46 protein-coding genes, 1 tRNA gene, 1 pseudogene and 1 riboswitch (1 of these 49 running past the window's edge) are annotated in these 57,671 nt (G+C 47.4%); of the genes and pseudogenes, 13 read left to right on the forward strand and 35 right to left on the reverse strand.

Annotated features, from left to right (window positions below; genetic code table 11):
• Positions 1-211: 211 nt before the first annotated feature.
• The 20 genes and pseudogenes from QZ311_RS06195 to QZ311_RS06290 form a co-directional block, all read right to left on the reverse strand.
• Positions 212-1,840, reverse strand: coding sequence for an ABC-F family ATP-binding cassette domain-containing protein (locus tag QZ311_RS06195; RefSeq protein ID WP_297065512.1), 1,629 nt, complete (start codon positions 1,838-1,840; stop codon positions 212-214).
• A 250-nt stretch (positions 1,841-2,090) separates the two neighbouring features.
• Positions 2,091-2,192: pseudogene (locus QZ311_RS06200) on the reverse strand (acetyltransferase); the annotation flags it as partial.
• Positions 2,189-2,788, reverse strand: coding sequence for a uracil-DNA glycosylase family protein (locus QZ311_RS06205; RefSeq protein ID WP_297065515.1), 600 nt, complete (start codon positions 2,786-2,788; stop codon positions 2,189-2,191). The pseudogene QZ311_RS06200 and the gene QZ311_RS06205, both read right to left, overlap by 4 nt.
• On the reverse strand, positions 2,785-2,967 hold the full coding sequence (locus QZ311_RS06210) for a hypothetical protein (RefSeq protein WP_297065518.1): 183 nt from the start codon (positions 2,965-2,967) through the stop codon (positions 2,785-2,787). The genes QZ311_RS06205 and QZ311_RS06210 overlap by 4 nt, the downstream gene beginning before the upstream one ends.
• Before the next feature lie 119 nt (positions 2,968-3,086).
• A complete protein-coding gene (locus tag QZ311_RS06215; protein ID WP_297065521.1) occupies positions 3,087-3,605 on the reverse strand; it encodes a hypothetical protein in 519 nt (172 codons plus the stop codon).
• A 62-nt stretch (positions 3,606-3,667) separates the two neighbouring features.
• Positions 3,668-4,489 carry a hypothetical protein gene (locus QZ311_RS06220; RefSeq protein ID WP_297065524.1) on the reverse strand — a complete coding sequence of 274 codons (822 nt, stop codon included), beginning with the start codon at positions 4,487-4,489 and terminating at the stop codon, positions 3,668-3,670.
• Between the two features lie 5 nt (positions 4,490-4,494).
• A complete protein-coding gene (locus tag QZ311_RS06225; RefSeq protein ID WP_297065526.1) occupies positions 4,495-5,190 on the reverse strand; it encodes a hypothetical protein in 696 nt (231 codons plus the stop codon).
• Between the two features lie 120 nt (positions 5,191-5,310).
• Positions 5,311-5,469: an NAD(P)H-dependent oxidoreductase gene (locus tag QZ311_RS06230; RefSeq protein WP_297065529.1), complete on the reverse strand. Its 159-nt coding sequence runs from the start codon at positions 5,467-5,469 to the stop codon at positions 5,311-5,313.
• A complete protein-coding gene (locus QZ311_RS06235) occupies positions 5,466-5,978 on the reverse strand; it encodes a GNAT family N-acetyltransferase (protein WP_297065531.1) in 513 nt (170 codons plus the stop codon). Before QZ311_RS06235 ends, QZ311_RS06230 begins: the two co-directional genes overlap by 4 nt.
• On the reverse strand, positions 5,975-6,610 hold the full coding sequence (locus QZ311_RS06240; protein WP_297065532.1) for a GyrI-like domain-containing protein: 636 nt from the start codon (positions 6,608-6,610) through the stop codon (positions 5,975-5,977). The genes QZ311_RS06235 and QZ311_RS06240 overlap by 4 nt, the downstream gene beginning before the upstream one ends.
• 2 nt (positions 6,611-6,612) lie before the next feature.
• Positions 6,613-6,822 carry a 4-oxalocrotonate tautomerase DmpI gene (gene dmpI / locus QZ311_RS06245; protein WP_297065534.1) on the reverse strand — a complete coding sequence of 70 codons (210 nt, stop codon included), beginning with the start codon at positions 6,820-6,822 and terminating at the stop codon, positions 6,613-6,615.
• On the reverse strand, positions 6,782-7,348 hold the full coding sequence (locus QZ311_RS06250) for a GNAT family N-acetyltransferase (RefSeq protein ID WP_297065537.1): 567 nt from the start codon (positions 7,346-7,348) through the stop codon (positions 6,782-6,784). The genes dmpI and QZ311_RS06250 overlap by 41 nt, the downstream gene beginning before the upstream one ends.
• 69 nt (positions 7,349-7,417) lie before the next feature.
• Complete coding sequence (locus QZ311_RS06255) at positions 7,418-7,687, reverse strand: zinc ribbon domain-containing protein (protein WP_297065541.1); 270 nt, start codon at positions 7,685-7,687, stop codon at positions 7,418-7,420.
• Between the two features lie 435 nt (positions 7,688-8,122).
• Positions 8,123-8,608 (reverse strand): hypothetical protein, encoded by a 486-nt coding sequence (locus QZ311_RS06260; protein ID WP_297065544.1) that lies wholly within the window; start codon positions 8,606-8,608, stop codon positions 8,123-8,125.
• Between the two features lie 24 nt (positions 8,609-8,632).
• Complete coding sequence (locus tag QZ311_RS06265) at positions 8,633-8,923, reverse strand: YciI family protein (protein ID WP_297065688.1); 291 nt, start codon at positions 8,921-8,923, stop codon at positions 8,633-8,635.
• Between the two features lie 468 nt (positions 8,924-9,391).
• Positions 9,392-10,729 carry a hypothetical protein gene (locus tag QZ311_RS06270; protein ID WP_297065547.1) on the reverse strand — a complete coding sequence of 446 codons (1,338 nt, stop codon included), beginning with the start codon at positions 10,727-10,729 and terminating at the stop codon, positions 9,392-9,394.
• Positions 10,726-11,730, reverse strand: a complete 1,005-nt coding sequence (locus tag QZ311_RS06275) for a hypothetical protein (protein WP_297065550.1) — start codon at positions 11,728-11,730, stop codon at positions 10,726-10,728. The genes QZ311_RS06270 and QZ311_RS06275 overlap by 4 nt, the downstream gene beginning before the upstream one ends.
• Before the next feature lie 42 nt (positions 11,731-11,772).
• On the reverse strand, positions 11,773-12,501 hold the full coding sequence (locus tag QZ311_RS06280) for a hypothetical protein (RefSeq protein WP_297065553.1): 729 nt from the start codon (positions 12,499-12,501) through the stop codon (positions 11,773-11,775).
• A gap of 314 nt (positions 12,502-12,815) precedes the next feature.
• Positions 12,816-13,049 (reverse strand): hypothetical protein, encoded by a 234-nt coding sequence (locus tag QZ311_RS06285; protein ID WP_297065555.1) that lies wholly within the window; start codon positions 13,047-13,049, stop codon positions 12,816-12,818.
• 50 nt (positions 13,050-13,099) lie between these two features.
• Positions 13,100-13,459, reverse strand: coding sequence for a DNA-processing protein DprA (locus QZ311_RS06290; RefSeq protein WP_297065558.1), 360 nt, complete (start codon positions 13,457-13,459; stop codon positions 13,100-13,102).
• Between the two features lie 858 nt (positions 13,460-14,317).
• Here QZ311_RS06290 and QZ311_RS06295 point away from each other — a divergent pair.
• Complete coding sequence (locus QZ311_RS06295; RefSeq protein WP_297065561.1) at positions 14,318-14,887, forward strand: YdeI/OmpD-associated family protein; 570 nt, start codon at positions 14,318-14,320, stop codon at positions 14,885-14,887.
• Between the two features lie 49 nt (positions 14,888-14,936).
• On the opposite strand, the gene QZ311_RS06300 is transcribed toward QZ311_RS06295, so the two are convergent.
• Positions 14,937-15,311, reverse strand: a complete 375-nt coding sequence (locus tag QZ311_RS06300; RefSeq protein WP_297065564.1) for a helix-turn-helix domain-containing protein — start codon at positions 15,309-15,311, stop codon at positions 14,937-14,939.
• A 223-nt stretch (positions 15,312-15,534) separates the two neighbouring features.
• Here QZ311_RS06300 and QZ311_RS06305 point away from each other — a divergent pair, with 223 nt between their 5' ends.
• The 8 genes from QZ311_RS06305 (at position 15,535) to QZ311_RS06340 (ending at position 30,830) form a co-directional block, all read left to right on the forward strand.
• Positions 15,535-16,179, forward strand: coding sequence for a DJ-1 family glyoxalase III (locus tag QZ311_RS06305; protein ID WP_297065567.1), 645 nt, complete (start codon positions 15,535-15,537; stop codon positions 16,177-16,179).
• A 741-nt stretch (positions 16,180-16,920) separates the two neighbouring features.
• Complete coding sequence (locus tag QZ311_RS06310; RefSeq protein WP_297065570.1) at positions 16,921-17,811, forward strand: TIM barrel protein; 891 nt, start codon at positions 16,921-16,923, stop codon at positions 17,809-17,811.
• Positions 17,812-17,919: 108 nt separating this feature from the next.
• Positions 17,920-19,395, forward strand: a complete 1,476-nt coding sequence (locus QZ311_RS06315) for a DUF4992 family lipoprotein (protein WP_297065573.1) — start codon at positions 17,920-17,922, stop codon at positions 19,393-19,395.
• Between the two features lie 21 nt (positions 19,396-19,416).
• Positions 19,417-22,761: a TonB-dependent receptor gene (locus QZ311_RS06320; protein ID WP_297065577.1), complete on the forward strand. Its 3,345-nt coding sequence runs from the start codon at positions 19,417-19,419 to the stop codon at positions 22,759-22,761.
• A gap of 12 nt (positions 22,762-22,773) precedes the next feature.
• Positions 22,774-24,969, forward strand: coding sequence for a RagB/SusD family nutrient uptake outer membrane protein (locus QZ311_RS06325; protein WP_297065580.1), 2,196 nt, complete (start codon positions 22,774-22,776; stop codon positions 24,967-24,969).
• A gap of 200 nt (positions 24,970-25,169) precedes the next feature.
• On the forward strand, positions 25,170-26,888 hold the full coding sequence (locus tag QZ311_RS06330) for a thrombospondin type 3 repeat-containing protein (RefSeq protein WP_297065691.1): 1,719 nt from the start codon (positions 25,170-25,172) through the stop codon (positions 26,886-26,888).
• A gap of 35 nt (positions 26,889-26,923) precedes the next feature.
• A complete protein-coding gene (locus tag QZ311_RS06335) occupies positions 26,924-27,592 on the forward strand; it encodes a DUF3826 domain-containing protein (protein WP_297065583.1) in 669 nt (222 codons plus the stop codon).
• Between the two features lie 154 nt (positions 27,593-27,746).
• Positions 27,747-30,830, forward strand: coding sequence for a DUF6298 domain-containing protein (locus QZ311_RS06340; RefSeq protein ID WP_297065587.1), 3,084 nt, complete (start codon positions 27,747-27,749; stop codon positions 30,828-30,830).
• Between the two features lie 160 nt (positions 30,831-30,990).
• Here QZ311_RS06340 and QZ311_RS06345 read toward each other — a convergent pair whose 3' ends face one another.
• The 3 genes from QZ311_RS06345 to QZ311_RS06355 all read right to left on the reverse strand — a co-directional run bounded on the left by QZ311_RS06345 (position 30,991) and on the right by QZ311_RS06355 (position 34,731).
• Positions 30,991-32,277 (reverse strand): nucleoside hydrolase-like domain-containing protein, encoded by a 1,287-nt coding sequence (locus QZ311_RS06345; RefSeq protein ID WP_297065590.1) that lies wholly within the window; start codon positions 32,275-32,277, stop codon positions 30,991-30,993.
• A 548-nt stretch (positions 32,278-32,825) separates the two neighbouring features.
• On the reverse strand, positions 32,826-34,271 hold the full coding sequence (locus QZ311_RS06350) for an RNA-binding domain-containing protein (RefSeq protein WP_297065593.1): 1,446 nt from the start codon (positions 34,269-34,271) through the stop codon (positions 32,826-32,828).
• A 386-nt stretch (positions 34,272-34,657) separates the two neighbouring features.
• Positions 34,658-34,731 (reverse strand) — tRNA-Arg (locus QZ311_RS06355).
• 516 nt (positions 34,732-35,247) lie between these two features.
• On the opposite strand from QZ311_RS06355, the gene QZ311_RS06360 reads away from it, so the two are divergent.
• Positions 35,248-36,123: a DMT family transporter gene (locus tag QZ311_RS06360; RefSeq protein WP_123615038.1), complete on the forward strand. Its 876-nt coding sequence runs from the start codon at positions 35,248-35,250 to the stop codon at positions 36,121-36,123.
• A 16-nt stretch (positions 36,124-36,139) separates the two neighbouring features.
• Here the strand turns inward: QZ311_RS06360 and QZ311_RS06365 are convergent, their stop codons facing one another.
• The 7 genes from QZ311_RS06365 to QZ311_RS06395 all read right to left on the reverse strand — a co-directional run bounded on the left by QZ311_RS06365 (position 36,140) and on the right by QZ311_RS06395 (position 46,745).
• On the reverse strand, positions 36,140-37,105 hold the full coding sequence (locus tag QZ311_RS06365; protein WP_297065599.1) for a hypothetical protein: 966 nt from the start codon (positions 37,103-37,105) through the stop codon (positions 36,140-36,142).
• Between the two features lie 53 nt (positions 37,106-37,158).
• Complete coding sequence (locus QZ311_RS06370; protein ID WP_297065601.1) at positions 37,159-39,048, reverse strand: amidophosphoribosyltransferase; 1,890 nt, start codon at positions 39,046-39,048, stop codon at positions 37,159-37,161.
• Positions 39,049-39,263: 215 nt separating this feature from the next.
• Complete coding sequence (locus QZ311_RS06375; RefSeq protein WP_297065604.1) at positions 39,264-41,453, reverse strand: glutamine synthetase III; 2,190 nt, start codon at positions 41,451-41,453, stop codon at positions 39,264-39,266.
• A 62-nt stretch (positions 41,454-41,515) separates the two neighbouring features.
• On the reverse strand, positions 41,516-42,745 hold the full coding sequence (locus QZ311_RS06380; protein WP_297065606.1) for an LL-diaminopimelate aminotransferase: 1,230 nt from the start codon (positions 42,743-42,745) through the stop codon (positions 41,516-41,518).
• A 121-nt stretch (positions 42,746-42,866) separates the two neighbouring features.
• Positions 42,867-43,739: a diaminopimelate epimerase gene (dapF, locus tag QZ311_RS06385; protein ID WP_297065608.1), complete on the reverse strand. Its 873-nt coding sequence runs from the start codon at positions 43,737-43,739 to the stop codon at positions 42,867-42,869.
• A 152-nt stretch (positions 43,740-43,891) separates the two neighbouring features.
• On the reverse strand, positions 43,892-44,482 hold the full coding sequence (pnuC, locus tag QZ311_RS06390; RefSeq protein WP_297065611.1) for a nicotinamide riboside transporter PnuC: 591 nt from the start codon (positions 44,480-44,482) through the stop codon (positions 43,892-43,894).
• A gap of 22 nt (positions 44,483-44,504) precedes the next feature.
• The gene (locus tag QZ311_RS06395; RefSeq protein WP_297065615.1) at positions 44,505-46,745 is read right to left on the reverse strand and encodes a TonB-dependent receptor; all 2,241 of its coding nucleotides are present in this window, start codon (positions 46,743-46,745) and stop codon (positions 44,505-44,507) included.
• A riboswitch (TPP riboswitch) is annotated at positions 46,734-46,860 on the reverse strand. (Overlaps the previous gene by 12 nt.)
• Before the next feature lie 258 nt (positions 46,861-47,118).
• On the opposite strand from QZ311_RS06395, the gene QZ311_RS06400 reads away from it, so the two are divergent.
• Positions 47,119-50,172, forward strand: coding sequence for a PEP/pyruvate-binding domain-containing protein (locus QZ311_RS06400; RefSeq protein WP_297065619.1), 3,054 nt, complete (start codon positions 47,119-47,121; stop codon positions 50,170-50,172).
• Between the two features lie 114 nt (positions 50,173-50,286).
• On the opposite strand, the gene QZ311_RS06405 is transcribed toward QZ311_RS06400, so the two are convergent.
• Positions 50,287-51,063 (reverse strand): porin family protein, encoded by a 777-nt coding sequence (locus QZ311_RS06405; protein ID WP_297065694.1) that lies wholly within the window; start codon positions 51,061-51,063, stop codon positions 50,287-50,289.
• A gap of 84 nt (positions 51,064-51,147) precedes the next feature.
• Positions 51,148-52,284, reverse strand: a complete 1,137-nt coding sequence (locus QZ311_RS06410) for a PCMD domain-containing protein (protein WP_297065622.1) — start codon at positions 52,282-52,284, stop codon at positions 51,148-51,150.
• Between the two features lie 436 nt (positions 52,285-52,720).
• Here QZ311_RS06410 and QZ311_RS06415 point away from each other — a divergent pair, with 436 nt between their 5' ends.
• Positions 52,721-54,130: a calycin-like domain-containing protein gene (locus QZ311_RS06415; RefSeq protein ID WP_297065625.1), complete on the forward strand. Its 1,410-nt coding sequence runs from the start codon at positions 52,721-52,723 to the stop codon at positions 54,128-54,130.
• A gap of 914 nt (positions 54,131-55,044) precedes the next feature.
• Here QZ311_RS06415 and QZ311_RS06420 read toward each other — a convergent pair.
• Together QZ311_RS06420 and QZ311_RS06425 are read right to left on the reverse strand one after the other, a co-directional pair.
• The gene (locus QZ311_RS06420) at positions 55,045-56,496 is read right to left on the reverse strand and encodes a DUF6377 domain-containing protein (RefSeq protein ID WP_297065629.1); all 1,452 of its coding nucleotides are present in this window, start codon (positions 56,494-56,496) and stop codon (positions 55,045-55,047) included.
• Positions 56,497-56,846: 350 nt separating this feature from the next.
• A complete protein-coding gene (locus tag QZ311_RS06425; protein WP_297065632.1) occupies positions 56,847-57,281 on the reverse strand; it encodes a DUF4293 family protein in 435 nt (144 codons plus the stop codon).
• Between the two features lie 155 nt (positions 57,282-57,436).
• On the opposite strand from QZ311_RS06425, the gene surE reads away from it, so the two are divergent.
• A protein-coding gene (gene surE / locus QZ311_RS06430) for a 5'/3'-nucleotidase SurE (protein ID WP_297065635.1) crosses the window boundary here: on the forward strand, positions 57,437-57,671 show its beginning. It continues 533 nt past the right edge of the window; only the first 235 of its 768 coding nucleotides appear in the window; it begins with the start codon at positions 57,437-57,439; the stop codon falls past the right edge of the window.

Here is a 57,671-nt window from a genome sequence, read left to right on the forward strand (position 1 = left end):
ATGGCTGATTGTTTTATTGGTGAATGGTCTATTGCTTATATCGAACTCACGTTAACATACAATTAACATCACCATCCACCATTGTCAGGGCGCGCGAGCGTTGACCGTCAATATACCTTTATAATATGTAATTCATATCTTCGGGCTTGACGGGATAACGTTCGCTCATAAATGTCGGCGCACCACTGGCGGATAAGGCAAACTGCCTTTGTTATTGCCCTTCGGTTTCAGTACGTTTTTTTACATTTTCGAGAAATTCGTTGATACCGCATAGATGCTCGCGCACGCGGCCGTCGCCGAATTCATAAACTTTCGTAACAAGACCATCAAGGAAGTCGCGGTCGTGGCTCACAAGTATAAGTGTGCCATCGAAGTCGCGCAGTGCCTGTTTTAGAATATCCTTTGTCTTAAGGTCGAGATGATTCGTTGGCTCATCGAGTATAAGCAGGTTGACAGGTTCAAGCAGCAACTTTATCAGACACAAGCGCACGCGTTCGCCACCGGATAGTACCTTTACCTTTTTCTGGCTTTCTTCTCCGCCAAACATAAAAGCACCTAAAAGGTCGCGGATTTTCAGACGTACGTCGCCCACGGCTATATCATCAATAGTCTGGAAAACCGTCAGTTCGCCGTCGAGCAGCGATGCGCTATTTTGGGCAAAGTAGCCAATCTGAACGTTGTGGCCCAGTGCGAGCGAGCCGTTGAAATCAATCTCTCGCATAATAGCTTTGACCATAGTGGATTTTCCTTCGCCGTTGCGTCCTGCGAAAGCCACTTTGTCGCCGCGCTCAATCATAAACGTCGCCCCTGTAAACACAGGCTTCCCATCGTAGCTCTTGCCGACCCCGTCGGCTATGACCGGGTAGCTGCCACTGCGCGGACAAGGTGGGAATTTAAGACGTAAAGCAGACGTATCTTCCTCATCAACCTCTACAATATCGAGTTTTTCGAGCCACTTTACCTTGCTCTGCACTTGGTAGGTCTTGGAGTATGTGCCTTTGAAACGTTCGATAAATTCGCGAGCCTCGGCAATCTGTTTCTGTTGGTCGTCGAACTGCTTTTGCTGTTGTTGGCGGCGTTCGCGGCGCAACTCAAGATAGTGACTATAGTTGGCCTTGTAGTCATAGATTCGCCCCATCGTCACTTCAATTGTGCGAGTTGTGATATTATCGATAAACCGCCGGTCGTGGCTGATCACTACTACAGCCATAGGACTGTTTATGATAAAATCCTCGAGCCAGCCCACCGACTCGATGTCGAGGTGGTTGGTAGGCTCATCGAGCAGCAGCACATCGGGATTCTGCAACAGCAGCTTGGCCAGTTCAATACGCATGCGCCAGCCACCTGAAAACTCGGATGTCGAACGAGAGAAATCGCTACGTTTGAATCCAAGGCCGAGCAGAGCCTTCTCCACATCTTCCTCGAAGTGAGTCATGTCAATGGCATAGAATTTCTCACTCACCGTAGCCACCTTTTCAATCAGTGACATATATGAGTCGCTTTCGTAATCGGTGCGTGTAGCCAATTCCTGATTCATGGCATCGATTTCTGCCTCCATTTCTTTAAGGTGCGCGAAAGCCTGCGAAGCCTCTTCAAAAACGGTGCGGTGATCCTCTGTCATCATGTGTTGCGGCAGATAGCAAATCGTGCAGTCTTTGGGCGCCGACACACTGCCACGACTGGGTTGTCGCACTCCTGCCAAAATCTTCAACAGCGTACTTTTCCCGGCCCCGTTCTTGCCCATAAGGGCTATACGGTCTTTAGGATTGATTACAAATGAAATGTCCTTGAATAAGGTTGTGCCACCGAATTCAACTGTAAGAGCATCAACTGATACCATTATATTATAGCGTAGAATTTTTATGCAAAGGTACTAAAAAATCACTTAAAGGCAAATCATGGCAGATGGCGGTATTTGCTTTTTTGATTATTAATTTCCTGTTTTATACCTATGTGCATTGACGACTCTGTATCACGCGGTTTTGAAGCTTTATCGTTTAACAACATCCCAAATCTCTTGCCAAGAGATGACAGCTTCTAAAACGGTGTAGTAAATTATGGAAATGTTAAACTTTCGCTTTCTTTTTGACAATTGTGAAATCTCCGACCTCGATTGCAGAGCGTGTGACGATTGATTTCAGATACACCGTCTGTGCATCACCGGTTCTTGGATAAATCTTGCCGGTTTTCATTTTGGGTTTATCAGTTTATACATCGTTGCTATATCCTCCGATGCCATCTCGAATTTTGACTTTTCAATCAAAATGTTTTGGCCCGTCATTATGTAAGAAGGCATGATGCGTATTCCTTTATAGAAAATCTCGGTATTGCGCAATTTGTAGGTAGATATAGTTGGGACGGCATTTTTCCCGGACTCTTTCTTACTGATTATGTTGAACGCTTTTTTCGCAACATCTCCCATCAGCATGATAACCTTGAGATTGGGAAACAATTGAATTTCACGTTCAAGAGCCGGCAGACTTTCTTCAATACTCTCCTTTGAAACAGCGTATCCCGATTTAGGAGTTTTGACAGCGTTGGTTATATAAATGCCGAGGTTCAATATTTCATGAATGCTGTTTACTTCAATACCGGCCTTTTGAAACAGTGGAATAGTAGTCGACATATATGCCGAATCGAACTTTCCATAGAAATCATCGTCAGAATCAATGGGTACAACTGCATTTATCATGACAGCCTGTATCGTTTCAGGCTCGATATTTACGTCATTAAAACGCAAGTTTGCGCTGTTTTCGGAAAATCGCTGCAACTCTGTTTTTACATTCATAATCTGATTCGTTTAAGGATAAGACTCATATTTTCTCCAAGATTGCGCTCCACACCGATGCCTTCCTCATAGCATTGACCAAGTTGATATTGTGCGGGAACATAGCCCGATTCAGCCGATTCGCGACATTTTGCGATATCAAACGAATTATCTGTATATTTATCCGTGTACTTTATCATGATTCTATAGCTTTTTCAGGCAATTCCACCGTCTCTGTCCAATCAGACCGATAGTGACAGCATATAGATTGACGTAGCAATAGTTGGATTTACAATTATTTTATTCATTATCCAAATGGTCAGAAAGTAAGTAGCAGTCCTTTTTTCTGGCGGATAGCTTCTTCATAGATATGACAAAGGTCGTCATAGGCTTCCATCCACTCGTCTGACTCTGCGTCATACAGCAATCCATCAGGATGTTCGGCGCTCGCTGCTGCATCTCTGTTCTCCTTCAAAGTGTTCAGAATCTCCTCCACCTCATCGCAATCGATAATGCCCAGCCCTTCCATCCCGGGATCAACGACAACGCCATCAATCTCTACCTCCCAGCCTGTCACGGGTAGTGCTCCCTCCTCAAACACACCGAGGGATTTAATCACCTCATTTACCGCATCCCACATTTCTCGAAGTCCCCGGTCATCTTGGACATCATAACACGCTGTGAGCAGTATGTCGAAATAGACCTGAAGCGTAAGTTCGCCAAATTCCTCTTCCCAATCTTCGTCCAACACATCGCCAGTATAAGGTGATTGCAATTCTTCGAGATGGTCGCAGATATATCGGTGTGCCACTTCGGTGTTCTTTATACTGTCTTTCATGACAGGTTCTATCTCTGCATGAAATTTATTTGCATCAAACACAAACGCCTTATGTTCCATACTCATAATTCTTCCTCAGTGATATTAAAATGTTTCAATGCTTTCTTGTATGCTCTCCGTGCATCTCCTCCTCCGGTCTTGCCTTTGAGGTTTCTCAATATTTCCAGAGCATAGTCACGTTTCATGCCTATGGAAATATCTGACATCAGTTCCTTAATGTCGTTTGTTGCTTTGCTGAAAAGAATCTGCTGAAACACATCAACCAGCTCCCTGCTTGCCTCATCGCTCATCTGCGTAAGAATTTCAGTCTCCAGTGCTGCAATCCATAAACTGTCGAGCGCAAAGTAGACAAATTCAATCCAATCCTCCCGAGGCACTTTTTTGACACGCTTGAGTTTTTTATCGATAAACTCTCTGAGCACAACGCTTATCAGGCGTATATCCTCTTCCTTGTAATCATAACCGGAACTATAATAGCTCAACAGGCAATACTTCACTATATCCAACCCGTCTTCTGATCTGAAATAACGCAGAACACCTTCCGTACCTTCCTCTATACGAATAATCATTGCCATAAGCACTGCTTTCTCGCTTGGTAAATTATCAAAAGTAGAGGAATCGAGGCTGCGTTCCTTCTCTTTCAATGTGTCCAATCCTTTGCGTCCGTTCAGATTAATTATACTTTGCGCGGCATCCATACGCATATAGTTCACTTCATGATATAGTAGCGGATACATGTATTCCAAATACTTGTCATCGTGCGTTTTACCCATTGCCTGTACAATTGCCCGAGGCAATGTTTCGCCGGACTTTACCGCTTCTTCTATGTCGGCATCAGTGACGGTGCATGCAGCGTTATTGTGGTTCAATACTTCATATACCATATAACTTATTTAATAATGCGTATTGCTGTGAAATATGACTCTTTATTAAAATCGGAAACTTGGAGCTCAACGGATTCGCTTGACGACAAAGAGGCTTTGTCACCACGATAGTCTTCATCGTTGATGACAAACTGCACGTTTTTAAGTCCTTGCGTTTCAGCAACGAATAATTCCGCATCGCGTACATAACGGATATGGAAATCAGGATAAGCTGTGGCAAATTCTTCTACCGACGACATAGCACCGATGCCCTTGTCGGTGAGGAATAAGTCGGAATATACAAATATTTCGCTTGTTTTGCCAGTTGTCGTATCATACTCAGGGGTGACTTTCACCCAACCCTCATTGCCAATTTCGTAAATATATACAGTAATTTCACGTGTTTCACCAGTCGGCAATATTTTTTCTTCCTGAGACTTCGTGACGTCAAAGCCTTCCATCTTTTCCGAAACAACAGCATCAATCCTGAACGGACCAGCACATCTATCGGCGATGCGATAAGACTCGACAGCAGCAACCTCATTTTGTTCGGCAACAACTGCTCCGTCTTCCCTTTCCGCAAAGATGGTTGCACAATCTTCATGTGCAACGATGGCAGTGACGGTATATGTGGTCTCGCCGTTACTGCTGCCGTTACAGCAAGCCGAGCAAAGTGACAATATGACTATTGCGAATAAAAATGACACCTTCCGCATATTCATTCATTGACTGATGAAAAGTGGGCTAAATTTTGAGCCGAGGATTATTCCGTCTGCCTCGACCATACGGCTGAAGATTTCGGTAAAACCGTCTTTTGTAAACACACAGTTTCCATGACCTTTTCAGGCAAAGCATCCACGGCATGGCTGAATGTCATAACCAGCCAATTGTATCAATTCTGTTTCGATTCCCTCTTTATTGAGTTCATCAAAGACTTTACCGATAATTATAGCCGTGTTGCCGTCCTTGCGTGAGCTTCCGTTAATACCGATTACTTTCATAGCTCCTTGTGTTGTTCCATTTCGATGCAATTCCACGTTTCGCCGAGACACTCGTAACTCTCGGTTTCAGATAGTGATACTCGATGAAAACCGGCGACTTCATAGCAATGGATGGCGGACGGATTATTTTCAAAGACACCAAGCGATACTTTCGTGGCTCCAAGCGTTTCAAAAGCATATTTGACGGCCTTTGAAACAAGAGATTTCCCTAAACCGCGACCGCGTTTTGAATCATCGACAATAACGAATCCCAACCGTTGTTCCGTCGGATCGTCGGCCGGGGTGCGCAAGGTGATATATCCTACAACGTCATCGCCATCCGTCATTGTCAGGGCGCGCGAGAGTTGTCCGTCAATATACCTCTCGTGATATGCGTTCATGTCTTCGGGCGTGACGGGATAACGCTCGTATCTGTCGGCGCACCACTGGCGCATAAGATATTCGCTTTTAAGCCACGATGTTATCACTGCGGCATCCGAAGGCTTATATGGACGTAATGTGAGGCTCATTTGCGTTTGGCGACAGGGATTCTAAGAACTGTCTTCATTTTATCGGGAGTGCATTTCCTCGGATCAGAAAGATATATCTCGTGGTGACGGCGGGCAGCTGTTATATCCTTCATGTATCCGTTTGATTCAATATACCGGTCAATTGCGTCAAGAGACACCGACTCTGTGTCATACGACCCGGTATGCATGATTTGTGAGCATAGACCTTCCTCAAAACTGATATGGTAAAGAGATGAGCAATCAAGCCCTTTCTTACGGAACACCTCTCTTTTGGCCCATTCCACATCAACTTCATCCACAAAATCGGGAATGCGTATCATTGCAATCCATCGGAAAGCTGACTTATCTGTGAAATCATCTGAAATAGCATTGTCGGTCCACCATAGACCTTCAAGCGGCGGTACGACATATTCAAAGAAACCATCGATACGGTAATCTGTCTTATAGCTCATTTTCAAAGCATAAGCAACCGGGTAAAGAATGCCCAAAGCCTGCTGATATTCTCCGTCCGGCTCGTTAGGGTTCCCACAGCCATTGACAGCGATAAACTTCATCTCAGGCACTTCCACGATAGTCGGTGTAGTCTTAGGCATATACAGACCCTTGTATTCTTTCTTGTAGTCAAACGCCATTTTTAAACTTTTTTACCGTTATAATTCTGTTTTATCTCATCGATTGACTTGCCGCCAATGCCAAAGTTCTCGTCAGGCAGTTCTTTGATAGTAACCGTGAAGAACTGCTCCGGGATATGTGTTATCTCGGAGGCTATGGCTGTAAGACGCTCAATCAACTGTTTCTTCTGTTCAGCGGTCAGTTTGCCGCTCTCTATTGATATGTATGGCATTATAATCTTCTTTAGTCATATTGTAGAAATGTTCGGTCCGTTTGTCGCCAAGTGGGGATGTTATGTTGCTGTTTGTATGGTGATATTTGAATCCACTTTTTTCGCAGACCCGTTTCGACTTAACATTTCCGTCATAATATCCACACCAGACTGTTTCAAGGCCTAACTCGTTGAAGCATCGAGCCAGCAAAGCGCTAACAGCTTCAGGAATCAGACCTTGCCCCCAATATGGCTTGCCAATCCAATAGCCAATCTCTGCCTCACCATCTTTCATATTAGCGGAATGAAGACCATTGGCAAACATGATTCCGCAACTTCCTATCGGTTCGCCTGTTTTTTTCAGAACAACCGCATATGTCTCAGGAGCAGCAAAAACAGTCCTGATTATTTCAAGACTATTTTTTACCGAAGTATGTGGCATCCATCCTGCAATGGGACCTATATCCGGATCGCACGCGTATTTATATAGTATCCCGGCTTCCGATTCTTGCCACGGGCGCAAAATCAATCTTTCTGTTTCAATCATACCGGCAGAGTCTTAACATTATGATCGGAAAACATTGTCGGAGCGAATTCCACAATCTGATAATCGGCGCTATTTCTTCCAGCGTTTGAGATGCGGGAAGAATTGGCGCATCTGCTCTTTCATCTGCTCGACTGTAAGATTCTGACCGGAGTTTTTGTTTATCTCGTCGGTAAACTGAGCGCAGTGTTCAATCATCTGCTCCATAGTCATATCTTGCACGAACTTGCCGTCCTTGTAGCAGTAGATGCAGTAATCTTCATTGGGCGTCCCATCCGCATTTGTGCCGAGGACTTCGTTGGTGAGCGGCATTCCGCAGCTCTGACAGAATTTCATTTCCATTGTTATTTTTCTTGTTAACTGTTTGGATAAAATTATCCAACGCAAATTTAACAATAAAAATCCACAAAACAACAACCGATGAATGAATGCCTTTCGCCCCGGGAGCGCATCCCGAATATAAACCGGACATCAGACATAATGACTTGACCGGCTTCGATAAAGAGGATTTAAAACGCTTCCGCTGCTCTCATCCCACACTGACGAATCAGGAAGCAATGTCGATATCCAAACTTAACTACGAACACACCCAAAACATGGGAATGTCTCACGGACTTTACCTCCCAAAAAACTCCACGGAGGGAAGCAAGAGCCTCCCTCTGTGGCATTGATATGTAATTGAATATAGTTTTTTTTATAGTTATAAAACCGATGTGTGCCTTTACGTATATGCAATTATTGAACAGCTGATACATTCTTTATTGACGAATGATTAATTTATTGTTCAATACGCTCATAGTCATCAATCTTACCACCTGCGATTTTGATTCGAGTTTTACCGGCCCAGCCCATATCAGAATAAGAGACAACATACCAATTATTGCCATCAGGTTCTATGTTGTTAATCTTTGATGCTCCATCTGTTTCAGGATTGGAATCTTGCATCTTGGTTCTCAACGCATAAAACGCGTAGCAAGATTCCTCGTCACAATCGTATTCATAGTCCTCTTGCAATTTTTTTAGTGCGTTAGTTGTAAAATAAGTCTCAGGTTGTTCATTCTGTGAGTCTATTGCAAATACGAATTTTTCATACGCCGTGTTAATAAGAGCGATATCTTCACTAATTCCAGCAAGAGTGTCGTTAGTTACTGTATTTTGGTCAACTATTGTCTCTGTTCCACTCTTGTCTGCGGACGCTCCACAAGATGCAAGTCCGGCGAGCAACAAGGCAATGCAAACATGTCTAAGTTCTATAATTTTCACAATATGATTATTTTTGCTGTTCCCTTAATTTAACAATTCATAAATACACTGTTTGCTGAACATTGTTGGAGAAAACTCTACAATCTGATAATCGGCGATGCCATTAATATTAAATGGGTCTTGTGAAATGATGGTATCAACTGTGGCACGGTTGTCAGCCTTTATCATTATCACGCCTCCAATACGAGGGTTTTGAGGACCGGAAATAATGAAATCACCCACGGCATAATGCTCCGCAAGGTATTCGCGATGCGCCTGTAGAAAGCGGTCAACCTCTTCGAGTGGTGTCTTGTAAGTCAGAATTGCTATAAACATATTCATTTCCATTGTCATTTTTCTTGTTAACTGTTTGGATAAAATTATCCAACGCAAATTTAACAATAAAAATCCACAAAACAACAACCGATGAATGAATGCCTTTCGCTCCGGGAGCGCATCCCGAATATAAACCGGACATAAGGCATAATGACCTGACCGGCTTCGATAAAAAGTATTTAAAACGCTTCCGCCGCTCTCATCCCACACTGACGAATCAGGAAGCAATGTCAATGTCCAAACTCAACTACGGACACACCCAAAACATGGGAATGTCTCACGGACTTTACCCCCCAAAAAAACTCCACGGAGGGAAGCAAGAGCCTCCCTCCGTGGCGGTATATTCTCTTAAGCAGTATGATATACTCTTTATGTTATAGGACTTTACAGTTCAATAACATCAGGATAATGCAAGAATCATTGTCCTATCTTTTAATGAGAAGTTTTTAGATCCGTGGAAATCATTGGTTAATCACAAGTAATTAAATGTGATTCACCGTCGTTGAGAAGGAGTACGGGCCAATGCGGAGAGAATACGTCCATGAATTTCTTGGGATTTTCTGTATGTATGGGGATGATTCTGGCTGCGTTCAAATGATTGAAAAGTATTTCCAATGTAGGCACATCGGCATGACCCGAAGTATGAACATACTCATACCCTGCCCCTAATGATTTTGCAAGATCTTCATTAAATGCAGGCGAATCCGGATTTAAATATCCTTTCCACATAGAGAGATACTTTTTGCTCAGATGCGCGGGAAACGATTCTATAAGCGACTTGAATTGTGTGGTGGTACGTGCTATCAATACACAACCTTTCCAATCTATCAATTTCCTAAGCTTGTCAGGGATATAGAATCGTGGAGTTTTCTTAAAAGTCCTGTCAAGCATAAGAACGAACGGAAGGCCTTTATCAAACTCATAGCCCGGATCATAAGTGTCGGAAACTTCAGAACCGGTCTCATCTATAAATTCAAAACGTTCCGTTTCATTACGCATCCAGTCATTTTTACCTATCACCGAGTTGAGGATTTCGTACTGATATTCATCCATCAGAACAATTCTGCCAGCCTCTGCAGCTGCGCGATAGATGCCAAAAAGGCGGTCGATATTAGTGGATGAAACAAATACGGAGTTGTATTTATTTCGCTTAAATAATTCTTTAAATCGTTCTTCAATTTTCCACTCAGGTTCTGCTTCATCCCGGCTTCTTTCAATATTGGTTGCCTCACATACAACAGCGTCAACATCAGGTAAAGAATGCATGGTGTCCCTGAACTCTTCACCGAAAAGACCATGAGCACGGAAATCACCGGTATGGAATGCTATGGAATCATCCGCACCATCAGTAATTATGAAGCCATAAGAATCGTAAGCCGAGTGATCCATCTTGACCGGACGAATATAGAACGGTCCAAATGAAAATTCCTCATCTTCCATAAATGTGTGAATCAGGCCTGAACGCTCGTGAGATTTTTGCGCTTTTTCGCCTATTTCTCCGCTAACATTTGATAGCCGTCGCTGAAGCTTTCGATAAATTTCACATCCGGTATACCCCATATACACAGGGATAGCCCCAGCCACCTCTGAAAGTTTGCCGATATGATCCCCGTGATAATGTGTTATCAGCAGAGCACTTTTGGATAAGTCTCCACAAGTGAGTCCTTCTATATCCAACTTCTTGTTATAAGCAGGAGCCCCAGGCAGCTGTTCGCCATAATCTACAAACAGTTTCCATCCGTTAGACTCGTATTCTGTTACGCATCCTCCTATTTGATTGGAGCCGCGATGAACTGTAATTTTCATTTCCTTAATTTTTTGTCTTTCAAGACTTCAATGACATAGAACCCCTCATTTCTATACTTTTCATTAAATGATTCGGAGTTTTCTCCGCTATAAGCAACAGCAAAAACGGGATTCAGGGAGGTGTCAACATTTACAGTTGCAGGAAGTAATCCAATCTCCTTTTTTATGTTTACGACTTGCGCCATTTCCTTAGTGAACAGACAATCAATATCATTGCCTATTGTATCGTCAAAGTCTTTTTTATGCACTTTGACATTGGCGGAATTGTCGTCGCTATCAGCTGCTTCGTTTTGCTTGAGTTCTATAACATACAGCTGACCTTTGCAATCAACCGCAATTATGTCAAAACGGCAGACCTTACTTTTCCCTTTGCTGTTTTTGGCTTTATTATATGGCTTGTTTACGCTGACCGCAAATTCTATGTCTATCACAGCTAAATCCGATTCTGAATCAGCTGATTTGTTTCTTTCAGTTATTGCTTGCTGGTCGTCTCTTTCCTGATGTTCCCATTTGTCAAACCATTCGTTCATGACAGATTTTGCTTTCTCAAAGAAGCTCTCCGGATTTTCGGGGAGAAGCTGCATGAGGCCATCGTATTTCTCATTGAGCTCTGACATAATCTGGTCCGCCTCAATCTCCGTTGGAATGGGTTGCTTAGTGCGGGGATTGATTTCGTGTTGTTTGCGCGATGCAACTTTTTCAACATGAGTTTTTGGGAATTCTTTGGGGTGGCCTAAATAAAAATAGAATTTATCGAATTGAAACGACCGTGGCTTGATGCGGAGAATGTTACCACCTCTATAATAGACATTGAGGTAGTTGTCACGCACTTGGATATCAAGCTCTCTATCTTCAATGATCTCATTTATGATAGCACAAAGGTCGCCTTCGCATAATCTCTTAAGGAAGGGATTGGATAAATTTCCACGCATCGTAATATTAGTCATAGGAAATACAATTAATTGAATATGCAAATCTACTGATTTTAATTGATATATCAAATTTGTAGAGAATGTTTCTCACACATACGGGGCTGATATAGCTTATTTTAAACGTAAATTCGTATAATCGGTACTGTCTTGGTGTAGATTTGAAAAGAGTTTATTGAAGTTTTCTTCACCCAAAACCGTCCGGAGATCTTCAGGAGAGAGAAAATCGCCTGTATCTCCGGCGCATGTATTCCAGCGACTGGTCACAGATGCAATTCTATTTTCCGGAGTCACTTCAACAGCTATCAGTGAATAGCCATATTTATCATGTGGAAAACCCATTCCAGGCATACAAGGAACGTCCCACCAATCGCCATTGCCACAGAAGTAGAATCGATTGCCATTTGAGGTATACTCCTTGAATGACTCCTCGGAAATTACAATACACCATGATACCATTTCAAAATATGAACGAGCATCCTCAAAGTTTTTGATCTCACTAACCCAATAGTCAAAGTCGATCTCTCCCTCTTCTAAGGGAACGACCGGCGACATCCCGATTATCTGACATACCGTATCAGGATCGGATTCGTTGAATACGTTATCAAAGAAGTCATAACCTGGTGTTTGATCAAGGACTTTTAGAATCATTCGTACTTTACTAACGTCATCCGGATTGTTTATGTCAATCAATCCTTTCATGTTCCACAAAAATATTCCTACAGCAAACTTGGCAAGACGTGAGTCAAGTTCCGGAAATAATTCAACGTAATGGTCCACCTGATCGCCTGCGGAAAACTCATCCAGCCACCACTTCATGTGTTTACGATATTTCGCCTGCATATCTTTTTATCGCGTTGCTTTAACTTCTCCACGTTCCCCACATATATATGTGGTTGAGCCATGTTTGATCGTTACAGTGTTGGAGGTATAACCCAACAGAGTGCCTACTCTGTGCCAGATGTAGCCTCCGTTCGGGCCATACACATATACGGTTGAACCTTTTTGTTCTGCGTATCCAATCATTGTCTAATACACTCTTTTCGTGTCGTGCGCAACTTTTAAGTAGAATAATTAATTACACTGTATAATAATGATTTATTTCTCAGCATCAGTACCCACTATTTTTTCGGGTAATCCTAATATTGGTTATCTGCTCAAAATTCATTGCTGAGATTTGTCGCATTCAGATACCGGCATAGTTCCTCGAAAGACATTCCGTTGAAATTGGAATCTATATATTCTCTGCGTGGGTCTCCCATAAGGCAAGCCAGCAAACGATACGCTTTCTTACCTTCAAGCATGTCGCCCATCGAAACTTCGCCAGATTGCAACCATCGTAATAGACCTTCGCCATAAAATTGAACTTGATTGACCGTTAATTCTTCCATTTTCCTTGAATATTCCTTGGTTTTTAAAGTTTAGTAGATTGAGGATTATTCTATTCTTGTGAAAAAGGAACAACCGTTACTTGCTTTTTCATACGCTGAGCTTCCCTAATTGTATGAAGAGTTCCCTTTGAATCTGGTGATGGGAAGGCTATGACATTAGAAGCCTCTTGGGCTATCTGAGTGTTTCGCTTTAGGGTCGCATATCGCCCATAGACATCATATCGGGGAGAGAACTCCATGTAAGGCTTATGATGGCGAGCCGCAAATAATTTGGCGAAAGCGTCAACTCCTTTTGCGCCTCCAGAGATTACCATCTGAATCTCGTCTGGGTTGATTTTGTCAAGTAGGAGCTTTTCCCACTCCTGATAGCTTACACCCGGATTCCGAGTGCCAACGATTGCTAATTTCATATTCAATCTAAATATTGGTACTCTTATACTATACGATTGAGAAATTTAAGAAATGGTTAACCGATGTTAAAATCGAATATATTGGACTCTTGTGCCCTATTGTCAAAAAGTTATTCACTTGACTACAAAAATGATACACATTAATAATATTTAACTTTATTAGATTATGGTGACTTTTACGAAATCAGCGAGGTCACCACATTTGGCTCGGTCGAACCTCGTTGAGCTGAAGGTTATGGTGACTTGGTGGGGTGTGGTTAAATAAAAGGTCAATAGTCTATTGAGAATTAATACCTTAGCGCATCACCAGCGCCCAAACCAATATCAATAATCATGGGATAGAGGTCGGAGTGACAATATGATAGAATTTTTACACATCTAAAAGGTAAATGGCAATATATTCGTAAAAAGCAGAATATTCTTAAAGGACAGAATATTTTAAAGGGCAACATATTCGGTATACCATGGACACTTGTGGGCAGACTAAAGGGAATCGCTCATAAGTGTCAATTTGCCAAACGCCACCGGGAGGCGGACAGTGCGCCCCCCGGTGGCTAAGTCTCATCTATCGGGACATCCACGATGCTACCCTCTCGAAACCAATGCGACCTTTCAGATTCGTTCCTTCAAGGCAATCTCCCGGGCGAGCGAATATGCCTGACCGACATCATCCGGCCAATGTTTTGCCCTATAAGCTCTTTTCTCCTCTTCGCTAAACACTTCCACCACATATTTCGAATAGCTCCGAAATGATACATATTTTACACATATATATATTGAGCTTTCTTCAATACCACACATTTTAATTAAATTTGCATTGCAATATTAGGTGGGACACCTCAATAACAATCTACCTCAATGAAGCCGACAAATATACTCGACATACGCACACGAGCCGATTTCCGCAGATGGCTCTCGGCCAACCACGCCACAGAAAAGGAATGCTGGATTGTGGCAAAACGTGGCAAAACACCTCCGGAGGATGCCCTGTGGTATCTCGACGCCGTAGAGGAAGCCCTCTGCTTCGGATGGATAGACTCAACTGTAAAAACTGTCGGAGAAACGACTCTCCAACGCTTCGGACCGAGAACTAAAAACGGCAACTGGACAGAACTTAACAAAGAGCGCTGCCGCCGGTTAGAGAAAATCGGACTGATGACCGATGCCGGCCGCAAGGCCTGCCCGAAACTCGACGCTGATTTTGTAGTCCTTCCGGAAATACTCGAGGTATTCCATGCCAACAAAAAGGCCCATGAAAACTTCCTGAAATTTCCTCTGCTCTACCAACGTGTCAGAATCGACAATATCCAACGTGTGAAAACAAAGCCTGAGCTATTCAAAAGCCGCCTTGACAAACTGATTGAAGCCAGCGGAAAAGGGATAATGATCGGAGACTGGCACGACTGCGGCCGGCTGCTTGACTATTAAACCATATCTCCGCGGACTCGCACCGTTCTATCAATTCGAAAAACTTTTATCAGTCAACGGCTTTTTTCGCCAGATTACCGCTGACATCTTCCAGATGCCTGCTCCCCCATTCCGACAGCTCGTTGAGAATCGGAATCAGAGTCATGCCCAGTTCAGTCAAATCATATTCGACCCTCGGAGGCACATCCGGGTGAAGCACACGCCTGACAAGACCAATCGACTCAAGAGTCTTGAGATGGCCTGAAAGAACTTTAGGTGATATGTCAGGAATCGCCCTTGACAGCTCATTAAAACGCATCACACCGAACTCATCGAGAATAACAAGCAGCAGCATCGACCACTTGTTGGCGAAGTGTGCTATCACATTACGCATAGGGCAAGAGGCCACACACGAATATTTTTCTGAAATTTTCACATCCTTCATCTTCCTGACACTGAATAATAGTGAGTTTAAAGTAAGCGGCTACTTTAGAGGTAACCTCTTGCATGATAATTTTTTGACATATAATTTTGCACCCGATTCCGATAGCGTGGAGTCCTCTTGTCGACCGACACGCCAATCGCAATCGCAAATGGCCATTCATACTATCAATCGGATAGCAGCTATCCTCACGCAAAATTAGCAAAACATTATCAAACCTCAAATTATGACAGAAACCACTATTAATATTCCGACATCACCCGAATTATCCGGCAAAGCCTCATTCATTATGCTCGGCACAGGATTCGATGAAATCGAAGCCCTCGCGACAGCCGATGTCATGCGCAGGGGAGGCATGGAAACCTACACAGTGTCAATGAGCGACGACCGGCTCGTAAAAGGTGCGACCGGCCAACTCGTCATCGCTGATATGACCATTACAGACCTGAAGCCGGAACTTATTGACTGGCTGATTCTCCCCGGTGCTGACATAGACCAGCCCGCAGTCAACCCCGGCGAGAGCATACAGAAAATCATAAAGAACCATTGGGACAATGGTGGCAAAATCGCAGCAATCTGCGCAGCACCGGCCCTTATACTCGGGCCATTGGGAATCATCAACGGCAAAGAAGCCACTGGCTATCCATTCCTGAAAGACGAATTCAATCGACACGGAGGCATTTACTCCGACCGTCACACGGTTTCAAACGGACGCCTCATCACCTCCAACGGGCCGGGAACAACCCTTGAATTCGCCCTTGCAATCGTCCGCGAGACTCAAGGGAAAGAAACAGAAACGGCCTTAAGAAAAGGAATGGTCATACAACCCTGTGGCTGCATAAGCACCGACGACTGTCATTGCACGCAATAACAATAAGACAACCCAATCAACGGAGGAGCGAACCAATCTCGCCCCTCCGTTCTCATAAATACCGGCCGACTACCTACCAAAACCTGATGCCAAGTCAGAGCGCCCCACACACAAGACAGCCATTCACGCCATCAAATGTAATTATGGTCAGTAAATCCGCATTATTTATAAGGGGAATAGATTACACGCCGGGGAGTCCTGCGGTGGCAGCCGTCATGACAGTAAGCAAGTCTATTGCAAAAAAAATGGACGATGCAATAAAATGAAGTAACGCAGCCAGTGAAGAACGCTCAGCCGTCATTACTCGGAATATATCGAATGTGGCGCATGCGAGACAAGATGTCCGTCAGGAGTGGAAATTGCCCAAAGAATGCCCCGCGCGACAGACAGATTCGGATATTTAAGATACTTGCACCATCATTCTCAGACACACGGTTTGTAGCGAAATTTTATGCTTTAAAACATAAATTTAACATACGGACAAAGTACAATAAGTATTTTAAGTGTTATTTTTACACTTTTTATTCTAAAAAAGATTTGGTTTTGTAAAAAATTGTATATCTTTGCATCGGGTTATGAGTCTTTAAGTCAAAAAATATCATAAGAAATCCACTTATTTTCACAAAACCCTCCGATGATGATGTCCGATATTCATCTATTGTATAAAAACCGGGCACATAGATAATGTAAATAGCAACAATAACTCTTTAAATAAATACAATACACCTTAAGTCCAAAGTAATGACACCCAACCGTCTGCTCAGCCTGTTAATGGTTGCACTGCTGGTATTGCCTGTCTTTGCACAAGAGAAGAAAAGCGACCACCGTTATAAAGTGGCCGCGTGTGACTGGATGATGCTGAAACGTCAGAAAATCGGCTCGTTTAAATTGATGAAAGAACTTAAAGGCGACGGCGTCGAAATGGATGCCGGAGGCCTTGGAGCGCGTGACACGTTTGACAACAAGTTCCATCAGCAACATTTCCGTGTGCTGTTCCGCCAGACCGCCGACAGTCTCGGCATCAAAGTCCCCTCCGTTGCCATGTCAGGCTTTTTCGGGCAATCATTCATTGAAAAGAAAACTTATGCAGAGCTGATCGACGACTGCCTCTCCACAATGGAGGCTATGGATGCCAAAGTCGCTTTCCTGCCATTGGGAGGTATCAAGGACGATTGGACAGTCAAAGGCCCTGCCCGCAGCGAACTCGTGAAGCGACTCCACGAATCGGGCGAAAAGGCCAAAGCCAAGGGAATGACAATCGGAATCCGCGTCCCCCTGCCTGCAAAAGACGCAAAGAAGCTGCTCAAGGAAATCAACTCTGACGGCATAAAAATCTATTTCAATCTTCAGGACGCACTTGATGCCGGGCGCAACCCGATTAAGGAGCTGAAAACTATCGGAAAAGACAACATCTGTCAGATACATCTCAGCAACACCGACGGTTTCAATCTAAAAGATGATCCGGCAGTCGACCTTCTTGCCATCAGAAAGGCTCTTGACAAAATGGGTTGGAGCGGTTGGCTGGTCGTCGAACGTTCCAGAGACAAAAACCATGTGAGAGACGTGAAATATAATTTCGGGAACAACATACAATATATTAAAGAAGTATTTCAGACATCCGGCTGTAAATAAAAACATCCCATCCCCTCCTCTGTTTTCTCACTCATTAACTTACGTCGAAACTATTTTAACGAAAATTTCTCATTTTATAAACATAACAAAAACTATTGATCAAGAACCATGAACCACAGAATCAAATGGCTCAGTAGTATTTGCTATGCTCCAATGATGCTGGCTCTTGTCACATCGTGCGCCGAAGGTGTCGATGACAACGAGCGTTTCAGCGCAGGGGTGAGCAATACCCAGTTGGAGTCACCGGAGCTTGACCCGACTAAATTCAAGACCCAGATCAACGCTGACGGGTCAGAGAGTGTCGAAGTAACCTGGTCCGTAATCTTTGGCGCAGGGGGCTATCTTGCCAACGTGCAGGATGTCACCAACCCGGCCAATCCGGTCGCCATTATCAAGGACAGTGTGATTGACGGCTGCCGATTCTCATTTCCACGCCTTGTCGACACCAAGTATGAAATCAGCGTAAGCACCCTCGGCAATGAGCAGCTCAACAACACTGCTTCAACTACCCCCAGTGTCGTTGCTTACAGCACATTCCTCCCGGCAACCATCATCCCCAGAGGATCTGACATCGCTCAATTCATCGCTGAAAATTTCCAGGAATCAGCCGATGAAGTAGCATTCGAGCTTGAGGCTGGCCAAAACTATACGCTTTCAGGCACAGTCGACTTCAATCTTACACCAGTCACTTTACGAGGCGACAAATACAACCGTCCTTATGTAGAGATCATAAAACAAGGATGCATCTCGACTCAAGCCGGACTCAAAATCAAAAACATCAATTTTGACATGTCGGCAGCAGAGGCTCAGAGCTTCATCGCTCTAAGCAGCACTCCAAGCGAGAGCATCACGACAGAAGCGCTGGGCTTTAAAGCACTGGGTGCAAATCAGAATTGCTACGTCATCATGGGACAGATCTCAGTCGAATCATGCAACTTCCGCAATATGCCAGGAAGCATCCTTTGGGGCAACAAGCAGCCTTACAGCATGAACGACTTCCGCATCACGGATTGCATTGTCCAGCTTAACAATTCAACTTCCGCGACATTCATCAATCTGTGGGATTCAAGTATCTCAACCGGCACGCTCAAGACAATGACGCTGAAAAACAGCACATTCTATAACCTTGTCGAAAATAATTCCGCATACTTCTTCCGCTACGCCAACCCATCGAGCGCCGACCCGCAGAAGACATTCGGAACAGGAGCCACTTCAACCCATACAATTGACCACTGCACGTTTGACCGCACATTTACCGGCAAAGATTTCGCCAACAATATGCCTACCGTCAACCGTTTTGAAGTCGTGTTCACCAACAACGTGTTCTACGATGTATTCCGCATCTATCAGTACATCCGCAGCACAACCGTTCTCACCAAGACCGAAAACAACGTCGTATGGGGCAATTTTGCCGGCATCCCGAACAACAACGACCTCAAATATGCCGAAAACATCAATCCGGAATTCGTAGGTCCTACCATTCAGGAATTTAACCTTGACGAAGCCAAGGGAGGAGTCAACTATCGTCCGCAGAACGCGACCTGCGCAGACAAAAAAATGGGCGACCCCCGCTGGTATGAATAAAAATCTTAAATTACAACATTCATGAAACACTATATAGCAAAAATCAGCCTCGTTCTCCTGGCCTTTCTGCTGACAGTACCGGCATTCGCACAGGATGTCCTCTATCAAGGTACAGTCGTTGACTCGCAGGACGAACCCCTGATCGGCGCGACAGTGCGCGTGCCCGACTCCAAAATAGTAACGATAACCGACATTGACGGAAATTTCTCAATCAAAGTTCCTAAAGGCAAAAGTGTGGAGATTTCATATATCGGTTACCTGCCTGTGACTGTCACAAATTTCAACGAGACAAAGATTGTTCTTAAAGAAGATTCCGAATCTCTTGACGAAGTCGTTGTCGTCGGCTACGGCACACAGAAGAAAGCCCACCTCACAGGTGCGATTTCGACAGTGCCCATGGACGACATCAAAGACCTTGCAGACGGCAACCTCGCCTCATCGCTCAGCGGTCTTGTCAACGGTCTCAGTGTAGTCGGAGGTGACTCACGTCCCGGTGACCCCGCATCGGTCTACGTCCGCGGTGTCCGCAGCCTCGGTGATGTCGGTTCGACAGTGCAGCAGCCCCTCTTCGTCATCGACGGAGTGGTCTACAACAACGACGTCAGAGTAGGCAACATCACCACCAACCCCGGTGCTGACGCCTTCAACAACCTTGACCCCAACGATGTGGAGAGCATCACAGTCCTCAAGGACGCATCGGCAGCTGTCTACGGTTCACGTGCGGCCAACGGTGTCATCCTTGTGACCACAAAGAAAGGTAAACTCGGCGAACCCGTCATCAGCTACAGTGGCACATTCGGTTTCACCGATGCCGTGTCAAACCCCAAGATGCTCAACGCCTACGACTACGGCCGTCTCTACAACGCCATGGCCGCAGCCGATCCCACCAACACCACTCTCAACCGCCTCAACGACCTCTTCCAGGCTGATGAGCTTCAGGCTATGCGTGGTCTCAACTACAACCTGCTCGACGACTACTGGAAGACAGGCTTCACCATGAAGCACAACGTAGGTGTAAGCGGAGCTACCGAAAAAGCCAACTACTATGCCAGCATCGGCTACTATGATCAGGACGGCAACCTCGGCAAACTCGACTACAACCGCTGGAACTTCCGTGCCGGTGTCGACCTCACGCTCAAAAAGTGGGTCAAGGCAAGCGTTCAGGTTTCAGGTGACTACGGCGACAAGAACAATCCTCTCGTGAAGGTCGGTGGAACCAACCCCGAAAAGCAATACAATCTGCTCCTCACCCATCCTCGTTATATCCCCGAATATGTCAACGGCTACCCCATGGCCTCTTACGGCCCGACCAACAATCGTGTGAACGCCGATCAGGACTACTCTTTCTCCGTGCTCCAGAACTCAGGCGACTACAGCAAGAACAAAACCTCGAATCTCCAGATCAACACCGGTCTTGAACTCGACTTCGGATTCGTTCCCGCGCTCAAAGGTCTTAAGGCCCGCTTCAACTACTCAAAGAGCATCAACACTTCTAAGGCCAACCAGTTCGGCTCAGCCTACAACATCTACTACATGAGCGAACGCACCGGCTCAGGCTCACACCTCTACACACCCATCGCAGGTGAAGAGGCCGCCTACGAAGCCCTCATGACTCCGAGCAACTTCCTCCTTGGCAACAACGGTGTGCCCGTGGCCAACGGACCTGAAGGCGGCTTCCTTAACCGCACTATGGACCGCTCTGACAGCTATCAGATGAACTTCACCGTCAACTACAACCGTGATTTCGGTCCTCACTCCATCGGAGCACTCTTCTCGATTGAAAAGAGCGAATTCGAAAACGAATATCTTGAAGGCCAAGTGACCTACCCCTACGAATTCGGCACAGGCCAGTCAAACTCAGTTGGTAAGGACTCAAAGGCCACTACCGTCTTCACCCGTTCAGAAGCCGGCAGCCTCTCATACATCTTCCGCGCCAACTACGCCTACAACAGCAAATATCTCTTCGAGGCACTCCTCCGTATCGACTCTTCGACCAAGTTTGCTCCCGAAAACTACTGGGGCACATTCCCCTCTGTATCTCTCGGCTGGGTCATCTCTGAAGAAGACTTCTTCAAGGACATCACTTGGATCGACTTCCTCAAAATCCGTGCGTCATACGGTCTCACAGGCCGCGACAACACCCTCGCATGGCAGTGGCTTCAGACCTATGGAACCGACAAGGACAAAGGTCCGGTGTTCGGCACAGGTAACGAAAACCAGTCAGGCAGCCACATTTCGATGAACGACAAGTCGTCTGTCAACCGTAACGCACATTGGGACAAGAGCCATAAGTTCAATGCCGGTATCGACATGAATGTGATCCACAGCCACCTCAACGTTGCTATTGACGGCTACTACACATGGGACCGCGAAATGCTCATGCCCTTCAAGGCTTCTGTTCCCGGAACTATCGGTATCCAGTCTGCCCCGATGAACTACGGTAAGATGAACCAGTATGGTGTTGAACTTTCAGTCAACTGGCGCAGCAACATCGGCAAGGACTTCCGTTACAAAATCGGTCTCAACACCGGTCTTTCCGACAACAAGGTGCTCCTCATGGACTGGGCAACCAACTATATCTACCGCCAGATTACACACGGCCACCGTTCCGACATCGGAACTTGGGGCATGCAGTGTCTCGGTATGTTCCGCAGCTTCCAGGAAATCGACGAATACTTTACGAAGTACAACATCACCTCTTACATGGGTATGACAAAGGATCAGGTGCGTCCCGGTATGCTCATCTACAAGGATGTCCGCGGTCCTCAGCTTCCCGACGGCACATATGCAGAACCCGACGGCATCGTTGACCGCGACAACGACCAAGTCCAGCTCTCGAACCGTTCGAACCCCTACGGAATGACACTCAACCTCAACGCCGAGTACAAGAACTTCTCAATCACCGCTCAGCTCAGCGGTCAGTGGGGTGGATACACCACCATTCCCTCGGCAGCCCTCAAGCCCGGCGACTCAATCGAGTACACCAACATGCCTTCGTTCTGGAATCCTGACAACATGTTTGTCTACAACGACATCTATGACGCTCAGAACCGTCTGCTCCTTGAAGCAAACCGCGACGCTTACTATCCCAACCTCGCTTATTCAAGCGTCAACAGCGTAAGCTCGACTTTCTGGCGCGTAAGCGCGGCATCACTCCGTCTGACACGTCTGACCCTCGCCTACTCAATTCCTTCAAAATTCACAAAGATGGTAGGCATCAACTCGGCACGTTTCAACGTCACCGGCCAGAACCTTCTGAACTTCCTCAATCCTTATCCCGATAAATTTATGAGCCCGATGGCAGGCAACTACGGCAGCTACCCCAACCTCCGCAGATTCACCGTCGGTGTCAACCTCTCATTCTAATAACCATACAAGATGAAATTCAAGACATATTCAATAGCTGCAATGGCTTGTCTGGCTCTTTCGTCATGCTCCGACGACTTCCTGAAGGACATGAAGAACTATGAATCGACAACCCCGGAAGCATACAATTACTATTCAGGAGCACTCGGACGTCTCGCTGATGTCTACGCCCTCGCCCTTCCCTACGGCAACAGCAGCAGTGTCCCCGTATGGCAAGTTCCGAGCAACGGACGTGCCGACGACGAGTCTAAATCAACCGAGGAATACAGCGGTTTCGGCTGCTACGTCAACGGTGAAATAACCCTCTCGTCCACTTCGCAGACCAATCCTGTCCCCGACTATTTCCAAGGACAGGCCCGCAAGGTGCGCAACTCCACATGGGGCCGCATCCGCAACGTCAACGACGTTATCGCCGGAATCTCCGGAAGCACTCTGACACAGGAACAGAAAAACGAGCTTCTCGGTCAGGCTTACTTCCTCCGCGCGTGGTGCTACTATCTGATGTTCAAGTGGTATGGCGGTGTGCCCATCATCACCGAAGTGCAGAATCCTGTCCCCGGTCTGAGCACAGCCCGCTCTACTACCAAGCAAACCTTCGAATTCATCTGCGAAGATCTTGACCGCGCAGCCGAGCTCCTTGCTCCTTTCACCGCAAACGGCGGTTGGGCATCGACCGACTACGGACGCGCCACCACAGCGGCAGCTCTCGCGCTCAAAGGACGCATCATGGTGCTTTATGCAAGCCCGCTGTTCAACCGCGCCAACGACAAATCGCGCTGGGAGGCTGCCTACAAGTTCTTTACCGAGGCAATCCCCGAAATCAACAAGTGTGGCAACCACCTCGCATACGAAGGCAATCCCGGTGAGAACGCATCCAACTGGGCAAAGATGTTTATCGAAGACGGTGTCAACCCCGAAGCAATCTACGTAGCTCTCTACAATCAGATTGCCACAGGCGGTACTCCGGACTATGCCAAGAACAATGACTGGGAACAGGGTATCCGTCCGAGCAACACACTCGGCAGCGGCGGCAAAGTTCCATCAGCAGCCATAATCGACCTCTTCCCGATGAAGGATGGCAAGCGTCCGTCGAGCTACGACAGCTACACCACCCTCAACCCTTCGGAAATCGCCTACAACCCCGAGCTTCCGTTCCTTGACCGTGACCCACGCTTCTACCGCACCTTCGCCTTCCCCGGCGTATGCTGGGCATTCAACGGCAACCCGATGAACTCGGAAAACCACAATGCCTACAATGGTCCTGACTATCAGCTTTGGAACTATGTATGGTATGCCGACGCTGCCGACCGTGATAACATCGAAAGCGGCAACACCTACGGTCCTGACGGACTCATGGGCAATGTAAAGGGCATGTATGTACGCAAGCGCACCGACGACCTCCATGTCAACACTTCGGCCCGCTACGCCTACACTCAGGGCACAGGCTTCAAGTACTCAGCCGCCCCCTACATGGAAATCCGCTACACCGAAGTGCTTCTCAACTATGCCGAAGCAGCCTGTCAGTCAGGCCACGGCAATGAAGCTGTCGAGCAGCTCAAACGCATCCGCGGCCGTGTCGGCTACACATCTGAAAACAACTACGGTCTTCAGAACGGTCTCGAAGGAAACGAGGCGGCATGTATGGCAGCAATCCTCTATGAACGCCAGATCGAGTTTGCCTACGAAGGCAAGCGCTTCGACGACCTCCGTCGCTGGATGCTTTTCGACGGCGGCGATCAGACTGTCCCCGGAGCACCATCAACATGGACTCTGACCGGATGGGGCGGCAACACATGCACCTATCTCGGTTTCAAACCACTCAACGGCACTCGCCGCGAGAACATGGAGTTCCGCGTACAGAAAACGTATAACGACGGTCTCGGTGGTGACAAGTGGGGCAGCAACGGTGAGAACCCCGATCCTCTGGCCAAAGTCAAACGTCCTGCGGCTATCGACTACCGCTACGACATAGCTCCGCAGCTCACGACTCTTGCTGAATTCTATACCACTTATCTTGAGCGTGCGGTGAAGAAGGGCGACAACTACAACTCTGCTCACGCGCAACTCTACATGAACTACCAGCCGCAATATTATTTCCCCGGCTTTGCATATGGAGTATCTGTCAACAACGAAGGTCTCGAACAGACTATCGGATGGAAGGATGCCTCGACAAACGCCGACGGAACATTCGACCCCCTCGCTGAGTAATCTTTTGTAACTTGAGATAAATCGTGGGGAATATGGTTTAAATAACCATCTGTTCCCCACGATTTTTAACAACTTTTCATTTCGTTTCCGATTAAACCATCAGGAGAAACACCTATCAAATCTCCAGTGGACAACCTATGATTTATCACAATTCCAACATTATTCTAAAATTCTAATCAACAATGAACCGTCAACTCACAATGTGGACTGTGGCAGCAATGATGGCAATACCATCAGCCATGATGGCACAGTATCCGCAGCTCACCCCCGAAGCGAAGGAGTATTATCAGAAAATGATTACTTCGGCCCGCGAACACGCCGACTCGGCGTGGGCTATCGCAAAGCCGATTGTTGAAAAGGAAGCCCGCGAAGGCCGTCCGTATGTGCCTTGGGCATCACGCCCCGATGATCTGGTGAAAGCCACAATCCCGGCGTTCCCCGGAGCGGAAGGCGGAGGCATGTACACTCCCGGCGGACGCGGAGGAAAAGTAATCACTGTCACCAATCTCAACGACAGCGGCCCCGGTTCATTCCGCGAGGCATGTGAAACAGGTGGCGCACGAATCATCGTATTTAACGTCGCAGGCATCATCAATCTCAAGACTCCTCTCTATGTCCGTGCCCCCTATGTCACAATTGCCGGCCAGACCGCACCGGGCGATGGCATCTGCATTGCAGGCGAGTCATTTCAGGTCGACACTCACGACGTGATTGTCCGTCACATGCGTTTCCGCCGTGGTGACACACGCGTGCATAACCGCGAAGACTCTTTCGGTGGCAACCCTGTCGGAAACATCATGATTGACCACTGTTCTGCCGAATGGGGGCTTGATGAAAACATCTCGTTCTACCGTCACATGTATGACCCCAGCGAGGGTCAGTATAAGACCACTGAACTGAAGCTCCCAACTGTCAACGTCACAATCCAGAACACCATTTCCGCAAAGGCGCTTGACACTTACAACCACGCTTTCGGTTCGACTCTCGGTGGCGAAAACTGTATGTTCACCCGCAATCTCTGGGCAAGCAACTCAGGCCGTAATCCTTCAATCGGCTGGAACGGTGTGTTCAACTTCGTCAACAACGTCGTGTATAACTGGGTACACCGTTCATCTGACGGCGGCGACTACACTGCCAAGTTCAACATGATCAACAACTACTACAAGCCCGGTCCTGCAACTCCCAAAGACGGCAACATCGGCCACCGAATTCTCAAACCGGAAGCCGGACGAAGCAAACTCGACCATAAGGTCTATGGCCGCGTATATGCTGAAGGCAACATCATGGAAGGTTATCCCGAAATTTCAGCCGACAACTGGGCCGGAGGTATCCAGATTGAGTCTGATCCCAACACAGGAGAATTCACCGACTACATGCGCGCCAAGACTCCTTTCGAGATGCCCTATGTCCGCGTCACTTCTGCCGAGGATGCCTACGATTTCATTCTTAAGAACGTAGGTGCGACTATCCCGACTCGCGACATCATCGACGAACGTATCATCGAAGAAGTAAGAACCGGTGTCCCCTACTACGACGAGAAACTCGCCAAGAAAAACCACGGTGACACCTCTGGTCTTGCAGAAAAATCAAGAGCCAAGGACGGTTCGTTCAGATACCGCCGTCTCCCGAAGGACTCATACAAAGTGGGTATCATCACAGATCCTCTTCAGATGGGTGGCTATCCTGAATACAAGGGAACTCCTTATGTTGACTCCGACAACGACGGTATGCCTGACGAATGGGAAATTGCAAACGGTCTGAATCCTCACGATCCTTCTGATGCCAATGGCGACATCACAGGCGACGGATATACAAACATCGAAAAGTATATCAACGGCATCAGCACCAAGACCTACATCGACTGGAAGGACCTCCGCAACAACTACGACACCCTTGCAGCCAAAGGCAAGCTCATGTAATCTAAAAGTCTGTAAAAAAATCAATCATCGCTATCATGATTTACAAATCCTGTATAATCGGACTTTTGCTTTCGGCAGTCGCATTGAATGCGGAGGCCGTAGAGCTGAACAAGGAAGGCCGTGATCCGGCCTACGTTGAGTCAATCGTCAACCGCTCCAAGAAAATCGTCGACAAACTCGGCATTTCAGACCGGAAAAAGGCCGACGATGTGACCACCATCATAGCCAACCGCTATTTCAAGCTCAATGACATCTACACAACCCGCGATGCCAAGGTGAAATCCGCAAAGGAGACCCTTACGGGCGATGCGAAAAATGAAGCTGTCCAAGCTGCACAAAATGAGAAGGACGCTGCCCTCTACCGCAGCCACTTCGAATTTCCGGCTGACCTGTCGCTCTATCTCACCCCTGAGCAGATAGACGCCGTGAAAGACGGTATGACCTACGGTGTTGTAAAGGTGACATACGACTCGCATCTCGATATGATTCCGACCCTCACCGACGAGGAAAAGGCTCAGATCAAGGCTTGGCTCATCGAAGCCCGCGAACTTGCAATGGACGCAGAGACTTCCAATAAAAAACATGAAGTCTTCGGCAAATACAAGGGACGCATCAACAACTATCTCGCAAAACGCGGATATGACCTCAAAAAGGAACGCGAAGCATGGTATGAACGTATCAAGGCCCGCGGAGGAACAATCTGACGCTCGTCCATAAAATAATAGGTGCTGAAATCACGTTGCTGATATAAAGGCGCGTTGATTTCAGCACCTCATTTTATATAATAAACATAATTAATAGAGTGTAAAGATTCCCACATATACAATCATCACGACACTCTGTCTAAATTCTAAAATCATGAACAATAAATTCCTGTCTGTTACTTTGGCCGGAGTCATGGCATTCGGCTTGCAGGCGCGAGAATTTCCGCTCGCAGTGAAAGATGGCAAGGTCAGCTACATAGCCGACGAGCTTGGCAACCGTGTGCTTGACTTCTCGACATGCGGTTATCAGAACTCATCGCGGCCAATCCCCAATGTCAGCACAGTGGTGTTCGTCCCATGGAAAGCAGGCGACAACACAGACCGCATACAGCGTGCCATTGACTATGCGGCGTCACTTCCGGTTGGCAAAGACGGCTTCCGTGGAGCAGTGCTGCTCGACAAAGGTGAATTTGAAATCAGCGAGAGCCTCCGCATCAGCGCTTCCGGAATTGTGCTTCGCGGCAGCGGTGAGACGGCGACTACAATCAAAAAAAACGGAGTCGACCGCGGCGCTCTGCTCTACATCGAAGGTGTCTACAATCCGGTCGTGACCGACACTCTGCGTCTTGACGCCTCCTACATTCCGGTCAATTCCACTACCCTCCCGGTAAAATCTATCGGAAAACTGAAAGACGGCGACCGTGTTTTTGTCACACGCACTTCCACAGCCGAATGGATTCAGTCGGTCGGTTGCCACATTTTCGGTGGTGCAATCAGCGCTCTTGGATGGAAACCCGGCGACCTTGACATGAACTGGGACAGAAGCATAAGCTCCACCGCCCCCGGACAACTGACCATCGACGCGCCTCTGACCGTGGCCCTTGACAGCAAATGGGGCGAGACACTTGTCATGCCCTACACGTGGACAGGACGTATCTCTGACATAGGCATCGAAAACCTCTCGATGATTTCGTCTTTTGACTCACGATATGCCAAGGACGAAGACCACTGCTGGGACGGCATCTCGATTGCCAATGCCGAAAACTGCTGGGTGCGTCAGATTGATTTCAAATATTTTGCCGGCAGCGCTGTCATCGTTCAGGGCTCAGCCTCTAAAGTGACAGTTGAAGACTGTATAGCAACAGAGCCTGTGTCGGAAATCGGAGGCATGCGCCGCTCGACATTCCTCACACTCGGTCAGCAGACGCTCTTTCAGCGCTGTCTGTCGCGTCACGGCATCCACGATTTTGCCGCCGGTTTCCTTGCCCCCGGCCCGAACGCATTTGTTCAATGCGAGGCCGAAGAGGCTCTTGGCTTCAGCGGCGCAATTGATGCATGGGCTCCCGGACTCCTTTTCGATATCGTAAACATCGACGGCAACAACCTTACATACAAAAATCTCGGACAAGATAAGAACGGCGCAGGATGGAACACCGCCAATTCTGTCTTCTGGCAGTGCACGGCCGCTGAAATCGAAAATTATTCACCCGCGCCTGATGCAATCAACGTCGCTTTCGGATGCTGGGCTCAATTTTCAGGTGACGGTGAGTGGGCACAGTCCAACAACCACGTGCAGCCCCGAAGCCTGTTCTACTCACAGCTGTCCGACCGTCTCGGACATGATGCCGACTCGACTCAGTCACGCATCCTGCCGATGGCAACCAACGCCACCAGCAGCCCGACTGTCGAAGCAGCCATGAAGCTCGCAAAAGAGGCCTATATCCCACGTCTCACACTCGAGAAATGGATTGAAGACGCTCCGTTTACAGCCTCAACCTCTCCGGAAGGAGTCAAGAGCATCGATGACATAAAATTCAAGCAGGCTCCGGTTGCCAAGACCGACAGCCACAGCTACGGCATTGTCAACGGACGCATGGTCATCGACGGTTCGGTCATGACAGGCGGAAGACATGAAGTGCCTTGGTGGAACGGCAAAATAAAATACAGTTATCTTCCTAAAGCCAAACCCCATGTGACACGCTTCGTGCCCGGACGCGAAGGCTTCGGTCTCACTGACCGCATCGACTCTACGCTCACCTACATGGTCGAGAACAATATCACCGTCCTTGATCATAACTATGGTCTCTGGTATGAACGACGCCGTGACGACCACGAACGAATCCGCCGTCGCGACGGCGACGTTTGGGCGCCTTTCTATGAACAGCCGTTTGCCCGCAGCGGTGAAGGGACTGCTTGGGACGGACTGAGCAAATATGACCTCACACGTCCGAACGCATGGTACTGGAACAGACTCAATCAATTCGCTGAAAAGGGTGCAGACCTCGGCAAGCTTCTTTTCAACGAACACTATTTTCAGCACAACATCCTTGAAGCCGGCGCTCATTGGGTCGATTCGCCGTGGCGTTCCGCAAACAACATAAACTCTACGGATTTCCCCGAGCCTGTCCCGTTTGCCGGTGACAAACGCATCTTCGTAGCCGACATGTTCTATGATGTGAACCATCCTGTGCGTCGCGACCTCCATCGCAATTTCATCCGCATGAACCTTGATAATTTCGCCGACAATCCAAATGTGGTCCACCTTATCAGTGCCGAATTCACCGGACCTCAGCATTTTGTCGAATTCTGGCTTGATACGATTGACGAATGGGAAAAAGAGACCGGAAAGAAAGCCAACGTGGCTCTCAGCACTACGAAAGATGTGCAGGATGCAATTCTTGCCAATCCCAAATACCGTGACATCGTCGACATTATCGACATCCGCTACTGGCACTATAAAACCGATGGCCTCTACGCTCCCGAAGGAGGTAAGAATCTTGCCCCACGCCAGCACGCACGCAAGATGAAGGTCGGAAAGGTGACATTCAAGGAAGCATATAAGGCAGTGAGCGAATACCGTGGCAAATATCCCGACAAAGCCGTCACATATTATGCGCAGAACTATCCCGACATGGCTTGGGCCGTATTTATGGCCGGAGGCTCTCTCGCAGGAATTCCCGTAAAGGACACTGAATTCCTTAAGGATGCAGCAGGAATGGAAATTATCGAATCGGCAAGCGACAATTTCAAACTCCTCGGCAATCAAGACGGCTGCATAATCTATTCGCAGGGCGCAAACAATGTGCCACTCAATCTCGCCCCCGGGAAATATCGCGTCACATCATTCAATCCCAAGACCGGAGAAAAGACTATCGTCAACAAGAGCCTGAAACTCAAAGCGCCCTACACATTTGATACAGCAGACTCAAATTCGGTCTATTGGTTCAAGAAAATTTAAAAGCCTCCACGACAAAGCGAACAGACTTCACCGCCAATCTACAAAGTCGGAAACAATGAAGTCACCATAAAATGACAACGCCACGAAAGATTCGTGGCGTTGTCATTTTATGGTGACTTGGTTTAGACACAAGAGAGAAATACGACTGTATCCGTCGAGGCTAATCCTTCAGCCAGTTCCAACGCTCAGCCCAGTCCGAGAGAACATCCTCGCGCCATTTTTCCGTAGTGGCAGCCCCCTGCCATTTGTCACGGAAACAAGCATTGTCAGAGACATCCGACCACCAGTTTCCACCAAGTTCATAACTATCCTTCAGTTTGTCGCCGGGCCATTGCGGAGAAACGACTATGCTACCGCGCAAACCATCCATCGCGGGAATCAGAGGTGCTGAGAGACGGTAGTCAAGAGTGCCGGGCGCTTTGGGGACATATCTTACAGCATATTCCCATCCGCCGAGGTAGACACCGTCCCAGCTCTGACCGTCGATTGTCATCTTAAAAGCGACACCGCCTATAGGCACAACACCTGCTATTCCCTTAAAGCGGAATTCTGCAACCGAATAGACAGGCACAGTGTCGCGGACAGTTGTCATATACTTGAAAACAGTGCGCGGACTGTGAGTGATACGTTCGAACCGGCCACCCCACGACTCAGCATCAGGACTCGAGGGATCACCGTTCATCATATAAAGGAGCGATGGTGTGTCGCCCATCTTTACATTTCCGTCGTAATATGATTTGAAATCAGCCCCAAGCGCACCTGCTCCGCTGATGGTCTGGTCATAGTAACGCTTGTTGAAACGGTCGTCGCGCTTGGCGTCGCTTATAAATCCACGATATGACGCATTGTTTTCAATCATCCACAAATCGGGAAAATTCTCAGCGATATAGCAGTATGCGTTAGCGCCCCACTTCTTGTTCGGGCCTCCGATCCAGTAGACCCGGATTTTAGACTTGATATCGGGAGCATCGTGGAGAGCCTGCGCCACATCTTCGAGCGCACCCCATACGAGTATGTAAAGCGGACGTGAATCCTGACGCCGTGCCGCCTCGACGATAGCCTTCGAGCCTTCGGTCGGAGTGCTGAATCCACAGTAAGGAGCCATGCCTTCCGCACCCTGACGGCAGAGCGAACGCAAGGAATCAGGACTGAGCAACATCGGCGCACGGGATGAAAGGCGCGGATAGTCCTTCTCATAGACATCAATCATCCTTAGGATTTCCGATTTCGAACCGTCGCCGAACGATGGAGTCGAGACAAGCGCCTCGATGTCAAAAAGATCGTTATACATCAGAAGATGAGCCATCGACTGGTTGTCGTCGGCATCCGTACCGCCTATGTCAGTACTTACAAGGATGCGGTGGCGCTCAGTAGCGACAGCCGCCGAATATGACACAAGCGGCATGAAAATGGAGAGAACCAGACTGGTGATTGATTTGCGATTCATTTCGTTGTTATATTGCGTTTAGTTTTATATGGCATTGAAATCAAACGATAATTACACATTGACAGTCATAAAGTTCCAATGCGGAATACTGTATTAATGTGATGTGTACAAAATTACGAAAAAATCATTGTATTCAAAAACTGCAAAGCTCATTACACCATCACCTTCGAACCACGACCATACCATTAGTCTCTAATTTCTTCATCTAAAGCCAACAGCAAATACAAAATAACACTAATTAACTTTTGTGTGCAGTATCTTCGCCCCTCTGGTTATTTATTTTGCAAAACAATTCATAACACCTTAATCACCTAATAATATGTCATTCATCATTGTTATTCTTTGCGCATTAGCTTGGCTCGGACAAGCTCTTAAAGACGGCGCAAACATCAACTGACTGATAACTTAAACAATTCAGTTTATGATTGGTATCAATACCAGCCGCTATGCCTACTTATCGAACTGCAGTTATGCAGTTATTAATCTCTGCGATTTGTTTCACCCGTAGTGAGAAACAGGAGAAACATTTTGACCCCAAACAGACTGAATTATTGTTTGATATAATTTATTTCCCAATGACCACCTTTCTTTGAACCGACGTAGCGTACAATGTTGGAGAGTGCGGCGAGTTCGCGCTCGATTGTTTTTGTGGCAACGCCTATTGCAGTGGCTATCTCTGCTCTTGTGGTTTGCGGATTCTCGCTGATGATGGCAATGATTCGCTGTTGTCGCTCAGTTAAGTTTTTAGCGACATTTTTAGCGACATTTTTAGCGACATTTTTAGCGACATCAGACTTTTCCGCTTCACGGGTCTGTAAGTCAAAGATTACTTTGACGGAATTGATTGTTGTCTCAATTCGCATTGGGCGACCAGTTACTTCTTGCCACCTTTTTAGTTTACGAAGTCCGTAGCCAAGATTCTCTGACAGGTGTGCAAGACGGAACAGTTTTGCGATTACCGGATTGCGAGGCTGTGATTCAAACGAGCTTTCCATTACCTCCAATGGCATTGGCATACCACCGGGATTAAGAAACTCAATGCGATCATCAAATACATGGATGCAACTGCGTCGAGGGCTGAAATGGTCGGCGTGCGCCATCTGATTTGCCATTGCCTCGCGCAATATGTAGTATTCGGAGAAATCCTCAACCGATTGTCCCCGCTCGTTGATGCCAACCATTGGAGTGTTGACAAGAGTGCGGAGGCGACGAAGAATAACGCGGCTTGCTTCCCAAAGATTCTGTTGTTCCGGGATGCGATAAGAATAATTGTTCGTCACTGCCTCCATGCCAGTACCGGGTATTTCGACGTAATCGGCACAAAACGTCGGCACAAAATTGAAGATATAAGGGCTTTTACCGAGCATTATCAGTCCGCCGTAGGTTAGTTGGCCGGAATGGTCTGTAATTCCGACACCTTTACAAAATTCCTCATCACTCACGCTGTCAAGATGTGAGACCAATCCCCAATGACGCACTTCCGCTCGAAAATCGATTAATGCATCACGGTTGAGCATATCAATACTGGTGTCAGGAATGGATTTCTGCGACTGAATTCCAAATGACTGATCACGAATCATTGACATTATTTCCTGCTGGGTGGCACGTTGGTCGCCGCTTCCCATGCGGATAAATGTGTTCTCAAGAGAACCGAAATAAACAGGCTTGACTTCTGATGACGGAAGATAGAACGCGATGACATTCTTGCCCTCTATCTCGTAGCGATGGAGCGTGGCAAAGAGAGGGACATTGAATTTCTTGGAACGGAGAGTGCCAAAAAAGTCTTGTTCCAGTTTTTCGATATTATCGACACCTACAATCTCAAACAAACGACCGGATTCCTTCACGCCAAGCACAATCCAACCACCAGAGCAATTTGAGAAAGCACTGACGGTCTCCCAAATGTTCTTCGGCAAGTCAGACTTCGCGGCCTTGACCTCGAAATCGTCCCATTCTATGTCGCGTAGCCGTGCTACAAGTTCTTCTTTTGTCATTCTAAAAGCAAATTTAGATATAAAAGCTGACTATTACAATAGCCCCCAGACTTTTAGGATAGATTAGAAATAGTTTTTCGCGCACGTAGAGGAGAGATTATATCTATATTCTTATTTAGGTATATGTCCCCGAAAGTGTCCCATAAGCGGTGGAAAACTTGACGCAGAGAAAACTAGTTCTCCCTCCTGTTTTGACATTTGAGCGGTGTACAAAAAGGAGAATTATGCATAAGTCATCATCTTGCTTGAAAACATCACTTTTCTTGATTTTGACAAAATCGCTATAAGCTAATCCTATATAACACGGCGTAAATTTAATTAATAGATACAAGCAAGCCATTGAAAATGAATTATAAAATCTTCATTCTCAATGGCTTATCTACTTGTGATCCGGATGCGACTCGAACGCATGACCGTCTGCTTAGAAGGCAGATGCTCTATCCAGCTGAGCTACCGGACCAACATTTTTTGGAAATATGAGTGAATAATCTCTATTTTCCCACCGAAAAGCGCGACAATATGACCGTTGTTGGCTTTTCTGTGTGCAAAGGTAAGGATTTTTATCGAGTTTTCCAAGACTATATTTTACATTGATATGGTCATACGGCTAAATTTATCTTATCTTCCGCTATTTAATGACATTAAATTTCCTTACTGCAAGATTAAATCATACGCGAACGAGTTGCTCACAATGCCGAAGAGATTGAACCGGTTCATACATCAAATACTTCATTCACAATCTATGTGTGACCACAGATTGTAGGATAAAATATCGTTTCAATCAGATTTACACAACAAAATAGACCTCGGTTCAAAAAATTAGTGCTACCTTTGCACCCTCATTACGAAAGGGCGAATCATTTTGAAACATATCAAAATGACGACTCGTCCCTTCCTAACCTCCGCCCCTCATCACTGCGATAACTAAAATAGGTTCGTGCTTTTACGAAAGTCTGATAAAATCTGATTTAAAATTATGTGGGTTACACTTGCCATTGTTTCCGCCCTGTGCCTTGGGTTCTATGATGTGATGAAAAAGCTGTCGCTTGACGGCAATAATGTACTCGGCGTATTGTTTCTAAACACGGTTTTCAGCTCCATTCTGATGCTGCCGATAATCATCATAGGCGTATCGCAAGGCAACTACGGACTCGGAAACAGCCTCGAAGGGCATGGCGCTATTCTCATTAAATCCGGAATCGTATTAACCTCATGGCTGTTAGGCTATGCGAGCATCAAGCATCTCCCTCTGACCATCGCCGGCCCGGTGAATGCCTCCCGGCCAGTTCTCGTGCTTGTCGGCGCATTGCTCATATTCGGCGAACGGCTCAACCTTTGGCAATGGGCAGGTGTGATACTCGGATTCTGGTCATTGTTTTTCATCAGCCGTGTAGGTGGCAAAGAGGGATTCTCCCTTAAATCAAGCAAATGGGTATGGATGGCCATCGGTGCGACCGCGATGGGTGCGGTCAGCGCGCTCTACGACAAATACCTCCTGACCCGCTACGAGCCGCTCGAAGTACAGGCGTGGTATTCGCTCTATCAGATGGTCATAATGGGCATCACAATCGGCCTGATACTCAGAAACAACCACGGAGCCACCCCACTCCGCTGGCGATGGACCATCCCTCTCATCTCGGTTTTTCTCACTGTGGCAGACATCGCATACTTCTATAGTCTTTCCATCGAAGGCTCAATGATTGCCGTGGTGTCGATGATCAGACGAGGCAGTGTCATCGTATCATTTTTCTATGGCGTAATCGCCCTCCACGAAAAAAATATCAGACTCAAGCTCATAGACCTCACACTATTGCTCATAGGCCTTACATTCCTTGTCATAGGCAGCATGTAGAGCCGTCCCGGTGACATCATTTCCTTGCCAGTGGCATTTTCGAAAACCGCAATGTCGTCTTCAGCAACGGAAACGACAGTGTGAGGATAGCCTTGTCGGTGACCGACGCATGAATGTCCCTGTCAATCGTATCAAATGTCGCATCGATCCATTCCAAATCGTAATGGTCAATGAAAACCGTGGGCTTCAGACGGCCTTTAAGCATCATCGGCATCCACTGGTCGCGCCGTGTCTCAGCCCCGTCCACATAAATTATATCATAACCCTCTCCATTCCCGACAAGCGCAAGCAGATAGCGTCCGCCCGGACGGGCATAGACAGGATCGTTTTCCCGGTCAAGATACTGCCAGTAGCCCTCAACCTCATCGACCGAACGCGACAGGTAATCCGCCAGCGCGTCGGCCGTCCATGAGGTAGCAAACGCATGCTGAGGCATCATCACACTCTCCACTGAGAATGACGACAGCGTCAGCCGTCCTCTCCCCCACACTGTCAGACGCTCCGGATTATCCGACGGCAATAACGGCACACTGAAAATATCATCCACACTTTTCCCTCCGCCGCCAATCTTCAACAGTCCCTTACTTCGGTCCAGCTCAATGCGCAGGGTGTTATAGACTCCTGACGAAGATTCAAAACGGCTCACATCCTTTTCCGCGACAGTCACGCCGTTCCTGTGAAGTGAAAGGATGTTTTGCCGACGGTCAAGTATATCCCCGAAAGCACTGTTGCCGTGGCGCAATGTCAGCCGCAGCGTATCACCGGCCGATAACATGTCGATACCCCAATAGGCCTGAGCGAGACCGGGACGTTCGCCTATCCCATCCATCGCACCGCGGACATCAACAACCGTCAAGCCTATCCCTTCGCCACACTCCATGTCGACAGACACAGAGGAATCACACAACACTGCAGGGGTCTCAACATAAAAACGTTTGGTCAACGTCCGCCCATAGGCAGACATTGACCATAACGAAATCATTAACATTATCAAAAAAACGGGCGACAGAACCCGAAGGAGAGAGGAAGAATCTTTCATCGTTTATCAGTATTGCCTTCGTAGAAATTGATATATGCACGGTTGACCAGACGGACACCACCCGGTGTCGGATAATCGCCTGAGAAATACCAGTCGCCGGGACAGCCGGGAATAGCCTCGCGCAGACCGTCGAGCGTCTGATAGATAATATCGACTTCCGCGTTTATCGAACCGTCGGCCGTAAGCATTTCCACAATCTTGCGTGAAATCTCTTCCTGCGTGAATGGAGCGTAGATAGCTTTCACGCAATTGCGCAATTCAATATCAAGCACACCTTCCATTTCCTTGCAATGACGGTAGGTATCATCAAGCACATGATCCATGCCCCTGTCCTTCAGCAATTCGACTGCCGCACGGAACGCAATAAACTCGCCCATCCTCGACATGTCGATACCATAATAGTCAGGATAGCGCACCTGAGGCGACGACGACACAACGACTATCTTCCGTGGATGCAGACGGTCGAGCATCTTGAGAATCGACTGTTTCAGAGTCGTACCGCGCACAATACTGTCGTCAATCACCACGAGATTATCCACATTATTCTCGACAATGCCGTAGGTCACGTCATAGACATGGGCCGCAAGATCATTGCGCGACTCTCCTTCGGCTATAAACGTACGCAGTTTTATATCCTTGATGGCAACCTTTTCAACCCGCAGGTCACGGCGCATGATTTCCGACAGAAGCTCGGGAGTGAGTGTCCCGGCATCCTGAGCGTCGAGAATCTCGCGCTCCTTCCTCTTGTCCAGCTCACGCATGAGACCTCCAACCATACCGATAAACGCCACTTCGGCCGTATTCGGAATGAACGAGAATACCGAATGGCCGAGATCGCCGTCAATACTCTTCATGATTGCCGGGACGAGATTCCAACCGAGCTGCTTGCGCTCACGATAGATGTCGGCATCGCTGCCGCGAGAAAAATAAATGCGCTCAAACGAGCAACGACGGTTTTCACTCTCTCCGAGAATGTCGGAAATCTTCATCTGACCTCCCTTTGAGACTATCAGCGCTTTTCCGGGCATCAGTTCATGGACATCTCGACGGGCTACATTAAACACGGTCTGTATTACCGGCCGCTCAGAGGCAAGGACAACAACCTCATCATCATGATAGTAGAATGCAGGACGGATACCATGACGGTCGCGCAGCGCAAACATGTCGCCGCTGCCTGTCGCACCGCAAATCACAAATCCGCCATCCCACTGCGTAGCGGTCGACGACAACACTCGTTGCATGTCAAGATTCTCCTCTATGGTACGGCTCAGTTTCTGACCTTCCATCGAATCACGATACTGACGGTAGATGCGATGGTTCTCTTTGTCGAGCGCATCGCCAAGCTGTTCGAGAAGCACGACCGTATCACTGTAGATGCGGGGGTGCTGTCCGCATGCAACCACGCTGTCAAACACCTGCTCAACATTAGTCATATTGAAATTGCCACACATCAGCAGATTCCGCGAGCGCCAGTTGTTGCGACGAAGGAAAGGATGACAATATGAAAGTCCGCTCTTGCCTGTCGTCGAATAGCGCAGATGCCCCATATAAATTTCGCCAAGGAAAGGAGCATAACGCTCAATCCATTCAGCATCGCGGTCAACGAGGCCGGCTTTCTCAATCTTATCCTTTACTGTATCGAAAATTTCCTGTATAGCATCCTTCCCGAGCGCACGTTCACGGAACACGTATTCATTTCCGGGCACAGAGTGCATTTTCACGACTCCGATTCCGGCTCCTTCCTGCCCACGGTTGTGTTGTTTCTCCATGAGAAGATATAGCTTGCTTATACCATAGGCATAAGAGCCGTATTTCTTTTTATAATATTCAAGAGGCTTGAGCAGACGCACCATAGCCACTCCACACTCGTGTTTAAGTATCTCCATATTCCGTGTATCGATTGAAGATTAAATTAATAATTGCAAATATATAATTTTTTTATTGAAACTCTTTATTCAGCTTAGCCAAAACAGCCGCTCTCCAGCCATCGTCGCCACAACGGAGACATCCGGACAGAGAGCGGATAATGGAAACTGCTGCTGTTATGTATCTAAAAAACAGTGTGGCGCAAGTGATATTGCGCCACACTCTCTGATTTTTTTTAACGGATGAAAAGCAGTTCGCGGTATTTAGGCAGAGGCCACATTTCGTTATCGACAAGAAGCTCAAGCTTATCGATATGATAGCGGATGACCTCCAGACTCGGAGCGACATCATGAGAATAAGCGAGCGCCTTTTCACGCTCTGTCTCAATCTGGTTTGCTTCCTTGCGAGCATTGACCATCTTGGCGACCTCTTCCTTAATCACTGAGCAGTGACGCATGATTTTCTCTACGGTCACCGCATCCTGCGATGAAAGTTCCTCACCCTTGTTGCCGGGGAACAGAGTGCGTATCTTCACCATATTGTCAAGAAGAATCGACAGATAGCGGGTAGCGACAGGGATGATATGATTGATGGCAAGGTCACCGAGAACACGTGCCTCAATCTGAATCTTTTTGGTATACATCTCCCACTTAACCTCGTTGCGGGCTTCGAGTTCCACGTGGTTCATGACACCTGTCTTACGGAACATCTCAACTGACGACGGACGCAGGTAGGCATCGAAAATGAGAGCCGGATTTGTCTCGCAGTCAAGTCCTCGGCGGGCAGCCTCTTCCTTCCACTCATCCGAATAACCGTTGCCATCGAAATGGATTGGTTCTGAATAGAGAAGAAGAGCCTTGATTTCGGCAAGAAGAGCATGTTGCAGTTCCTCGCCTGCTTCAAGACGTGAATCCACCTTCTGCTTGAAATCGGCAAGCTGTTCGGCCATAGCCGCATTCAGGGCAATCATTGCAGAGGCACAGTTTGCGCTCGAACCGACGGCACGGAACTCGAAACGGTTGCCGGTGAATGCGAATGGCGAAGTGCGGTTACGGTCCGTATTGTCAATCATCAGTTCAGGAATCTGCGCGACACCGAGGTTCAATTCCTCTTTTCCTGCGAGAGCAATCAGATCGTCCTTATCGGAATTCTTGATTTTGTTTATGATTTCCGACAGCTGGCTTCCTGCAAAAATCGAGATAATTGCCGGGGGCGCTTCGTTAGCACCGAGACGATGGCAGTTTGTGGCCGACATGATTGATGCCTTCAGCAGTGCATTATGACGGTGGACAGCAGCCATGACATTGGCAACGAAAGTGATAAACTGAAGATTCTCCTTCGGTGTCTTGCCGGGAGCGAAAAGGAGCGTGCCGGTGTCTGTGCCGAGGCTCCAGTTGTTGTGCTTGCCTGAACCGTTGATTCCCGCAAAAGGCTTTTCGTGGAGAAGCACACGGAAATTGTGACGGCGCGCCACCTCGCTCATGAGCGACATGATGAGCATGTTGTGGTCGTTGGCAAGGTTGGTTTCCTCAAAAATCGGCGCGAGCTCAAACTGATTTGGGGCAACCTCGTTGTGGCGTGTCTTAGCCGGAATGCCAAGTTTGTGAGCCTCGATTTCAAGGTCAAGCATGAAAGCTTCGACACGCGAAGGGATAGCACCGAAATAGTGGTCCTCAAGCTGCTGGTTCTTTGCAGACTCATGGCCCATGAGCGTGCGGCCGGTCAGCACGAGGTCGGGACGCGCAGCATAGAGAGCTTCGTCAACAAGGAAATATTCCTGCTCCCAGCCAAGGTTTGAGATGACATGGTTGACCTTAGGGTCGAAATAGCGTGCGACAGCTGTACCGGCTTTGTCGACAGCAGAAAGCGCACGCAGAAGCGGAGTCTTGTAGTCAAGCGACTCTCCCGTATATGAAATAAAGATTGTCGGGATACAAAGTGTGTTATCTATAAGGAATGCCGGCGACGAGATATCCCATGCGGAATATCCGCGTGCCTCGAAAGTGTTACGGATACCGCCATTGGGGAAGCTCGATGCGTCAGGTTCCTGCTGAACGAGGAGTTTACCTGAAAATTCCTCCACCATGCCACCTTTACCGTCGTGCTCGACGAAACCGTCGTGTTTCTCGGCAGTGGTTTCGGTCAGCGGCTGAAACCAGTGTGTGTAGTGACGGGCTCCGTTGTCGATAGCCCAGCGCTTCATACCTTCGGCCACACTGTCGGCTACCTTGCGCGACAGAGGCTCTTTATTGTCAATGGCGTTGATGAGAGCTTTGTAAGTATCAATCGGGAGATACTCATACATCTTTGCGCGGTTGAACACCTTGCTTGCATAATATTCCTGCGGACGTGCTTTAGGAATATCAACAGGAACTGCCTTGCGGTTGGAAGCCTCTTCAACAACTTTGAACCTTAAACTTGACATAATGTGTTGGAATTAAGAAATTATGTAATTTTTTTTACTTATTTGCGTTAAATTGTGGTCAATTATGATTTCCCTGTGAGACGGTCGACACACAGGCGTGTATTTTCGTGGGTATTGAACGCTGTCAGACGGAAATAGCCCTCACCTGACGGGCCGAAACCACTTCCGGGAGTGCCAACGATGTGGTAACGTTCAAGCATATGGTCAAAAAATTCCCATGACGACATTCCCTCGGGCGTCTTCAGCCATATATATGGAGAATTCACACCGCCAACGACCTCATAACCGGCCTCTGCAAGACCGACACGAAGCATCCGGGCATTTTCGAGATAATAGTCAATACTTTCCTTAACCTGCCTCCGGCCTTCGGGACTGTAAAGGGCCTCAGCGCCACGCTGTGTCAGATAGCTCGCGCCATTGAACTTTGTTGTCTGCCGGCGGCGCCACAATCCGTTGAGTCCCACCAAACGTCCTGACTCATCCAAACCTTTCAGTTCTTTTGGAACGACAGTGTAGCCGAGACGGATACCGGTGAATCCGGCGGTCTTTGAATAACTGCGGAATTCGATTGCCACCTCCTTTGCCCCTTCAATCTCATAAATCGAATGTGGCACGTCGTCTTCACGGATATAAGCCTCATAGGCAGCGTCAAACAGTAGCAAAGCTCCGTGTTCACGGCAATAGTCAACCCACACCTTCAGCTGTGAACGTGTAAGGGTAGTCCCGGTAGGATTATTAGGATAACAGAGATATATGACATCAGGGTCGTTTACAGGAAGCGCCGGGACAAATGAATTCTCTGCCGTGCATGGCAGATATTCAATCCTGCTCCAACGGCCGTCATCGCCAAGTTCTCCGGCGCGCCCTCCCATGACATTGGTGTCGACATAGACCGGATAGACCGGATCGGTAACAGCAACGCAATTGGCAGTGGAAAGAATGTCGCCGATGTTACCTGTGTCACTCTTGGCTCCGTCACTGATGAATATTTCATCAGGGCCTATGTCTATGCCACGATTCTTATAGTCAAACTCGGAAATTTTCTCACTGAGAAAACCGTAGCCCTGCTCAGGTCCATAGCCATGGAAACTTTCACCGTTAGCCTCGTCATCGACAGCGGCGTGAAGAGCCGCTATGACTGCCGGACACAGCGGACGTGTGACATCCCCTATACCCATTCTTATTATATCCGTACCCGGATTTGCTTCGGTGTAAACCTTGACACGCCGGGCCACTTCACTGAACAGATATGAAGCAGGAAGCTTAGTGAAATTATCATTAATCCTGAACATTGCTTTATTATTTGAATTTCTATTTTTTTGCTTTTAACCGACAGATTCGAAACGTCTGACAAAGCGAAAAACCGGTCTATGAAAATTCCAAATGCAAAGATACGCTTTAATCGAAGACAAATCAATTTTGTCGGCGATAAATACCATCAAATACCTCTGTCGCACCTCCGGTCATCATGACATGGCCGTCCTCGCCCCACTCTATCTCAAGATTTCCTCCCCGCAGATGTATGGTGACCTTGCGGTCACACCGTCCGGTAAGGATAGCGGCTACAGCCGACGCACATGCTCCAGTGCCACACGCAAGAGTCTCGCCCGTGCCTCGTTCCCAGACACGCATTCTGGCCTCCGAACGCGAAATCACCTCAAGAAACTCGATATTGGCTCGGTCAGGCCAGATGTCGTGAGATTCAAGTTCAGGGCCTAAAGTGTCGAAATCGACATCTTCTATACGGTCTACGAATATGACACCGTGAGGATTTCCCATAGAGACTGCGGTGACTTTGACGTCGCCGCAGGAGGTTTCCACATCTTCCTCCACCATTCGCTCTGAGGCTGTGACGACGGGAATAAGCCCGGGGGTAAATTCAGGCTCGCCCATGTCAACCGTCACACTTTCCACTTCTCCGCCACTGTTCATATTAAGCGACAAAACCTTGATACCCGACAGGGTTTCAAGGCTTATGCGTCTTTGGTCAGTAAGGCCGTGGTCGTGGACATATCGGGCGATGCAACGAGAGGCATTGCCACACATGCGAGCCTCCGAACCATCATTGTTGAACATCCTCATTTTGAAATCAGCAACTTCGGATGGACATATCAGGACTATGCCGTCGCCTCCTACACCAAAATGGCGGTCGCTCATTTCGATGGCCAGCTCCGGAAGCCGGTCAGGAGTAGATTCCATACAATTAATATATATGTAATCATTACCGATGCCGTGCATTTTGGTGAACCTAATCACCTCGGTGGCTTTTTTTGCGGATGAGGTCATAAATTTTTGATTCCTTGTTTTTGTTATTATTTTCAGAAATCGCTGCAAAGTTAAGCATTTTGCTATAATAATATGCCTTTTACCCTCATTTTTTTGTAAAAATATCTCAATTTAAAAGATTTTAATACAAAATATCAATTTTTCACCATACCTCATTCCTTTCCATAATCCTGACTTTTCATCAGCCGCATCCATTTGCGGTAACCAAGCAGGGCGATAACAGTATAAATTCCATAAAGCACACAATAGAAATTTATACCTTTATAATAATATAGCGCACAACAGACAATATCGACAACAAACCATGCCAGCCACTGCTCGACATATTTTCTTGCCAACATCCATAGACCAACGATAGAGAGCGATGTGGTGAAGGCATCCGCAACAGGGACGGTCGAATCCGTAAACTCCACCAGTATCCACCATATCAATCGCCACAACAACAGTGTGGCACAAACCGCAGCCACGCCCGTCAACCATCCGATATGGGTTATCTTAAGAGACCCATGCTTGCTCTTTGACTCTCCGCGTGTCCACGACACAAAACCATAGACCGCGATAAGAAGATAGTAGATGTTTATTCCGAAATCAGCATAGAGACCTTTGGAATAATAAATCCACATCGAAATGGCCGGCATCACAACCGAAGCAATCCACACTTTGGCATCGGCATGATATTCCCACCAAAGATAGAGCAATCCGATTGTGAAGCCTAAAATTTCAAGTATAAGATCAAATGTCATTACAACAAACTGTCAATGATTATCAAAAACGAAGCGTGGCAGTAGCCATTACATGGGTCGGAGCTTGAGCCGCATAACCGGCATAGCGGTAAATCACCTTCTCGCCATCAACCACAGTGTAGCCTGCACCGGCATAGCCATTGTTGAAATATTTCTTGTCAAACAGATTATAGACCGAAAAACCGATGCGCATCTCCTTCACTCCGTGCAAATTTCTAAATGTGTAGCCAAGATGAAGGTCGGAAACGAAATAAGAATCGAGTTTCGCTTCTTCACTGCGCGCATTGTTCATGTATTGCTTTCCGACATAACGGCTCTGGAGAGAAGCATCAGCCCCACGATAATTAAAATTAAAAGCATTATTGAAGATGATGTCGGGCGAAAAGGCTATGGGCGTATCGCCGAGAGAGAACGAAATCGGATTCGTCCACTCATCTTCATATATGTACTCGACAAAATTCTTTATGCGGTTGCGTGACAATGTGAGATTGCAAGTCCAGTCAAACCATCCGCATGGCCTGAAAGCACCCTGAAGCTCCACACCCGCACGATATGAATCCGGGACATTGACGCTGATTGGATTGCCGGTGTCTGAAAGTTCACCTGTCGCCACAAGCTGATCCTTATACAACATATAATATAGGTTAATGCCTACGGAAAACAGCTTGCGGTTGAATGTATAGCCGAGCTCGAAATCATTCATCCGTTCCGATTCAGGGCGGTGAGCCGGATCGCCGTCTGTAAAGTTATCGCGCGTAGGCTCTTTCTGAGCGACAGCCCATGAAGCAAACGCACGGTGACTGCCCGAAGTGAAGTTCACTCCGAGTTTCGGATTAAAGAAATCCCAGCGACGGTTGACATCAAGCACCGCCGGAGCGGCGATGTTCCAGTCCCAGTTGTCAGATGCACCTTTTATTGTATAATGGATGTGGCGATACTGGAGGTCGGCATAGGCCGAGAAACGGCTGTCAATCTCATAGTTGGCGCGAATAAAAAGATTCGAATCGAATTTACGTCCGCGATTGTCGTAGTATTTCTGCAACGGATCAATCGGACCGACATAGTTGCGCACCCATTTCACCTGTCCGAAATGATGGCCGTCGAAATCAGTGACCGCACCGCCAAACAAGAGATTCAAGCCGTCGCGGATATAATTGAGGCTCAGCTGTCCTCCGTAAAAATCATTCACATTGTTTTTCAGACGGATAAGGTCAGACTTGCTGACCGTGTTGCCTTCAGCATCGACAAAAGGCTTCAGACCATACTCCTCAAGAGTGCGCCGGGTCTTATACTGGTCGTAGTAACCGTTATCGGCCGTGTAGTGGAGCGCTGCATTAAGATGAAAATAGCTTCCTAAACGCTGATGCAACAGCAGCTGGAAATGATGCTGGATATAATTGTCGTACTGGTCGGGGTAGTAGGCCCGCTGACCATTGTCATCCGTATATTCGCCACACGGATTATAGCGTCGCCCGAACTCCTCCATCTGTTCCTTCGAGGCATAATCCCACGCCATGTATGTCTTCTCCTTGCCACCGAATGCGAGGAAACGCACCGTGGTATTATAGGAAGAATAGGCGGCCTGTCCGAAATAGCTCCACAGTTCAGAAGATGCCCTGTCGATATAACCGTCTGAGCCGAGATGACTGAGCCGCGCATCGAAACTCCAGTGCTCGCCAATCAGTCCGGAGCCTACACGAAAAGTCTCTCGGTTGGTATTGTATGCGCCATAAGCTCCTGAAAATTCAGCATACGCGTCCTCCGACGGAGCATCGGTGACCATATTGACACTCGCGCCAAACGCTCCCGCACCGTTTGTCGATGTTCCAGCTCCGCGCTGAATCTGTACATCGCGAAGCGAGGATGCAAGGTCAGGCATATTGACCCAATAGACATTGTGGCTCTCAGGATTGTTGATAGGAATACCGTTGGCGGTAACATTTATACGCGACCCATCCGTTCCGCGGATACGCATCGACGTGTAACCGATGCCCCCGCCGGCGTCGGATGTGGTGGTGACCGAAGGGGTCATCTGCAAAAGATAGGTCATGTCGCGACCGTCATTGTTACGCACCAGTTCTCGCTTGCCGACATTCGTAAACGCAACCGGCGTTTTAGCAGTGGCACGGTTGGCCACAACTTCAACATGGTCAAGCACAAGACTCAAAGAATCATCCACCACACCGGAATCGTGTCCGGCAACGGCGGCATGTAAGCTGGCAGTCCCTGAAAGGACTACAGCAGGTAAAAGCAATTTTTTCATAATTTTTCTCTACGCCGGTATTACCCGGATCAGGTTCAAAGGGTATAATCTCAGACCTGCCTGCCGACGGCGACCATTGCGCGACCGGCAAAGGCGGACACCCCTAAATCTATTAAAGCCGTACTCCTACGGCATATTCAGAAACCCATCGGAAGTAACTGCACAATGCAACCACCTGTGAATTTCGCTGCAAAGGTAATAATTTACATCGTTATTCCACAATAATTGCAGCCTGACAATCACATTTATATCGTATTTACCAAAAACGGACTTCAAATCAAGCTCTTTTGTCATCAATCAATATAAAAATCTCATTGTTTTTAACTAAATTTGCGACACATAAGTAACTTAACCAAATTTTAACCAATCAGCCATGACCGACGACGAAGCTCTAAGCCAACTCTACTTCAAGGATACGGCATTTGAAAACCTCATGCAGAAACGCATATTCAACGTTCTGCTCATAGCATCGGCCTACGATGCATTCATGATGGAGGAAGACGGCCGTGTCGAAGAGCAACTCTACTTCGAGTACACCGCACTCAACCTCTCCTCACCGCCACGAGTGACGCGCGCACTCAATTCGACCGAGGGAATCGAAATTATGAAAACAAAAAATTTCGATCTGGTCATCATGATGCCGGGCAACGATGTCAGCGAGACATTCGCCGGAGCGCGACGCATACGTGCGCTCTACCCGGAAATGCCAATCATCGTGCTCACTCCTTTTTCAAAAGAAGTTTCACGCAGACTTTCCAACGAAGATTTCACCGGCATCGACTACGTGTTCTCATGGCTCGGCAACGTGGACCTGCTGCTTGCCATAATCAAGCTGCTTGAGGACAAGATGAACGCCGACAACGACATAAACGGCGTCGGCGTACAGATGATTCTGCTTGTCGAGGACTCAGTCAGATTTTATTCATCGGTTCTTCCGATCGTTTATAAATTCATTCTCAAACAGTCGCGTGAGTTCTCAACCGAAGCGCTCAACGAGCATGAACAGATGCTCCGCATGCGAGGTCGTCCAAAAGTCATGCTCGCGCGTGACTACGAGGAAGCCCTTGAGCTATATGACCGCTACAGCGACCACATATTAGGTGTGATCAGCGACGTGTCATTCATGCACGAAGGCAAAAAAGACCCAAAGGCCGGCATAAGACTCGCCCGTGAGCTTCGCGAGCGCGATCCATATCTTCCGCTGATTATTGAAAGCTCCGAAAACGAAAACGCCCACGACGTATCGGAAATCGGCGGAACATTCATCGACAAAAATTCCAAGAAATTCCCGGTAGACCTCGGCAAAGCAATTATAAATAACTTCGGATTCGGCGATTTCGTAATCCGCAATCCAGAAAGCGGCGAAGAGATATTCCGCATAAAGTCACTCAAAGACCTGCAAAAAAACATCTTCGACATTCCTGCCGAAGCGCTCTACTGGCACGCGTCGTTCAACGACATCTCCCGCTGGCTCTATTCACGTGCCATGTTCCCGATAGCCGAAGTCATCAAACACCACCGCTTCCGCGACCTGAAAGACGCTCCGCAAGTGCGCAAACTGTTCTTCGACCTCATCGTGAAATACCGCAAGATGAAAAACCGCGGCGTGGTCGCTATTTTCCAGAAAGAACGTTTCGACCGTTACTCAAACTTCGCGCGCATCGGCCAAGGCTCGCTCGGAGGCAAAGGCCGCGGTCTGGCATTCATCGACTCGATAATCAAAAAGAATCCTGTCTGTGACAATTTCGACGGCATTTCCATTACAATTCCGCGCACAGTGGTGCTCTGTACAGACATCTTCGACGAGTTCATGGAGAGCAACAAGCTCTATCCAATCGCTCTGAGCGATGCCCCCGACGAAGAAATCCTCGCTCACTTCCTCAAAGGCAAGCTGCCACGGAGAATCAAGGACGACCTTCTCGCGCTATTCGAAGTCGTCGACACCCCCATAGCCGTCCGAAGCTCAAGTCTGCTCGAAGACTCCCACTATCAGCCGTTTGCAGGCATCTACTCGACATACATGGTTCCCAAAGTGAGCGATCCGCAAGAAATGCTGCGAATGGTCACAAGTGCCATCAAGGGTGTCTATGCTTCTGTGTTCTATTCTGACTCAAAGGCATATATGACAGCGACATCCAACGTCATTGACCAAGAAAAAATGGCAGTCATCCTACAGGAAGTTGTCGGACGCGAGGTCGATGGCTACTATTTCCCGTCGTTCTCAGGTGTAGGGCGTTCGCTCAACTACTACCCTCTCAATGACGAGAAGCCCGAAGACGGGGTTGCCGAAGTGGCGGTTGGACTCGGAAAATACATTGTCGACGGTGGTCTTGCGCTTCGTTTTTCGCCACGCCATCCCGAAAATGTCCTACAGACATCGGAACTGTCGCTCGCTCTGCGCGACACCCAGACTCGCATGTATGCACTTGAGATGAAAGGCGAGGCCAACGATACAAGCGTCCAAGACCGGAAAGCCGACAAAACGGATTCAACACCAGCGCTCAGTATCGACGATGGCTACAATGTGGCAAAGCTCCGTGTGCAGGACATTGCGGAAAAAGGCGCACTTAAATATATGGTGTCGACATTCGATTTCCGCGACAACGTGATCCGCGACAGCGACTATGGCGAAGGCCGACGCGTTGTCACCTTCAACAACATTCTGAAGCACAAGGCATATCCTCTCGCTGAATCAGTCGATTTCATGCTGACCACAGGACAGGAAGCCATGCAGCGTCCGGTCGAAATTGAATTTGCAGGCATGATCGGGCCTGACCCCAAAATGGTCGGTCCGGGCGAAAAGCACAAGGGTCGTCTCTACTGGCTGCAAATCAGGCCTATCGTGGACAGGAAGGAAACCGTTGACGAGGCTCTCATGGCCACGCCCGACGAAAAACTATTACTAAAGTCAGGCACAGCTCTCGGACATGGCAACATCGAAGGAGTCAATACGGTGGTCTATGTAAGGCCGGAGAAATTCTCGTCGTCAAACAACTCTCTCATCGCACGCGAAATCGAGAAAATCAACCGTGGATTCCTTGACCGCGAAGAGCGCTACATCCTCATCGGTCCGGGCAGATGGGGCTCGTCGGACACCTCGCTTGGCATCCCCGTGAAATGGCCCGCAATATCGGCCGCACGACTGATAGTCGAGTCATCTCTGCCAAACTACCGCATCGAGCCAAGCCAAGGCACTCATTTCTTTCAGAATCTCACATCGTTCGGAGTGGCATATTTCACCATCGACACAAACGCACGCAAAAAAGAGGGCGATCCGGTCACCGACCTCTACGACGTGGAATATCTCAACTCACAGCCTGCCATCTATGAAAGCGACTTTGTCAGAATAGTCACATTCCCGACTCCGCTTGCCATCGGTGTCAACGGGCTGAAAGGCACGGGTGTGGTGGTAAAGCCGGAAGCATAGGCCTGTCATCCCGAAAAACAACCCGAAAAACAGACATGGGTATGTGCCACGCAAACCGGCACATACCCATGTCTGTTTAATATGCTATATCTGATAGCTTTCTCCTGAAAACCGTCAGAAGATATATCCGAATCCTAAATTAAGGTAGATTGGATACATGTTGAATGAAACAGTCTTGAACGAGCGGACAAAAATATCGTTCAGCCCCCATGTAAGATTGGCATTCACCGACAGACGTTTGAACACATGCCACGAACCGCCACACTGCAATCCCCACTGAAACTTGCGCAGTTCGCTTCCGAAATCGTAGGTGGCCTTGGCATCGTCTTCAAATGAGACCTTGTTGCCCGTAGGATCGCCCTCACGCAGATAGCCATCGTAGACATAGCCGTCAAACTCATTGCTGAAAGCATAGGCAAGATATGGTCCGAAATTCAATTTCCATCGGTCATTTATCCTGTAGGCAGCCGTAATCGGAATTGTCAGCTGCTGCGTATGGTACTTTGTCTGTACCCTGCCGGTCCACTTGCCGCTAAGTTTTTTACCGTCCTGAATGATTTCCATGCCATAGTTCTTCACGTTGGCATTAGTCTCCATTCCTTTTGTCTCAAAACGGAATCCGGTGGTGATACCCCATTTTTTATCCTGCCCGAACCATTTTGTGACAGAAGTTCCGATCTGAAGATTGAGATGCGGACTATAGGAGTTTATCTGACGGATTTCAGCCGGAAGAGGAAGCGGCGATGCGCCACCGATATTCACCCCGGCATTAACCTCATATTCCAGACCGAGAAGCACGGATTTATAGATACTGCACGGGCGGTCGGATTGAGAAAAATCCTGCTCGTTTACATCTGACTGGGCAAAGCCATATATCGAAGCGCAAGCCATCACGGCAAGGCTAAAGTATTTCCTGATATTCATAATGATATTCATTTTTCAGCATAAGGGGGAATTGCGTAAAACGCATTCACGTCAATCACATTCGAGTTCAAGTTCGTCCACCCGGAGCGTGCTGCCTACAGCTCCTGAGAAATAATCGCCGTCGATACTTGACGACATGACTATGGTTATGCTGTAGAGACCGTTTTCAAGTTTATCGGGGTCAATAGACTTACCGTCACGGAACACAAAAGGCAGATGGAAGTAAGTCCACTCCTCTTTAGGCTGACGCTGTTCATCCGACAGACGTGCCACAGCAATGATGTTAGGATTGTTCTCGGAAAGCACATTTGAGCCGTCGAGCCACTCCATTTCTGGAGTCGATTCAAAAAACACGGCATAGATGTTACATTCATCCACCTTGCCCTCGACAGTCTCAAGCTTGTTCGACTCGTTCAACCGCTGGTAGATCTCTCCGGGCTTATATTTATAATAACCGTTGAAGTAGCGCGGGACGCTTGAGAACGGCGTTCCGAACTGAGTGGCCTTCAACGGTGTAGCCACCGCAATTGTCACATTGAACTTACCTATGAACAGGTTGCCGGCTGCAATAGGCTTGTTGACCATCGCACCCCACGCCCCGGTCGAACGTGTGACCATTTCCACACATTTGCCGATGTAGCCCTCGTCTGCCTGAAATGTCGGATAGGTTTCAGGTGGTTTCGTCCCGTTGGTCATTGCAAAGCCGGCATTGCCGCTCGCCCAGATCATCGTGTCGCGCTGATGGGTGGATTCATTGATGCTGACATCAAGAAACTCGTCATAACTTCCACCTTGCATCGATTTGACTATCCGGATATCCTCAAACCCATATTTCAGATTTATCGCATTGTTGCGCTGCACTGCTACAGTGTACACCTTGCTCCATTCGCCATCCTGCGAAGTCACGACATAGGTCTGAGGTTCTGTAAAATCACGCACCGTTCCGCTCTCAGGCTGAATGACCGCGCCGGGTGTAAGCTCGAACTCCGGGGCAAGCTCTGTGATGTTTACATGATTTTTAACAATAAGCGTGACACGGTCATTCTCGATGATCGGCGTGCGGTTAAGCTCATCATCAGGCAAAACGACACTGACAATATCACACTCTGCATTGAGGGGCTCTTTTTTTATGCACGATGCCATAGCCAACATCATGCCAAGCACTAAAAGCCATTTGATTACTTTCATATTCTGATTGGATTTTATTTATGCCATACAACCTGAAACCTATATAGTTGCATTCCTGAAAAACCGGCCGTGACACAATTATCAAGAACACGCGCACGATTCCAAACAATACGGCAATATCGCCACAAATTTACTAAAAAACATATATAGATGTGACATTTGTGCCATTTTTTCATCATAAATTGGGCATTTCTGCCAAAAAATTATCAAAAAATATCTAATTTTAGGGAGAATTGTAAATAATCATTAACTTTGCAGCGGAAATTCATTAAATCTGATTCATTTCCGATAGTACATATTTCTATAATGTCTGATTTTTACGCAATACATTTTTTTCACAGTGTCCGTAAAATCTCTCTCGCTCCAACCCTTAATAGACAAATCAATTATAATCACTAACTTCATGAAATTACTTTACAAAACCTTACTCAGCACCATGCTGGTAAGCCCTCTGTGTGTCAATATATACGCACAGCAGCAAATTCCAAACTCAGACTTCGAAGGCGGATGGACAGATTGTGTTCCTTGGACATTCTATGTCAGCCAAGGCGAAGAAGGCAGATACGGAGAGATAAGCGAAGTTGTAGCGGGCAAGAACCCGACCGGATGGATCATCTCCAATGTCGCCGGAATGGCATCATACTACGAAGGTTCGGCAAGCGGACTCGGAACAACATTGGTAGGAGATTCAGTCGAAGGCTTCAACTCGAACTGCGCTGTCAAGCTGACCAACAACCCCAACCCCTTCATGGAGGCACAGATTGTCCCGGGCTACATGACCCTCGGCCCGGCATGGTCCACTGCAAATCCCAGTTTCAGCATTACCGGAATCACCATTAACAACAGTGACGGCGGAGCATTCGGCGGAATGAAATTCAACGAACGCCCGACAGGTATCGAATTCATGTACAAGCGCAGCCGCGGTGAAGACAAGCCGGCTGAAAAATCGACAGTCGTAGCCTATCTCTGGAAGGGCCACTGGACTCAGAAAGATGTACCCGCAGTCGTATATATGGCAGGTGATCCCGTCTGCAAGGACATGACTGACCGTGACCGCTGCATCCTCGGAATGGATATGACCGGTTGTCAGGGTGGCGAAGTCAGCAAGAGCGACGACGCAGAGCTTATCGCTGTCATCAACGCTGAAATCACCGAAGACGCTTCTGAATGGACCAAGTTCTCAGCAAAATTTGACTACAAGTCAGACGCAACACCCGAGATGATAAACATCATCATCGCTGCCGGTGACTACTTCGGAGGCGCATCCGTAGTCGGCAAGGACAACTCACTCATTGTTGACGATGTAAAACTCATCTATGCCGAAAACGACAAGAATGTCTACTCAGGTGTGCTCAATATCGACATGATGGGCAACGCTCTTGCAACCAACAAGCCCGCTACTATCGAAATCACTCCCGCAGGCGAAGGCAAATGCACATTCACTCTGCCCAACTTCGTTCTTGAAATGCCCGGAGCAGAACCCATGATTCTCGGTGACATCGTGGTGAACGACGTGACAACTTCAGAAGAAAACGGCGTGACTACATACAAAGGCGACGTCAAGGGCATGCAGCTTGCCGGAGGCACAATTGTCGCTGACGTGACACTCAACGGCACTATCTCAGGCAACAACGTAGAGATGAATATCGATGTAATGTGGTCCGGAATTCCTATCAAGGTCTCATTCACATCCACAACATCAGGCATCAGCGACATCAACGCCGACACTAACGCTCCTGTTGAATATTTCAACATTCAGGGAATGCGCGTCAACGCCGACAACATGGCCCCCGGCATCTATGTCAAGCGTCAGGGCAACAAAGTAAGCAAGATTCTTGTGAAGTAAATCATAGAGTCTGACTCAACTAAAAAACGTGTGACATTCAACGCGAATGTCACACGTTTTTTATATAAACATACCGAATATGACGGAAACTAAAACTCCGTCTGCTTCTCACGAGGCAGACGGAGTAATTCTGTTTAAACACTTAGCATAATTAACGAATAATCTTCACTTAAAATACGTGATATTATCACAATCCAAAAACTGATTAAAATTTTACACATTGCAAAGTTAGCTCATTGTCAAGCTTAACTACTGCACTTTATCGTACCTTCTAAAATGAATCTCAAAATATTTCATCGTAAACATCTTATTTTAAGCATATTCAACAATATGCGTTATCCTTTTTATATAAACTGCAATATAAGCTTAAACTTAACAAAACGCACATCGTATATAACATTTGATACAGCTTACATCCATTCAAAACAATAATTGACAGACCTTCTACATTCCGAAAAAATCAGCCCTCGGCCACCTTCACTCCGAGAAGACTGACAGGTCGGCTGCCAACGGGAGAAAAGACGATGCCATCCGCTAAAGTCGCCACAAAAAAAGAGCGGCCTTCATCACGAGGACAGCTCTCAACAGAATCTAACGTAGTTTAAATAGTTCTTCTAAATCTAACGAAAAACAAATCTTTAATACCTATTACATAAATCTTACCTATGTTTATTTTATAATCTCTTTGTGGAAAGTTTCAATAGTGATTTTAATATTATAACGCAAAGATATAGGCTTTTTCATCCCGACGCAATAGCCCGACGGCCAAATATAACTCACCATATAAATAATACAAACATTAAAGGCTATAAATCAACGCATTGACCTATAGCCTTACATTGTAAAATATAAGTATAATCTAATGATTTAAAAGCTATTTATACAATATTCTGACACATATTATCAATGATGAATCACGCAATAATACCTATTTTCATGACATCGGCATCAAATGTGTCGCGATGGATAGCCTTGTTTCGGAGCTTGTTTCGATACGTATAGACCGTATTGAGCGTAACACCAAGAAAACGCGCCACCTGAGCCGTATCGTCAACACCAAGACGAGTGAATGCAAGCACACGGAGTTCGGTCGTAAGCACATTTTTCGCAGGAGCTACAATACGCTTCTCCGGCGAGAGCAGTGCATTGACATCATTTATGAAAGTGGGATAAATAGCAAGAAAGGCGTCATCGAAAATATCATCAAACTTCTTGCGCTGTTCCTCAATCATCTTTCCGCTCTTTATTATGTTGAGCAGGTCGTCGACCTGACCTGCGGCAAGCTTGCGACGGGTAATGCGGTTGAACTCCTCAAGCCCCTCCATGTAACTGGAAGAAAGATTCATGAACTCAGAGATGTAAGCCTCTTTCGACTGGTTGGCCTTTGCAAGCTGCTGTTTGATCCGTTCAAGTTCGCGGGTGCGCCGGCGTTTGCTGCGATATAGATTCCAAAGCAACAGAGCTACACCACACAGACACACGATAAGGCCTATCAACATAACGAATGTCGTACGTTCCTGCTGGCGCAATGCCTGCGACACCGGCATCAAAGCGGCAGAAATCATCATACTGTTTGTCTTGGCGCCTCCGGCCAAAGCTTCCTCAAGAGCGACTGACAGATAATTATGAGCCCTCGCAAGGTCTCCCACTTCATAGAGAGCCGCACCAAGACGTATGAGGGCTGTTCCATGGCGATCGCCTGAGCGGATATCACTCAATGCTGCCTTGGCGAGATGGAAAATAGCCTCGTCAGTGGCTCCGAGCACAAACTGACGACCTCCGAGGGCGGTCAACACCATTGAATAATACGGATTGTCTTCCGGGATTTCTTCCGCAAGCTCCATAAGGCAGGCCAAAAACATGGCATCATTGCCCTGCGCGAAATACATCAGCGCAAGATTGAGCCTTGCGCCATAGGAATCCGCTGGTAGAGCAGCCTGTAATTCCTTGGCATATTTAAGTCCCGGCTTTATATAATTGTCACGCATAGCCGTTCCTTCAAACACCTCGGCTATGGTATAGTATAGGTTTCTTCCGACTTCATAGAATTGTGCTCTGTTTTCAGGATACGCTCCGTAATGAGCCACATTGACAATGTCTTTCATCGCATCAGGAGTCGAACTGAGCTTACAAAGTTCTGTCGCACGCCTGATAAGGAAACGCTGAGCCATGACAGAATCACCGACAGACATCGCAGCCTTGAAACCTTGCGAGAACACCACTATGGCCGAATCGGCGTTCAGGCCGCCTTGGAGCTCTCCAAGTTCGAGATAACGGTTCACAAAGCCAAGCGAATCTGCAAGCAACAGGGCTTTTATGGAATCTACCTTATTCTGACGCAATGATGTATAGTCATTACGGTGCATGAGTTCACTATCCAGTTGCTCCAGCAGTTCATTGCTATCCGACAGACTGGTATGAGACGCCGATAGAGGGAAAACGGCAGATAAGATTACAATTATACCGATGATTAAACCTTTCATTCGGAATGTAGAGATGTTACTATTAAACCAAACCTAAGACTATCAGAAGACAACCGTCTTCTGAATTTAAGCCGGTGCGGTGTGAGGGTTACTGATTGTGATAAAATATAACGAGAAGAATATAGAGGTTCGAGGCAAAATGTCTACAAATTTATCATTAAAAAACGTCCCTGCCAAACGGCAGAGACGTAAATTTTCGAATTGTAGCCCCATTGGAGACACAATTGTTTTTTTCAGCGAAGTCGATTGTAGGAATTCAACAACTTTATGTCGCGTTTTATAGCCCCAAGGCCAAGTATTTCAAACGCCACAGCAATCGGGAGCAAAATATCCCAGACAGCAAAATCGGCATCAAGACCTTCAGAACCGGCCTGCTTGAAAAGTATGAAGCACACAACCGCGATGCAGCATAGGGTCAGCAGTAAAGAGATTGTGAGGACTTTCCGCTGAAGCGAGATATTACGGTAAAGAAAAATATCGACTATAAGCAAAATGACCGTCGCGGCAACCGGAATCAGAAGACCATATTCATACATGGCATAGAGTTTTTCGGACACTACCGGCTGAGCGGTAAGATCATGAACTTCGCCATAGGGCACTATGAGAAAAATGGCCATAGCCACCATAGCGAGAAAGATGTAGACAGTCTGAATGCGTTGTATCTGCATAGTTTAATAGAATTTAGAATTGATTTTGATATTGCATCGGCCACGGTAGGCCGTATTTTTGTCAAAAGTACTAAAAATTTAACAATCCGACATACGATTAGTTGGCATTTTATCGTAATTTTGTCAAAAATATACACCCGACAATCAAATAGATTATGGATAAACGCCCCCTTATACTTATCACCAATGATGACGGACTCGGAGCGCGAGGCCTCGAACATCTGGTCAGAATCGCTGTCAGGTTCGGAGATGTGGTCGTCGTCGCCCCTGATGCGCCACAGTCAGGAAAATCCTCGGCAATCACCGTCAACACACCGCTATATGTCAACGAGCACGACTCCATTGACGGAGCAAAAGTATTCACGACAAGCGGCACTCCTGTCGACTGCG

It is taken from the genome of uncultured Duncaniella sp. (assembly GCF_910578445.1).
Taxonomy (GTDB): Bacteria; Bacteroidota; Bacteroidia; order Bacteroidales; family Muribaculaceae; genus Duncaniella.

What these genes read in the sequence shown, in the direction of transcription:
- QZ311_RS06195 (WP_297065512.1), bottom strand. Translation starts at nt 1,840, where the DNA reads ATGGTATCAGTTGATGCTCTTACAGTTGAATTCGGTGGCACAACCTTA.
- QZ311_RS06205 (WP_297065515.1), bottom strand. Translation starts at nt 2,788, where the DNA reads ATGAATGTAAAAACAGAGTTGCAGCGATTTTCCGAAAACAGCGCAAAC.
- QZ311_RS06210 (WP_297065518.1), bottom strand. Translation starts at nt 2,967, where the DNA reads ATGATAAAGTACACGGATAAATATACAGATAATTCGTTTGATATCGCA.
- QZ311_RS06215 (WP_297065521.1), bottom strand. Translation starts at nt 3,605, where the DNA reads ATGAAAGACAGTATAAAGAACACCGAAGTGGCACACCGATATATCTGC.
- QZ311_RS06220 (WP_297065524.1), bottom strand. Translation starts at nt 4,489, where the DNA reads ATGGTATATGAAGTATTGAACCACAATAACGCTGCATGCACCGTCACT.
- QZ311_RS06225 (WP_297065526.1), bottom strand. Translation starts at nt 5,190, where the DNA reads ATGAATATGCGGAAGGTGTCATTTTTATTCGCAATAGTCATATTGTCA.
- QZ311_RS06230 (WP_297065529.1), bottom strand. Translation starts at nt 5,469, where the DNA reads ATGAAAGTAATCGGTATTAACGGAAGCTCACGCAAGGACGGCAACACG.
- QZ311_RS06235 (WP_297065531.1), bottom strand. Translation starts at nt 5,978, where the DNA reads ATGAGCCTCACATTACGTCCATATAAGCCTTCGGATGCCGCAGTGATA.
- QZ311_RS06240 (WP_297065532.1), bottom strand. Translation starts at nt 6,610, where the DNA reads ATGGCGTTTGACTACAAGAAAGAATACAAGGGTCTGTATATGCCTAAG.
- dmpI (WP_297065534.1), bottom strand. Translation starts at nt 6,822, where the DNA reads ATGCCATACATATCAATAGAGAGCGGCAAACTGACCGCTGAACAGAAG.
- QZ311_RS06250 (WP_297065537.1), bottom strand. Translation starts at nt 7,348, where the DNA reads ATGATTGAAACAGAAAGATTGATTTTGCGCCCGTGGCAAGAATCGGAA.
- QZ311_RS06255 (WP_297065541.1), bottom strand. Translation starts at nt 7,687, where the DNA reads ATGGAAATGAAATTCTGTCAGAGCTGCGGAATGCCGCTCACCAACGAA.
- QZ311_RS06265 (WP_297065688.1), bottom strand. Translation starts at nt 8,923, where the DNA reads ATGTTTATAGCAATTCTGACTTACAAGACACCACTCGAAGAGGTTGAC.
- QZ311_RS06270 (WP_297065547.1), bottom strand. Translation starts at nt 10,729, where the DNA reads ATGAAAATTACAGTTCATCGCGGCTCCAATCAAATAGGAGGATGCGTA.
- QZ311_RS06280 (WP_297065553.1), bottom strand. Translation starts at nt 12,501, where the DNA reads ATGCAGGCGAAATATCGTAAACACATGAAGTGGTGGCTGGATGAGTTT.
- QZ311_RS06285 (WP_297065555.1), bottom strand. Translation starts at nt 13,049, where the DNA reads ATGGAAGAATTAACGGTCAATCAAGTTCAATTTTATGGCGAAGGTCTA.
- QZ311_RS06290 (WP_297065558.1), bottom strand. Translation starts at nt 13,459, where the DNA reads ATGAAATTAGCAATCGTTGGCACTCGGAATCCGGGTGTAAGCTATCAG.
- QZ311_RS06295 (WP_297065561.1), top strand. Translation starts at nt 14,318, where the DNA reads ATGAAGCCGACAAATATACTCGACATACGCACACGAGCCGATTTCCGC.
- QZ311_RS06300 (WP_297065564.1), bottom strand. Translation starts at nt 15,311, where the DNA reads ATGAAGGATGTGAAAATTTCAGAAAAATATTCGTGTGTGGCCTCTTGC.
- QZ311_RS06305 (WP_297065567.1), top strand. Translation starts at nt 15,535, where the DNA reads ATGACAGAAACCACTATTAATATTCCGACATCACCCGAATTATCCGGC.
- QZ311_RS06310 (WP_297065570.1), top strand. Translation starts at nt 16,921, where the DNA reads ATGACACCCAACCGTCTGCTCAGCCTGTTAATGGTTGCACTGCTGGTA.
- QZ311_RS06315 (WP_297065573.1), top strand. Translation starts at nt 17,920, where the DNA reads ATGAACCACAGAATCAAATGGCTCAGTAGTATTTGCTATGCTCCAATG.
- QZ311_RS06320 (WP_297065577.1), top strand. Translation starts at nt 19,417, where the DNA reads ATGAAACACTATATAGCAAAAATCAGCCTCGTTCTCCTGGCCTTTCTG.
- QZ311_RS06325 (WP_297065580.1), top strand. Translation starts at nt 22,774, where the DNA reads ATGAAATTCAAGACATATTCAATAGCTGCAATGGCTTGTCTGGCTCTT.
- QZ311_RS06330 (WP_297065691.1), top strand. Translation starts at nt 25,170, where the DNA reads ATGTGGACTGTGGCAGCAATGATGGCAATACCATCAGCCATGATGGCA.
- QZ311_RS06335 (WP_297065583.1), top strand. Translation starts at nt 26,924, where the DNA reads ATGATTTACAAATCCTGTATAATCGGACTTTTGCTTTCGGCAGTCGCA.
- QZ311_RS06340 (WP_297065587.1), top strand. Translation starts at nt 27,747, where the DNA reads ATGAACAATAAATTCCTGTCTGTTACTTTGGCCGGAGTCATGGCATTC.
- QZ311_RS06345 (WP_297065590.1), bottom strand. Translation starts at nt 32,277, where the DNA reads ATGAATCGCAAATCAATCACCAGTCTGGTTCTCTCCATTTTCATGCCG.
- QZ311_RS06350 (WP_297065593.1), bottom strand. Translation starts at nt 34,271, where the DNA reads ATGACAAAAGAAGAACTTGTAGCACGGCTACGCGACATAGAATGGGAC.
- QZ311_RS06360 (WP_123615038.1), top strand. Translation starts at nt 35,248, where the DNA reads ATGTGGGTTACACTTGCCATTGTTTCCGCCCTGTGCCTTGGGTTCTAT.
- QZ311_RS06365 (WP_297065599.1), bottom strand. Translation starts at nt 37,105, where the DNA reads ATGATTTCGTTATGGTCAATGTCTGCCTATGGGCGGACGTTGACCAAA.
- QZ311_RS06370 (WP_297065601.1), bottom strand. Translation starts at nt 39,048, where the DNA reads ATGGAGATACTTAAACACGAGTGTGGAGTGGCTATGGTGCGTCTGCTC.
- QZ311_RS06375 (WP_297065604.1), bottom strand. Translation starts at nt 41,453, where the DNA reads ATGTCAAGTTTAAGGTTCAAAGTTGTTGAAGAGGCTTCCAACCGCAAG.
- QZ311_RS06380 (WP_297065606.1), bottom strand. Translation starts at nt 42,745, where the DNA reads ATGTTCAGGATTAATGATAATTTCACTAAGCTTCCTGCTTCATATCTG.
- dapF (WP_297065608.1), bottom strand. Translation starts at nt 43,739, where the DNA reads ATGACCTCATCCGCAAAAAAAGCCACCGAGGTGATTAGGTTCACCAAA.
- pnuC (WP_297065611.1), bottom strand. Translation starts at nt 44,482, where the DNA reads ATGACATTTGATCTTATACTTGAAATTTTAGGCTTCACAATCGGATTG.
- QZ311_RS06395 (WP_297065615.1), bottom strand. Translation starts at nt 46,745, where the DNA reads ATGAAAAAATTGCTTTTACCTGCTGTAGTCCTTTCAGGGACTGCCAGC.
- QZ311_RS06400 (WP_297065619.1), top strand. Translation starts at nt 47,119, where the DNA reads ATGACCGACGACGAAGCTCTAAGCCAACTCTACTTCAAGGATACGGCA.
- QZ311_RS06405 (WP_297065694.1), bottom strand. Translation starts at nt 51,063, where the DNA reads ATGGCTTGCGCTTCGATATATGGCTTTGCCCAGTCAGATGTAAACGAG.
- QZ311_RS06410 (WP_297065622.1), bottom strand. Translation starts at nt 52,284, where the DNA reads ATGAAAGTAATCAAATGGCTTTTAGTGCTTGGCATGATGTTGGCTATG.
- QZ311_RS06415 (WP_297065625.1), top strand. Translation starts at nt 52,721, where the DNA reads ATGCTGGTAAGCCCTCTGTGTGTCAATATATACGCACAGCAGCAAATT.
- QZ311_RS06420 (WP_297065629.1), bottom strand. Translation starts at nt 56,496, where the DNA reads ATGCACCGTAATGACTATACATCATTGCGTCAGAATAAGGTAGATTCC.
- QZ311_RS06425 (WP_297065632.1), bottom strand. Translation starts at nt 57,281, where the DNA reads ATGCAGATACAACGCATTCAGACTGTCTACATCTTTCTCGCTATGGTG.